Annotated in this window: 63 protein-coding genes and 2 riboswitches (1 of these 65 running past the window's edge); of the genes, 52 read left to right on the top strand and 11 right to left on the bottom strand. The window is 30.2% G+C overall.

Translation table 11 applies throughout. The annotated features are described in order from the left end of the window. The 14 genes from HMPREF2629_RS06945 to gcvPB form a co-directional block, all read left to right on the top strand. Positions 1-71, top strand: partial view of a rhomboid family protein gene (locus HMPREF2629_RS06945; RefSeq protein ID WP_070813239.1) — the 3' portion only. It extends 1387 nt beyond the left edge of the window; 71 of the gene's 1458 nt are visible here — the last part of the coding sequence; its start codon lies off the left edge, out of view; its stop codon occupies positions 69-71. After that, positions 55-258, top strand: coding sequence for a YqgQ family protein (locus HMPREF2629_RS06940; protein ID WP_017176233.1), 204 nt, complete (start codon positions 55-57; stop codon positions 256-258). Before HMPREF2629_RS06945 ends, HMPREF2629_RS06940 begins: the two co-directional genes overlap by 17 nt. Then, positions 255-1241 carry an ROK family glucokinase gene (locus tag HMPREF2629_RS06935; RefSeq protein ID WP_002449785.1) on the top strand — a complete coding sequence of 329 codons (987 nt, stop codon included), beginning with the start codon at positions 255-257 and terminating at the stop codon, positions 1239-1241. Before HMPREF2629_RS06940 ends, HMPREF2629_RS06935 begins: the two co-directional genes overlap by 4 nt. Next, positions 1241-1564 carry an MTH1187 family thiamine-binding protein gene (locus HMPREF2629_RS06930; protein ID WP_017176234.1) on the top strand — a complete coding sequence of 108 codons (324 nt, stop codon included), beginning with the start codon at positions 1241-1243 and terminating at the stop codon, positions 1562-1564. Before HMPREF2629_RS06935 ends, HMPREF2629_RS06930 begins: the two co-directional genes overlap by 1 nt. 1 nt (position 1565) lies before the next feature. Then, a complete protein-coding gene (locus tag HMPREF2629_RS06925) occupies positions 1566-2192 on the top strand; it encodes an MBL fold metallo-hydrolase (protein ID WP_017176235.1) in 627 nt (208 codons plus the stop codon). A 51-nt stretch (positions 2193-2243) separates the two neighbouring features. Beyond that, positions 2244-3218 (top strand): competence type IV pilus ATPase ComGA, encoded by a 975-nt coding sequence (gene comGA / locus HMPREF2629_RS06920; RefSeq protein WP_049415532.1) that lies wholly within the window; start codon positions 2244-2246, stop codon positions 3216-3218. Beyond that, positions 3196-4254 (top strand): competence type IV pilus assembly protein ComGB, encoded by a 1059-nt coding sequence (gene comGB / locus HMPREF2629_RS06915; RefSeq protein ID WP_048681721.1) that lies wholly within the window; start codon positions 3196-3198, stop codon positions 4252-4254. Before comGA ends, comGB begins: the two co-directional genes overlap by 23 nt. A gap of 19 nt (positions 4255-4273) precedes the next feature. After that, entirely contained in the window at positions 4274-4585 is a 312-nt protein-coding gene (gene comGC / locus HMPREF2629_RS06910; protein ID WP_017176238.1) for a competence type IV pilus major pilin ComGC, read from the top strand. Beyond that, positions 4575-5009, top strand: a complete 435-nt coding sequence (gene comGD, locus HMPREF2629_RS06905; protein WP_049382010.1) for a competence type IV pilus minor pilin ComGD — start codon at positions 4575-4577, stop codon at positions 5007-5009. The genes comGC and comGD overlap by 11 nt, the downstream gene beginning before the upstream one ends. Before the next feature lie 191 nt (positions 5010-5200). Then, a complete protein-coding gene (locus HMPREF2629_RS06900; RefSeq protein WP_017176240.1) occupies positions 5201-5698 on the top strand; it encodes a competence protein ComG in 498 nt (165 codons plus the stop codon). A 164-nt stretch (positions 5699-5862) separates the two neighbouring features. Beyond that, positions 5863-6372, top strand: coding sequence for a shikimate kinase (locus HMPREF2629_RS06890; RefSeq protein ID WP_017176242.1), 510 nt, complete (start codon positions 5863-5865; stop codon positions 6370-6372). After that, positions 6369-6490: riboswitch (glycine riboswitch) on the top strand. It overlaps the preceding gene by 4 nt. A gap of 76 nt (positions 6491-6566) precedes the next feature. Further along, positions 6567-7658 carry a glycine cleavage system aminomethyltransferase GcvT gene (gcvT, locus tag HMPREF2629_RS06885; protein WP_049415539.1) on the top strand — a complete coding sequence of 364 codons (1092 nt, stop codon included), beginning with the start codon at positions 6567-6569 and terminating at the stop codon, positions 7656-7658. A 16-nt stretch (positions 7659-7674) separates the two neighbouring features. Continuing rightward, positions 7675-9027, top strand: a complete 1353-nt coding sequence (gcvPA, locus tag HMPREF2629_RS06880; RefSeq protein WP_049415542.1) for an aminomethyl-transferring glycine dehydrogenase subunit GcvPA — start codon at positions 7675-7677, stop codon at positions 9025-9027. Then, positions 9014-10492, top strand: a complete 1479-nt coding sequence (gene gcvPB, locus HMPREF2629_RS06875; protein ID WP_017176245.1) for an aminomethyl-transferring glycine dehydrogenase subunit GcvPB — start codon at positions 9014-9016, stop codon at positions 10490-10492. The genes gcvPA and gcvPB overlap by 14 nt, the downstream gene beginning before the upstream one ends. Positions 10493-10576: 84 nt before the next feature. On the opposite strand, the gene HMPREF2629_RS06870 is transcribed toward gcvPB, so the two are convergent. Then, positions 10577-10963: a rhodanese-like domain-containing protein gene (locus tag HMPREF2629_RS06870; protein WP_002449897.1), complete on the bottom strand. Its 387-nt coding sequence runs from the start codon at positions 10961-10963 to the stop codon at positions 10577-10579. Positions 10964-11114: 151 nt separating this feature from the next. Here HMPREF2629_RS06870 and HMPREF2629_RS06865 point away from each other — a divergent pair, with 151 nt between their 5' ends. Then, the gene (locus tag HMPREF2629_RS06865) at positions 11115-11945 is read left to right on the top strand and encodes a lipoate--protein ligase family protein (RefSeq protein WP_049415545.1); all 831 of its coding nucleotides are present in this window, start codon (positions 11115-11117) and stop codon (positions 11943-11945) included. A 51-nt stretch (positions 11946-11996) separates the two neighbouring features. Here HMPREF2629_RS06865 and HMPREF2629_RS11300 read toward each other — a convergent pair whose 3' ends face one another. Then, positions 11997-12212 carry an SA1362 family protein gene (locus HMPREF2629_RS11300; protein ID WP_049415547.1) on the bottom strand — a complete coding sequence of 72 codons (216 nt, stop codon included), beginning with the start codon at positions 12210-12212 and terminating at the stop codon, positions 11997-11999. A 16-nt stretch (positions 12213-12228) separates the two neighbouring features. Further along, on the bottom strand, positions 12229-12810 hold the full coding sequence (locus HMPREF2629_RS06855; protein WP_017176248.1) for a putative periplasmic lipoprotein: 582 nt from the start codon (positions 12808-12810) through the stop codon (positions 12229-12231). Positions 12811-12910: 100 nt separating this feature from the next. Here HMPREF2629_RS06855 and HMPREF2629_RS06850 point away from each other — a divergent pair, with 100 nt between their 5' ends. The 17 genes from HMPREF2629_RS06850 (at position 12911) to HMPREF2629_RS06770 (ending at position 28647) form a co-directional block, all read left to right on the top strand. Next, positions 12911-13969 carry a M24 family metallopeptidase gene (locus HMPREF2629_RS06850; protein WP_049415549.1) on the top strand — a complete coding sequence of 353 codons (1059 nt, stop codon included), beginning with the start codon at positions 12911-12913 and terminating at the stop codon, positions 13967-13969. A gap of 27 nt (positions 13970-13996) precedes the next feature. Then, positions 13997-14554, top strand: coding sequence for an elongation factor P (efp, locus tag HMPREF2629_RS06845; protein WP_002449752.1), 558 nt, complete (start codon positions 13997-13999; stop codon positions 14552-14554). A 258-nt stretch (positions 14555-14812) separates the two neighbouring features. Beyond that, complete coding sequence (accB, locus tag HMPREF2629_RS06840; RefSeq protein WP_002449862.1) at positions 14813-15289, top strand: acetyl-CoA carboxylase biotin carboxyl carrier protein; 477 nt, start codon at positions 14813-14815, stop codon at positions 15287-15289. Further along, the gene (gene accC / locus HMPREF2629_RS06835) at positions 15289-16644 is read left to right on the top strand and encodes an acetyl-CoA carboxylase biotin carboxylase subunit (RefSeq protein WP_070813238.1); all 1356 of its coding nucleotides are present in this window, start codon (positions 15289-15291) and stop codon (positions 16642-16644) included. Before accB ends, accC begins: the two co-directional genes overlap by 1 nt. Before the next feature lie 12 nt (positions 16645-16656). Beyond that, positions 16657-17016 carry an Asp23/Gls24 family envelope stress response protein gene (locus HMPREF2629_RS06830; protein ID WP_049336135.1) on the top strand — a complete coding sequence of 120 codons (360 nt, stop codon included), beginning with the start codon at positions 16657-16659 and terminating at the stop codon, positions 17014-17016. Between the two features lie 32 nt (positions 17017-17048). Further along, positions 17049-17435 carry a transcription antitermination factor NusB gene (gene nusB, locus HMPREF2629_RS06825; protein WP_002449711.1) on the top strand — a complete coding sequence of 129 codons (387 nt, stop codon included), beginning with the start codon at positions 17049-17051 and terminating at the stop codon, positions 17433-17435. Positions 17436-17455: 20 nt separating this feature from the next. Continuing rightward, complete coding sequence (xseA, locus tag HMPREF2629_RS06820; protein ID WP_002449838.1) at positions 17456-18793, top strand: exodeoxyribonuclease VII large subunit; 1338 nt, start codon at positions 17456-17458, stop codon at positions 18791-18793. Next, a complete protein-coding gene (locus HMPREF2629_RS06815; RefSeq protein ID WP_070813237.1) occupies positions 18786-19016 on the top strand; it encodes an exodeoxyribonuclease VII small subunit in 231 nt (76 codons plus the stop codon). The genes xseA and HMPREF2629_RS06815 overlap by 8 nt, the downstream gene beginning before the upstream one ends. Next, a complete protein-coding gene (locus tag HMPREF2629_RS06810) occupies positions 18994-19875 on the top strand; it encodes a polyprenyl synthetase family protein (protein ID WP_070813236.1) in 882 nt (293 codons plus the stop codon). Before HMPREF2629_RS06815 ends, HMPREF2629_RS06810 begins: the two co-directional genes overlap by 23 nt. Before the next feature lie 261 nt (positions 19876-20136). Then, positions 20137-20589, top strand: coding sequence for a transcriptional regulator AhrC/ArgR (gene ahrC / locus HMPREF2629_RS06805; protein WP_002449839.1), 453 nt, complete (start codon positions 20137-20139; stop codon positions 20587-20589). A gap of 15 nt (positions 20590-20604) precedes the next feature. Next, entirely contained in the window at positions 20605-22278 is a 1674-nt protein-coding gene (gene recN / locus HMPREF2629_RS06800) for a DNA repair protein RecN (RefSeq protein WP_070813235.1), read from the top strand. A 142-nt stretch (positions 22279-22420) separates the two neighbouring features. Beyond that, positions 22421-23845 (top strand): dihydrolipoyl dehydrogenase, encoded by a 1425-nt coding sequence (gene lpdA, locus HMPREF2629_RS06795; protein WP_070813234.1) that lies wholly within the window; start codon positions 22421-22423, stop codon positions 23843-23845. 14 nt (positions 23846-23859) lie between these two features. Continuing rightward, a complete protein-coding gene (locus HMPREF2629_RS06790) occupies positions 23860-24861 on the top strand; it encodes a thiamine pyrophosphate-dependent dehydrogenase E1 component subunit alpha (protein WP_070813233.1) in 1002 nt (333 codons plus the stop codon). Next, on the top strand, positions 24854-25837 hold the full coding sequence (locus HMPREF2629_RS06785) for an alpha-ketoacid dehydrogenase subunit beta (protein ID WP_070813232.1): 984 nt from the start codon (positions 24854-24856) through the stop codon (positions 25835-25837). Before HMPREF2629_RS06790 ends, HMPREF2629_RS06785 begins: the two co-directional genes overlap by 8 nt. A 12-nt stretch (positions 25838-25849) precedes the next feature. Continuing rightward, positions 25850-27127: a dihydrolipoamide acetyltransferase family protein gene (locus HMPREF2629_RS06780; RefSeq protein WP_049418397.1), complete on the top strand. Its 1278-nt coding sequence runs from the start codon at positions 25850-25852 to the stop codon at positions 27125-27127. A 92-nt stretch (positions 27128-27219) separates the two neighbouring features. Continuing rightward, the gene (gene brxB / locus HMPREF2629_RS06775; RefSeq protein ID WP_017176260.1) at positions 27220-27657 is read left to right on the top strand and encodes a bacilliredoxin BrxB; all 438 of its coding nucleotides are present in this window, start codon (positions 27220-27222) and stop codon (positions 27655-27657) included. Between the two features lie 12 nt (positions 27658-27669). Continuing rightward, the gene (locus tag HMPREF2629_RS06770) at positions 27670-28647 is read left to right on the top strand and encodes an aromatic acid exporter family protein (RefSeq protein WP_070813231.1); all 978 of its coding nucleotides are present in this window, start codon (positions 27670-27672) and stop codon (positions 28645-28647) included. Positions 28648-28799: 152 nt separating this feature from the next. Here HMPREF2629_RS06770 and prli42 read toward each other — a convergent pair whose 3' ends face one another. Continuing rightward, a complete protein-coding gene (gene prli42, locus HMPREF2629_RS11165) occupies positions 28800-28895 on the bottom strand; it encodes a stressosome-associated protein Prli42 (RefSeq protein ID WP_017176262.1) in 96 nt (31 codons plus the stop codon). 168 nt (positions 28896-29063) lie between these two features. On the opposite strand from prli42, the gene HMPREF2629_RS06765 reads away from it, so the two are divergent. From HMPREF2629_RS06765 to HMPREF2629_RS06755, 3 genes are all read left to right on the top strand, one after another. Further along, positions 29064-30188 carry a M20/M25/M40 family metallo-hydrolase gene (locus HMPREF2629_RS06765; RefSeq protein WP_070436451.1) on the top strand — a complete coding sequence of 375 codons (1125 nt, stop codon included), beginning with the start codon at positions 29064-29066 and terminating at the stop codon, positions 30186-30188. 77 nt (positions 30189-30265) lie between these two features. Further along, a complete protein-coding gene (gene gndA / locus HMPREF2629_RS06760; protein ID WP_049336159.1) occupies positions 30266-31672 on the top strand; it encodes an NADP-dependent phosphogluconate dehydrogenase in 1407 nt (468 codons plus the stop codon). Between the two features lie 362 nt (positions 31673-32034). Continuing rightward, a complete protein-coding gene (locus HMPREF2629_RS06755) occupies positions 32035-33681 on the top strand; it encodes a glycoside hydrolase family 13 protein (protein ID WP_049419731.1) in 1647 nt (548 codons plus the stop codon). Positions 33682-33734: 53 nt separating this feature from the next. On the opposite strand, the gene HMPREF2629_RS06750 is transcribed toward HMPREF2629_RS06755, so the two are convergent. Beyond that, on the bottom strand, positions 33735-34601 hold the full coding sequence (locus tag HMPREF2629_RS06750) for an AraC family transcriptional regulator (protein WP_002449782.1): 867 nt from the start codon (positions 34599-34601) through the stop codon (positions 33735-33737). 211 nt (positions 34602-34812) lie between these two features. Beyond that, entirely contained in the window at positions 34813-36297 is a 1485-nt protein-coding gene (gene zwf, locus HMPREF2629_RS06745) for a glucose-6-phosphate dehydrogenase (RefSeq protein ID WP_002449753.1), read from the bottom strand. Positions 36298-36542: 245 nt separating this feature from the next. Between zwf and rnz the strand changes: the two genes are divergently transcribed. Beyond that, the gene (gene rnz, locus HMPREF2629_RS06740; RefSeq protein ID WP_002449876.1) at positions 36543-37463 is read left to right on the top strand and encodes a ribonuclease Z; all 921 of its coding nucleotides are present in this window, start codon (positions 36543-36545) and stop codon (positions 37461-37463) included. A gap of 88 nt (positions 37464-37551) precedes the next feature. On the opposite strand, the gene proC is transcribed toward rnz, so the two are convergent. Then, a complete protein-coding gene (gene proC / locus HMPREF2629_RS06735; protein WP_002449763.1) occupies positions 37552-38367 on the bottom strand; it encodes a pyrroline-5-carboxylate reductase in 816 nt (271 codons plus the stop codon). A 104-nt stretch (positions 38368-38471) separates the two neighbouring features. On the opposite strand from proC, the gene HMPREF2629_RS06730 reads away from it, so the two are divergent. Continuing rightward, complete coding sequence (locus tag HMPREF2629_RS06730; RefSeq protein WP_002449837.1) at positions 38472-39230, top strand: SDR family NAD(P)-dependent oxidoreductase; 759 nt, start codon at positions 38472-38474, stop codon at positions 39228-39230. 91 nt (positions 39231-39321) lie between these two features. Here HMPREF2629_RS06730 and HMPREF2629_RS06725 read toward each other — a convergent pair whose 3' ends face one another. Next, a complete protein-coding gene (locus HMPREF2629_RS06725; RefSeq protein WP_002449875.1) occupies positions 39322-40230 on the bottom strand; it encodes an aldo/keto reductase in 909 nt (302 codons plus the stop codon). 81 nt (positions 40231-40311) lie between these two features. On the opposite strand from HMPREF2629_RS06725, the gene HMPREF2629_RS06720 reads away from it, so the two are divergent. The 3 genes from HMPREF2629_RS06720 (at position 40312) to xerD (ending at position 42455) form a co-directional block, all read left to right on the top strand. Continuing rightward, on the top strand, positions 40312-40854 hold the full coding sequence (locus HMPREF2629_RS06720; RefSeq protein WP_002449742.1) for an NUDIX domain-containing protein: 543 nt from the start codon (positions 40312-40314) through the stop codon (positions 40852-40854). Positions 40855-40954: 100 nt separating this feature from the next. Then, entirely contained in the window at positions 40955-41401 is a 447-nt protein-coding gene (locus HMPREF2629_RS06715; RefSeq protein ID WP_002449777.1) for a ferric iron uptake transcriptional regulator, read from the top strand. Positions 41402-41567: 166 nt separating this feature from the next. Beyond that, positions 41568-42455 carry a site-specific tyrosine recombinase XerD gene (gene xerD, locus HMPREF2629_RS06710; RefSeq protein ID WP_002449900.1) on the top strand — a complete coding sequence of 296 codons (888 nt, stop codon included), beginning with the start codon at positions 41568-41570 and terminating at the stop codon, positions 42453-42455. 25 nt (positions 42456-42480) lie between these two features. Here the strand turns inward: xerD and HMPREF2629_RS06705 are convergent, their stop codons facing one another. Further along, a complete protein-coding gene (locus tag HMPREF2629_RS06705; RefSeq protein ID WP_019835225.1) occupies positions 42481-42984 on the bottom strand; it encodes a DUF309 domain-containing protein in 504 nt (167 codons plus the stop codon). A gap of 98 nt (positions 42985-43082) precedes the next feature. On the opposite strand from HMPREF2629_RS06705, the gene HMPREF2629_RS06700 reads away from it, so the two are divergent. The 6 genes from HMPREF2629_RS06700 to HMPREF2629_RS06675 all read left to right on the top strand — a co-directional run bounded on the left by HMPREF2629_RS06700 (position 43083) and on the right by HMPREF2629_RS06675 (position 48745). Further along, positions 43083-43814 carry a segregation and condensation protein A gene (locus HMPREF2629_RS06700; RefSeq protein ID WP_019835226.1) on the top strand — a complete coding sequence of 244 codons (732 nt, stop codon included), beginning with the start codon at positions 43083-43085 and terminating at the stop codon, positions 43812-43814. Further along, positions 43807-44340, top strand: a complete 534-nt coding sequence (scpB, locus tag HMPREF2629_RS06695) for an SMC-Scp complex subunit ScpB (RefSeq protein ID WP_025987178.1) — start codon at positions 43807-43809, stop codon at positions 44338-44340. The genes HMPREF2629_RS06700 and scpB overlap by 8 nt, the downstream gene beginning before the upstream one ends. 1 nt (position 44341) lies before the next feature. Then, complete coding sequence (locus tag HMPREF2629_RS06690) at positions 44342-45079, top strand: pseudouridine synthase (protein WP_017176278.1); 738 nt, start codon at positions 44342-44344, stop codon at positions 45077-45079. A gap of 207 nt (positions 45080-45286) precedes the next feature. Beyond that, entirely contained in the window at positions 45287-46012 is a 726-nt protein-coding gene (locus tag HMPREF2629_RS06685) for a response regulator (RefSeq protein ID WP_002449874.1), read from the top strand. Further along, entirely contained in the window at positions 45996-47762 is a 1767-nt protein-coding gene (locus tag HMPREF2629_RS06680; RefSeq protein WP_270671344.1) for an ATP-binding protein, read from the top strand. Before HMPREF2629_RS06685 ends, HMPREF2629_RS06680 begins: the two co-directional genes overlap by 17 nt. A gap of 245 nt (positions 47763-48007) precedes the next feature. Beyond that, positions 48008-48135: riboswitch (FMN riboswitch) on the top strand. A 64-nt stretch (positions 48136-48199) separates the two neighbouring features. Beyond that, entirely contained in the window at positions 48200-48745 is a 546-nt protein-coding gene (locus tag HMPREF2629_RS06675; protein WP_002449844.1) for an ECF transporter S component, read from the top strand. 83 nt (positions 48746-48828) lie between these two features. Here the strand turns inward: HMPREF2629_RS06675 and HMPREF2629_RS06670 are convergent, their stop codons facing one another. Further along, entirely contained in the window at positions 48829-49077 is a 249-nt protein-coding gene (locus tag HMPREF2629_RS06670; protein WP_002449743.1) for a ferredoxin, read from the bottom strand. 96 nt (positions 49078-49173) lie between these two features. Between HMPREF2629_RS06670 and HMPREF2629_RS06665 the strand changes: the two genes are divergently transcribed. The 4 genes from HMPREF2629_RS06665 (at position 49174) to ypdA (ending at position 54319) form a co-directional block, all read left to right on the top strand. Further along, positions 49174-50139: a helix-turn-helix domain-containing protein gene (locus HMPREF2629_RS06665; protein ID WP_017176281.1), complete on the top strand. Its 966-nt coding sequence runs from the start codon at positions 49174-49176 to the stop codon at positions 50137-50139. Further along, entirely contained in the window at positions 50120-51499 is a 1380-nt protein-coding gene (locus HMPREF2629_RS06660) for a RecQ family ATP-dependent DNA helicase (RefSeq protein ID WP_017176282.1), read from the top strand. Before HMPREF2629_RS06665 ends, HMPREF2629_RS06660 begins: the two co-directional genes overlap by 20 nt. Before the next feature lie 147 nt (positions 51500-51646). Continuing rightward, on the top strand, positions 51647-53182 hold the full coding sequence (gene ebpS / locus HMPREF2629_RS06655) for an elastin-binding protein EbpS (RefSeq protein ID WP_070813230.1): 1536 nt from the start codon (positions 51647-51649) through the stop codon (positions 53180-53182). Between the two features lie 150 nt (positions 53183-53332). After that, positions 53333-54319, top strand: a complete 987-nt coding sequence (ypdA, locus tag HMPREF2629_RS06650; RefSeq protein ID WP_017176284.1) for a bacillithiol disulfide reductase YpdA — start codon at positions 53333-53335, stop codon at positions 54317-54319. Between the two features lie 62 nt (positions 54320-54381). On the opposite strand, the gene HMPREF2629_RS06645 is transcribed toward ypdA, so the two are convergent. Continuing rightward, on the bottom strand, positions 54382-55350 hold the full coding sequence (locus HMPREF2629_RS06645; protein WP_017176285.1) for an asparaginase: 969 nt from the start codon (positions 55348-55350) through the stop codon (positions 54382-54384). 75 nt (positions 55351-55425) lie between these two features. Between HMPREF2629_RS06645 and cmk the strand changes: the two genes are divergently transcribed. Next, positions 55426-56082 carry a (d)CMP kinase gene (gene cmk, locus HMPREF2629_RS06640; protein WP_017176286.1) on the top strand — a complete coding sequence of 219 codons (657 nt, stop codon included), beginning with the start codon at positions 55426-55428 and terminating at the stop codon, positions 56080-56082. Positions 56083-56392: 310 nt separating this feature from the next. Continuing rightward, positions 56393-57571: a 30S ribosomal protein S1 gene (gene rpsA / locus HMPREF2629_RS06635; protein WP_017176287.1), complete on the top strand. Its 1179-nt coding sequence runs from the start codon at positions 56393-56395 to the stop codon at positions 57569-57571. The last annotated feature ends 100 nt before the right edge of the window (positions 57572-57671 follow it).

Below are 57671 nucleotides of genomic sequence, written 5' to 3'. Positions count from 1 at the left end.
TTGATGCCAATAACCAAAGCTATAAAAATTTAGAAAAAGAATTGAAAGATAGTAATGAATCGAAAAATTAACAATTTTTATGATGTCTTGCAACTTTTGAAACGTTATGGTTTTATTATATATTTTAAAGATAAAGAAGATATGTATGAAATGATGCAACAAGAAATACGTTCTCTTTACAATTATGATCTTTTAACAAATGAAGAATATCTAAAATGTATTTTAATAATTAATCAAAGAAGGAATGAGCATAAATGAAAAATATTATTTTAGCAGCTGATATAGGTGGAACAACATGTAAACTTGGTATCTTTGATACAAAATTAGAACGATTACATAAATGGTCTATTGAAACCGATACTTCAGACCATACAGGTCGAACTTTATTAAGGCAAGTCTTTGATTCTTTTAAAGAAGCAACTGAATCTTATCATTTTGATCTTCAAAATGTTATCGGAGTTGGTATAGGAGTTCCTGGTCCTGTTGATTTTGAAACGGGAATCGTACATGGGGCTGTTAATTTACATTGGCCTGGAAATGTAAATGTGAGAGAGATTTTTAGTGAATTTATAGATTGTCCTGTATATGTGGATAATGATGCAAATGTAGCTGCACTGGGTGAAAAGCATAAAGGTGCTGGTCAAGGTGCAAATGATGTAGTTGCTATTACACTTGGTACTGGTCTTGGTGGAGGCATCATTTCAAATGGTGAAATTGTACATGGTCATAATGGTTCAGGTGCAGAAATAGGTCATATTAGAACTGATTTTGATCAACGTTTTAATTGTAATTGTGGCAAATCAGGATGTATTGAAACTGTTGCTTCAGCTACTGGAGTGGTTAATTTAGTCAATTTTTATTATCCTAAACTAACTTTTAAATCATCTATTTTATCACTTATAAAAGAGAATAAAGTAACTGCTAAAGCTGTATTTGATGCAGCAAAAGCAGGAGATCAATTCTGTATATTTATAACAGAGAAGGTCGCAAATCATATCGCTTATTTATGTAGTATAATTAGTGCTACAAGCAATCCTAAATATATTGTTTTAGGTGGAGGAATGTCTACAGCTGGATTAATATTAATTGAAAATATTAAAACAGAATATCATAATTTAACATTTACTCCTGCTCAAAAAGATACTGAAATTGTCCAAGCAAAACTTGGAAATGATGCTGGTATCACTGGTGCTGCTGGACTAATAAAAACATATATAATTGAAAAGGATGGTGTTAAATAATGGCTATTATTGATGTAGTTGTTATACCAGTCGGAACGGAAGGTCCTAGTGTTAGTAAATATATTGCAGAAATCCAAACGAAACTAGAAGCATTTAAAAAGCAAGGTAAAATTGACTATCAATTAACCCCTATGAATACGCTTATCGAAGGTGATCTTAAAGATTTATTTGAAGTAGTTCAAGCAATTCACGAATTACCATTTGATAAAGGATTAGATAGAGTATGTACAAATATCCGTATTGATGATAGAAGAGATAAGTCTCGTAAAATGAATGATAAATTAAAATCTGTTCAAAAACATTTAGATAAACAAGGTGAATAATATGAGAATTTCTAATTTATCTTTAGGATTAGTTGATACAAACGCGTATTTTGTAGAAAGCGATAACAGTGTATTATTAGTTGATCCTGCTGGAGAATCTGATAAAATATTTAAGAAATTAAATCAAATCAATAAACCTTTAAAAGCAATACTACTTACACACGCTCATTTTGATCATATTGGTGCTTTAGACGATGTATTATCCAAATATGATGTACCTGTTTATATGCATAAAGAAGAATTTTCTTTCTTAACTGATCCTGAAAAAAATGGTTCTTCAAAATTTAAACAATATGGTATGCCACTCACTACTAGTAAAGCTCAACCAATTGCTTTAGATGAAGGTAATTTTACAATCGATGAATTTAAATTCAATGTTCTTCATACACCAGGTCATTCGCCAGGAAGTTTAACTTACGTTTTTGACGATTTTGCAGTAGTAGGAGATACATTATTTAATAACGGTATTGGAAGAACAGACTTATATAGAGGAGACTATGAAACATTAGTAGACTCAATTAAGGATAAATTATTTGAATTAGACGGAGATTTGCCTTTATTCCCAGGTCATGGTCAATACACTACGGTAGATGACGAACAACTCAATCCATATTTAGATGGACAATAAAAAAGTAATTTAAACACCTCTTACGTTTATATATGTAGGAGGTGTTTTTTTTTGAAATTATTATTTCAAGAAATAATTAATAAAGCAATTTCAAAAAATGCAAGTGACGTACACTTTATTCCTTCAGAGGATAAAGTACATATTAAATTCAGAGTGAATGATATATTAGAGACATATGAAATGTTTAGTAATGACATTTATGAAAAATTATTAATTTATATGAAATTTAAAGCAAATTTAGATGTATCAACACATCAAATAGCTCAAAGTGGTAGATATACTTATCATGCTAAATCAATATTTTATTTAAGAATTTCTACTTTACCTTTGTCATTAGGAATAGAAAGTTGTGTTATTAGACTTATCCCTCAATATTTCACTTCTAAAAGAGAGTATAAGGACTTTAATGACTTTAAATCTCTAATGAATAAAAAGCAAGGTCTCATTTTACTTACTGGTCCAACAGGTTCAGGTAAAAGTACTTTGATGTATCAATTAGTACTCTATGCTTTTCAAGAATTAAATTTAAATGTTATTACAATTGAAAATCCTGTTGAACAATTATTAAAAGGCATAACACAAGTGTCAGTAAATCATAAAGCCGGTATAGATTATGTTAGTTCATTTAAAGCAATATTAAGATGTGATCCAGATGTTATTTTAATTGGTGAAATTAGAGATGCTGAAGTGGCAAAATGTGTTATTCAAGCAAGTTTAAGTGGTCATTTAGTGTTAACTACTATGCATTCAAGCAATTGTAAGGGCGCAATACTCAGATTGTTAGAGATGGGGATTAGTGTTCAAGAAATTTCACAAGCAATAAATGTTATTTCAAATCAAAGATTAGTTACAACTACTTCAAATCAAAGAAAGCTTGTTTGTGAGTCTATTACAAATAATCAAATTCAATATTTTTTTGAACATAACCATACGCTTCCTAAGACATTTAATAATTTAAAAGAAAAATTGTTATCGCTATCGAAAGAAGGTCTTATATGTGAAGATGTGGTTGAAAAATATATTTAACAAACATTCTAAAGTTCTTAATGAAAACCAACAAATTATACTTCTAAATAATTTGAATAACTTACTTAAAAGTGGATTTACATTATTAGAAAGTTTTAATTTTATAAATTTGTATTTTAATTATAAAAATAAAGATATAGCAAATAAGATAGTTAAAATAATAAAAACAGGAGGAGAATGCGATCAAATATTAGAATTAATAGGCTATCCTAAATCTATTATCACTCAAATTCAATTTGCGCAGAAATATGGGAATATAAATGAAGCACTAGAGGAAGCAATGAATTATTTAAAAACAAATCTTCAAGCTAAACAACGAATATTAAAAGCTATTCAATATCCCATCATTTTAATTGCAATATTTATAACTATGTTAAGTATATTAAATTATACAGTTTTACCTCAATTTGAACATCTGTATTCAATGATGGATGTTAAACTCAATTTATCACAAACTATTATTACATATTTAATTAGTCATTTACCGCAAATTTTTCTTTTTGTTTTTTTTACTTTACTAACTTTATCCATCATTATATTTATCTTTCTTAATAAATTAGATATATCCAAAAAACTTACATTCATTTCTTACATACCAATTGTACGTTTTTATTATTCGACTATAAAAACATATCAACTTGCTAATGATTTAGCTTTATTTTATAAAAATGGTATTAGTATTCAACAAGTCGTAGATATGTACATTCATCTACAAAACAACTCATTTTTGAATTATATTGGTATCGTTATTCAAAATGAACTAAATAGAGGCATTAATTTACCCAATATTTTGATTAAAATACCATGTTATCAATATGATTTAATACAGTTTATTAAGCAAGGTGAGAAAAATAATAAATTAGATATTGAGTTGAAAATGTATTGTCAAATATTAATTCAAAGGCTCCAACAAACAGCTTTAAAACAGTCAAAAATTATCCAACCTATCGTATTTATATTCTTAGGAGCCTTTATAGTCAGCTTGTATCTAGTGATTATGTTACCCATGTTCCAACTTATGCAAAATATTAAGTAAAGTAAAATGGAGGTTTTTTATGAAAAAATTCAAAAATAAATTAAAAGCTTTTACTTTAATTGAGATGTTACTTGTACTATTAATAATTAGTGTTTTACTCATTCTTATTATTCCGAATATAGCTAAACAAATGTCACATATTCAATCAACAGGATGTGAAGCACAAGTGAAAATGGTCAATAGTCAAATTGAAGCTTATACTTTAAAACATAATAGAGTTCCTAATTCTATTGAGGACTTAGTAACTGAAGGGTTTATAAAACAAGGGCAATCATCTTGTAAGTCTGGAGAAACTATCAGTATTAAAAATGGAGAAGCAGTTGCAGAGTAAGAATATTAAAGCATTCACTTTTATAGAGAGCTTGTTAATCATTTTGATTTTAACAATCTTACTTAATGCAACTTTAAGGGTAAATGTATTTAACAATATTTCTTTGTCAGACGATTTAAAAGCAACACAATTTGTTAATCAATTAGAATATTTTAAATCTAAAGCGATGCGTGATCATCAATCTATTACATTGTTAATTTCAAAACATTCCTCAATTATAAAAGTAATAGAAGCACATGGTGGGCGGTACAACTACAATATTGAAGATGGAAAAATAGTTGAAGTTAGAAATTTAGAGAAAATTACTTTTAATAAAGAAGGAAGAATAAATCAGTTTGGCTCTTTAATATTGAAAATCAATCAACATCAATATAAGTTGATTATTAATATTGAAAAAGGAAGAATTAGATATTTTAAAATTTAAAGCAGTGTTACTCATCGATAGTTTATTTAGCTTGTATATATTCACTACTATAGTTTTTACTTTAATTCCACTACTAATCAGTTTAAATCATACATTAAAAAGAGAATACCAAATTATTGAAATCAAGCAAACCATAATGAGTAGTATCAACCATTATGATAAAAAAACCCTTTCAAAAGGTATAAATTTAGGTGATTATCATATTAAACTTTATTCCAACAAAATATGTGGACTTCACAAAGAAACTGAAATCGAATCATGCGTTAAATATTAAATTAAAATCATTCACTTTAATAGAAATGTTAGTTTCATTATTTTTAACAACAATGATGTTAACATTTTTTCCTCAATTAATTAAATTGACTCATTCCTATTTATACGAGTCATATAATAGTTATCAAACAGAATATGCTTTTTTTCAGACAAATATAACTCAAATTATTTCGAAAAAGCATCATGCCCTTATAATTAAGGATAAACATACAATTATCATTGATAATGAATCGTCTAAAGATTATATAGAATTTAAAAACAACAAACTATTTTACAAAATTAATGGGAATGGCAATATCGTTTTACTAAATAACGTCATCAATGCAGAATTTCAAATTTTACCTTCTAACATCATAAAATTAAAACTAAAAATAGGTGATAAAAACGACTACTATGAAAAAAACTTATTTTTATAAAATGAAAGGATATATAAGTAGCTATACATTATTTATTCTTAGTATATATTTGATAATTATATCTACTTATTCTGCTCAATATAGTATAAAATTAAAAACAATACATAATATTCAAATATATTATGATAGTATAATAAGTGATAAACTTAAGAGAGGTGATTAGGATGACTCATTCTTATTTACCACTTATATTAACAGGCTTTATGGGTACTGGTAAAAGTACTATTGGCAAATATTTGGCTTCAAAATTACACTATTCATATATTGATTTAGATACATATATAGAAATGAAAGAATTTAAAACAATACCAGATATTTTTAATGAAATTGGTGAAAAAGGATTTCGTAAGTTAGAGTATAAATATTTAAATGATTGTATTGGTAAATATGATATTATATCAACCGGGGGAGGAATTATAGAAAACGATAATTCTATCTCACTTTTAAAAAATAAAACAGTTATTTGGTTAGATTGTGATATAGATATTATCTATAATAGAATTGCTAATGATCCACATAGACCAAATGCGAAAAACAAAAGTGAAAAACAATTAAAAGACTTGTATTTATCGAGAGTTTCAAGATATAATGAAATCGCATCCAAAAAAGTAGATAGTAGTAAAACAATTGAATGTGTATATAAAACAATTTTAAATCATATACCATGCGAATGATCAGTATTAGAGAGAATAACTTGAACTGATTCTATAGTTGTTTTGAAATTATGTCATGTTATCGCCGAAGGTGCAAGTAAACTACGAAACTCTCAGGCAAAAGGATAATACTGTTACGCAGTCCTGGATTTGTTATTTAGACAGGGTAGCTTCTGCTACTCTGCTTTTTTTATAAAAAAATAGGGGGTTTTTAAATGACAAACGAATTAAAAAAGACACCATTATATGAAACTTATGTAAATAGTGGTGCTAAAATAGTTGAATTCGGTGGGTGGGCTATGCCTGTTCAATTTACTAGTATTAAAGAAGAACATAACGCAGTTAGATACAAAGTAGGTATGTTCGATGTAAGTCATATGGGAGAAATTTTAATAGAAGGTGAAAATGCTAGTAAATTTGTTCAATATTTACTTTCAAATGATACTACTAAATTATCTGAAACTAAAGCTCAATATACAGCTTTATGTAATGATGAGGGTGGTATCATTGATGATTTAGTAACATATAAAATTGCTGATAACAAATACTTATTAATTGTTAATGCAGCCAATACTGATAAGGATTTCGAATGGATTCAAAAACATCAATCTAAATTTAATGCTACTGTAACAAATGTGTCTGAACAGTATGGTCAATTAGCGGTTCAAGGCCCTCAAGCAAGAACTTTAGTAAGTGAACTTGTTGATATTGATGTAAGTGAAATGAAGCCTTTTGAATTCAAACAAAATGTAACTATTTTTGGAAAAAATGTTATCTTATCTCAATCTGGATATACAGGTGAAGATGGTTTTGAAATTTATTGTAATTCAAATGATACAGTTGACATTTGGAATGGTTTTATTGATAAAGGCGTTGTACCTTGTGGTTTAGGTGCAAGAGATACACTTAGATTAGAAGCTGGTTTACCTCTTCATGGACAAGATCTCACTGAATCAATTACGCCTTATGAAGGTGGAATTGCTTTTGCTGCTAAACCTTTAATTGAAGATGAATTTATTGGTAAATCTGTTTTAAAAGATCAAAAAGAGAATGGGTCAAAACGACGTACTGTAGGTTTAGAACTTATAGATAAAGGCATTGCAAGAACGGGTTATACAGTAATGAATCTTGACGGAAAAGAAATAGGTGAAATTACTTCAGGAACTCAATCACCTTCTTCAGGAAAATCAATTGCTATGGCTATTATTGATCGTGATGAATTTGAGTTAGGTAAAGAATTACTAGTTCAAGTTCGTAAAAGACAATTAAAAGCTAAAATTGTTAAGAAAAATCAAATCGAAAAATAACTAAGGGGTGTGCAATGTGAGTCATCGTTATATACCATTAACTGATAAAGATAAAAAAGAAATGTTAGAAACAATTGGAGCAAATTCAATTACCGAGCTCTTTGGAGATATTCCAAAAGATATTTTACTTAATAGAGATTTGAATATAGATAGTGCAGAAGCTGAAACTTCACTTTTAAGAAGATTGAATACTATTGCAAATAAAAATATTACTAAAGAAACACATGTGAGTTTTTTAGGTGCAGGAGTATATGATCATTACACACCTGCAGTAGTAGACGCTATGATTTCTCGTTCTGAATTTTATACTGCTTATACACCTTATCAACCTGAAATTTCTCAAGGTGAACTACAAGCAATTTTTGAATTCCAAACATTAATTTGTGAACTTACTCAAATGGATGTCGCAAATTCGTCTATGTATGATGGCATAACTAGCTTTGCCGAAGCTTGTATATTAGCTTTTAATCATACTAAAAAGAACAAAATTGTAGTATCTAAAGGTCTCCATTATCAGGCTCTACAAGTATTAAAAACGTATATTAAAGTAAGAAAAGAATTTGAAATTGTTGAAGTTGATTTAAATGGAACGATTACTGACCTAGAAAAATTAGAACAAGCAATTGATGATGATACTGCAGCAGTTGCTGTACAATATCCTAACTTCTATGGATCAATTGAAGATTTAGAAAAAATTCATTCTTATATTGAAAATAAAAAAGCGTTATTCATTGTTTATTCTAACCCATTAGCATTAGGCGTTTTAACACCTCCAGGCCAATTTGGAGCAGATATTGTTGTTGGTGATACACAACCATTTGGTATTCCTACTCAATTTGGCGGTCCTCATTGTGGTTACTTTGCTACTACTAAAAAGTTAATGCGTAAAGTTCCTGGCAGATTAGTAGGACAAACGCAAGATGATGAAGGTAATAGAGGGTTTGTTCTTACTTTACAAGCTCGTGAACAACATATTCGTCGTGATAAAGCCACATCAAATATTTGTTCAAATCAAGCATTGAATGCTTTAGCATCCTCAATTGCTATGTCAGCTCTTGGTAAACAAGGTATTTATGATATTGCGGTTCAAAACTTAGAACATGCTAATTATGCTAAAAATCAATTTAAAAACAACGGTTTTGAAGTCCTAGATGGTACATCTTTTAATGAATTTGTTGTTAAGTTTGATCAACCTATCAAAGATGTAAATAAAAAATTAGCAGAACATGGTTTCATCGGAGGCTTTGACTTAGGTGAAGCTTCATCAGACTTTGACAATCATATGTTAATTGCTGTTACTGAATTAAGAACGAAAGAAGAGATTGATACATTTGTTGAGAAAGCTGGTGAGCTAAATGGTAGTAAGTAAATCTAGTCCATTAATTTTTGAAAGATCTAGAGAAGGTAGATATGCATATTCTTTACCACAAAGTGATATTAAAACAGACTCTGTTGAAAGTATTTTAGATGATAAATTTATTCGTAAAAATAAAGCAGAGTTTCCTGAGGTGGCAGAATTAGATTTAGTACGTCATTACACGGAACTTTCGAATAAAAACTTTGGGGTAGATTCTGGATTTTATCCCTTAGGTTCTTGTACTATGAAATATAATCCAAAAATTAACGAAAAAGTTGCTCGTATTTCTGGATTTGCAGAATCTCATCCATTACAAGAGGAAGAACAAATTCAAGGTTCATTAGAAATTATTTATAGTTTACAAGAAGAACTAAAAGAAATTACAGGTATGGATGAAGTAACTCTACAACCAGCAGCAGGTGCTCATGGTGAGTGGACAGCTTTAATGATTTTTAAAGCATATCATATAAAAAATGGTGAGGGACATCGTAATGAAGTTATTGTTCCAGACTCTGCACATGGTACAAACCCTGCATCAGCTTCATTTGCCGGATTTAAATCAGTAACTGTTAAATCTAATGAACGCGGTGAAGTTGATATCGAAGACTTAAAGCGTGTCGTTAATGAAAATACTGCTGCTATTATGCTAACTAACCCAAATACTTTAGGTATCTTTGAGAAAAATATTATGGACATCCGTGAAATTGTTCATGAAGCAGGCGGGTTACTCTATTACGATGGAGCAAACTTAAATGCTATTATGGATAAAGTTCGTCCTGGAGACATGGGATTTGATGCTGTGCACCTAAACTTGCATAAAACATTCACAGGTCCTCATGGCGGTGGTGGCCCTGGTTCAGGCCCAGTCGGCGTAAAAAAAGAATTAGCAAGTTATTTACCAAAACCAATGGTGATTAAAGACGGTGATACATTTAAATATGATAATGATATTGAAAATTCAATCGGTCGAGTAAAACCATTTTATGGTAACTTTGGTATTTATTTAAGAGCTTATACGTATATTAGAACAATGGGTGCACAAGGATTAAAAGAAGTGTCTGAAGCAGCTGTCTTAAATGCGAACTACATTAAAGCTCGATTAAAAGATCGTTATGAAATCCCTTATGAACAATATTGTAAACATGAATTTGTCTTAAGTGGATCTAAACAAAAAGAATATGGTGTCCGTACTCTAGATATGGCAAAACGTTTACTAGATTTTGGCGTACATCCACCAACAATTTACTTCCCGCTAAATGTGGAAGAAGGTATGATGATTGAACCAACTGAAACTGAATCTAAAGAAACTTTAGACTACTTCATTGATGCAATGCTTCAAATTGCAGATGAAGTTGAAAGTGATCCTGATAAAGTATTAGAAGCACCTCATACAACTATCATTGATAGATTGGATGAAACAACTGCAGCCCGTAAACCAATTCTTAAATTTGAAGATTTACATCAAGAAAAACTTTAATATTGTAAATAATTTAATGAATGATTTAATTATCAGAAATAATAAAACTCTCAAGAAATTTCTTGAGAGTTTTATTTCTGATAATTATTTTTTAGTTTTAATTTTACCAGTCCATTTTTTATAGCCGCCTTTAAGCATGTATAAATCTTTATATCCATTTTTTTTCAAAATGCGAGCAGCACGATAACTGGCAATACCATTTGCATCACAAAGATATACAGGTTGATCTTTACGTAAACCTTGAAATCTTTGTCTAAACATAGATATTGGAATATTGCGAGCACCATTAATATGACCATAATCATAATCAACTTTTTCACGTACATCAATGACTTGAGCTTTTCTTAAACCTTTATGAAATTCGTTTTGATCTAGTTCAGTTACAGCTCGTCGATTAAGAAAGAAATTTCCAACCATGTAAAGGATTATTAAAACTATAATTATTAATGCTATAATCAAAGATACATTCATATTGCATCCTCCCTAATTAACCGTTATTATTAATTATAAAGGTGTTAGCTCAATTTATCAAAAATTTTTTATTGTTTCATATTTCTAATACATTCTAAAGTAACATTAACGTTGAATTTATATAAATTAAGTTGTGATTGGAGTTTTTTATATGACTGAAACATGGAATTTTATCAATACTGGAAGCCATGATCCTTATTATAATATGGCGATGGATGAAGCCTTATTAAATTTTGTTTCAAGAGGGGAAATTGATCCTGTAGTTAGATTTTATACTTGGAATCCTGCTACCTTATCTGTAGGTTATTTTCAAAGATTAAAAAAAGAAATTGATATCGATAAAGTGAAAGAAAAAGGATTTGGTTTAATTCGCCGTCAAACTGGTGGTAGAGGCGTTCTACATGACAAAGAATTAACATATAGTGTTATCGTACCTGAATCTCATCCAAATATGCCTTCTACAATTACTGAAGCCTACCGTGTCATTTCAGAAGGACTTTTAGAAGGCTTTAAATTATTAGGATTTGATGCTTATTTTGCTATTCCACGTTCTAAAGAAGAGAGAGAAAAATTAAAACAACCAAGAAGTGCCGTTTGCTTTGATGCCCCAAGTTGGTATGAATTGGTCGTTGAAGGACGTAAAATTGCAGGTAGTGCACAAACACGTCAAAAGGGTGTTATTCTTCAACATGGGTCACTACTTCAAGATGTAGATGTAGACGAATTATTTGATATGTTTATTTTTAAGAATGATCGCTTGAAAGAAAAAATGAAAAAAGCTTTCGTAGATAAAGCTGTAGCAATAAATGATATATCAGATAGACACATCTCTATTGAAGAAATGGAAAAAGCATTTGAAGAAGGATTTAAAAAAGGTTTAAATATCGAATTTAAACCACTATCTCTAACTGAAAATCAATTAGCCGAAGTAAAAGTTCTTGAAGAAAAATATCGTTCAGAAGAGTGGTTATATAAAAAATAGATATAAAGCAAGGAGGCTTAAGAGTACTAATACTCTTGAACCTCCTTGTTTTTATTTTCTTTGTCTTTTTTTATATTTTCGGACTGCTCTTCGATATTTTCTCTGATCTTTTGTAAGAAAGAAGAAATAATAGATAAAGTAAATAATAAGAGCAATCATTATAAGTGTGAAAATTGTTTTCATGAACGACATTACAAAAATATTTAGATTTAGCAGTAAACCTATAGCTGCTATAATTAAAACGAAATAAAATATAATATTTTTCAACTAAAAAACTCCTATTTTATGAACTACTAGAAACATTAATTTGTGATAACTTCATCTTACCTTGATTTATTTTCTTTTTATTGTTAGATTCATAGCCATTTTTAATATCTTTAAAAGCAGATTGAAGATTTTTGTTTATTTGTTTAATAGTTTTGTCTTCGTTAGTATTATCATTTGATATATTACTTTTATCTGTATCACTTTTATATTTGCTGTAGGCATCATCTATATCATTTGATAATGAATTTAGCTTTTCAAGATTTTGATTTTTATCATCTTTTTTAGTTTTATTTAAATCAAGTTGATTAAATTTATCGATAATCTTAGCAATATCTTGATAATAATTTGAAGAAGCTTGTAAAAAATTAGCTTCATTATTATTATCAACAGTTTTAGATACATTCTTTTTATCTTTATTTAATGCTTCTAACTGAGATTTTTGATTATTTATATCTTGATTTAGTTGTTGAATTTTTAATTTTAAATTATGATTCTCATCTCTTAAATTGGTTGTTTTATCTTCTAAAGGTCCTAAATTTTGAGAGCCACAGCCAACCAAAAACAAAGAAGCTCCTAAAATCGTTAATAATCTTTTCATGTAAATCTCCCTAAATCAAAATATCTTTAATATTTTAAGTATGTTATTATTTTAATGTATATAATAAAAATGTACAAACGTTATACAAGGAGTGGGTTAAATGGATAAATTAGCTAAAGTTCGTCATATATTAGAAAGCGAAAATCTTGATGCTCTTGTTATATTATCTGACTATAATAGACGTTATATTTCTGATTTTACTGGAACAAGTGGCGCTTTAATTATTTCTAATAATGAAAACAAGTTGATTACAGATTTCCGTTATATTGAACAAGCCACAAATCAAGCCACTCACTTCGAAATTGTAAATCGACGTAGTGGGATTATTGATGAGATAAAAGAAATTATAAAAAACAAACAGTATAAAACAGTAGGTTTTGAAGGTCATTTAGTTAGCTATGATACGTTTCAAGAATTAAGCCAAATTGATACGAATTACGTAAGTATAGGCAATGCCATTGAAAAAATTAGAGAAATTAAATCACCTGAAGAAATCGATAAAATAAAATATGCGGCTAAGATCGTGGATGATACTTATAACTACATTTTAAACATTGCAAAAGTTGGAATGACTGAAAGAGAGTTAAAAGCATTGCTTGAAAGTAAAATGTTAGAACTAGGCGCTGATGGTCCATCATTTGATACAATCGTTGCTTCTGGTTATAGAGGGGCTTTGCCTCATGGAGTTGCTAGTGATAAAGTAGTCGAAAAAGGTGACATGATTACTCTTGACTTTGGTGCATATTATAGAGGATACTGTTCAGATATTACTAGAACATTTGCGATTGGTGAACCTGATAAAAAATTGAAAGAAATCTATAATATCGTGCTTCAATCTCAAATAAAGGCAATTGAAGAAATCAAGCCAGGTATGACAACTAAGGAAGCTGATGCATTATCTAGAGATTATATTGAAGCACATGGTTATGGTAATGAATTTGGTCATTCTTTAGGTCATGGTATTGGTTTGGATATTCATGAAGGTCCAGTATTATCTAAAAATACTAATGATACAGTTCAAGTTAATAATTGTGTTACTATTGAACCAGGTATTTATGTAGATGGTCTTGGTGGAGTGCGTATAGAAGATGACATTTTAATTACTGAAAATGGGTGTGAAGTCTTTACTAAATGCACAAAAGACCTTATTATTTTATAGTAAGCGTATAATTGAGGAGGAAACTGAATGATTTCGGTTAATGATTTTAAAACAGGTTTAACTATTTCAGTAGATAATGGAATTTGGAAAGTAATTGATTTCCAACACGTAAAACCAGGTAAAGGTTCTGCTTTTGTTCGTTCTAAATTACGTAATTTAAGAACAGGTGCTATTCAAGAAAAAACTTTCCGAGCTGGTGAAAAAGTAGAACAAGCGATGATTGAAAATCGTCGTATGCAATATTTATATGCTGATGGAGATACTCATGTCTTCATGGATAATGAAACATTTGATCAAACTGAATTATCTGGCGATTACTTAAAAGATGAATTAAAATATTTAAAAGCGAATATGGAAGTTCAAATTCAGTCATATGAAGGTGAAACGATTGGTATTGAATTACCAAAAACTGTTGAACTTGAAGTTACTGAAACAGAGCCAGGTATTAAAGGTGATACTGCAACTGGTGCTACAAAATCTGCTACAGTTGAAACCGGTTATACTTTAAATGTACCATTATTCGTTAATGAAGGCGATGTGTTAGTTATTAATACAAGCGATGGTAGTTACATTTCAAGAGCATAATTAATAATTTTAAAAATTTAAATTAAAACAGGTTAATGCATATTTAATTATGGGTTAACCTGTTTTTATATAAATAATGAAAAAGAATAATCAATATTTTAGTATCTAAGTTTTAATATAAATTTACTATATTATAATTACTTATATACTTTTTTAATCATAAGTTAGATCTCAGTTAAATGAACACGCTTGAATTGATTTTCACACTCAAGTAAAATAGACGGGTAGATGAAAACTAAGTCGAGGAGTCATTAAATTATGAACTTTAAAGAAATTAAAGAATTAATTCAAATTCTTGATGAATCAAGTTTAACTGAAATTAATATAGAAGATAATAAAGGTAGCGTAGTTAATTTAAAAAAACAAAAAGAAACTGAAATTATTACGCCTCAATATTCACAACAACCAACAGTGATGGCATCTCAACCATCTGTACAAACACCAATGGCAAATGAAATGTCTCAAACTAGTGAAGTAAACCAAGAAAATGAAACGTCAAACTACGAAACAATTAATGCCCCGATGGTAGGGACTTTTTATAAATCTCCATCACCTGAAGAGGAAGCTTATGTACAAGTTGGGGATAAAGTCACTAATGATTCAACTGTATGTATCTTAGAAGCCATGAAATTATTTAATGAAATTCAAGCAGAAGTCACAGGAGAAATCGTTGAAATTTTAGTGGAAGACGGACAAATGGTAGAGTATGGCCAGCCGTTATTTAAGGTGAAATAATGAAAAAAGTATTAATCGCAAATCGTGGTGAGATTGCAGTTAGAATTATTAGAGCTTGCCATGATTTAGGTATTCAAACTGTTGCTATATATTCTGAGGGAGATAAAGATGCATTACATACTCAAATCGCTGATGAAGCATATTGTGTCGGTCCAACTCAGTCTAAAGATTCATATTTAAATATTCCAAACATCCTATCTATAGCGACTTCAACAGGATGTGATGCAATTCATCCAGGTTATGGCTTTTTAGCCGAAAATGGTGATTTCGCTGAACTTTGTGAAGCTTGCCAATTAAAATTTATTGGACCAAGTTATCAATCCATTCAAAAAATGGGTATTAAAGATGTAGCTAAAGCTGAAATGATAGCAGCTAACGTGCCTGTAGTACCAGGAAGTGATGGATTAATTGATTCGATTGAAGATGCTAAAAAAGTGGCTAAACAGATAGGATATCCAGTTATTATTAAAGCTACTGCTGGTGGCGGAGGTAAAGGAATTCGCGTTGCACGAAATGAGAACGATTTAGAAAATGGTTACCGTATGACACAACAAGAAGCGCAAACAGCTTTCGGTAATGGTGGATTATACTTAGAAAAATTCATTGAAAATTTCCGTCATATTGAAATTCAAGTGATTGGTGATCAATTCGGTAATGTAATTCATTTAGGCGAACGTGACTGCACAATTCAAAGACGTATGCAAAAATTAGTAGAAGAGTCACCTTCGCCAATACTTACAGATGAAAAACGTAAAGAGATGGGTAAAGCCGCTATTCGCGCAGCTAAAGCAGTGAATTATGAAAATGCTGGTACTATAGAATTCATATATGATTTAAATGAAAATAAATTCTATTTTATGGAAATGAATACACGAATTCAAGTAGAACATCCAGTTACTGAAATGGTAACAGGTGTAGACTTAGTGAAATTGCAATTAAAAGTTGCTATGGGAGAACCGCTACCTTATACGCAAGATGATATTACAATAAATGGCCATGCCATTGAATATAGAATTAATGCTGAAAATCCTTATAAGAATTTTATGCCTTCACCAGGTAAAATCACACAATACCTTGCGCCAGGAGGATACGGAGTAAGAATCGAATCAGCATGTTATACAAACTATACGATTCCTCCTTATTATGACTCAATGGTAGCAAAATTGGTTGTGCATGAACCTACCAGAGATGAAGCAATAATGACTGGGATTCGAGCACTAAGTGAATATTTAATTCTAGGAATAGATACAACCATTCCATTCCATCTTAAATTAATGAATAATGATATTTTTAAATCTGGAGATTATAATACAAACTTTTTAGAAAAGTATAATATTATGGCTGAGAGTGAATAGGAGGATAAAACAATGGTAAATGTAGCAGATTATTCACATGCTAATTTAGGTAAAGTAGAAATTGTACCAGAAGTTATTTCAGTAATAGCAAGTATTGCTGTTTCTGAAGTTGAAGGAGTGACTGGGCATTTTTATGAACTAAAAAAGAGTAATATTGAAAAAATAAGTCGTAAAAATTTAAATAAAAATTTAAAAGTTAATACTAAAGATGATGGTATTCATATTGATGTTTATTGCTCTATTAAACATGGAATAAAAATAGCTAAAGTTGCAAGTAAAATTCAAACTTCTATTTTTAATTCCATTAAAACAATGACTGCTATCGAACCCAAAGAAATTAACATTCATATCATGCACATCACAACTGAATAAATTAAAGTTACCATAATACAAAGGAGTTTCTTATGAGTCGCAAAGAATCAAGAAAACAAGCATTTCAGACATTGTTTCAACTAGAAATGAAAAATACAGATTTAACAATCAATGAAGCTATAAATTTTATAAAAGACGATTATCCAGACTTAGATTTTGAGTTCATTCATTGGCTTGTTACAGGAGTGAAAGATCATGAACAAGTTTTAGATCAATCAATTGAACCAAAATTAAAAGACTGGTCTATACAACGATTATTAAAAACGGATCGTATTATTTTAAGAATGGCTACCTTTGAATTGCTTCATAGTGATACGCCTCCTAAAGTCATCATTAATGAAGCAGTAGAGCTAACAAAACAATTTAGTGATGAAGGTCATTATAAATTTATAAACGGTGTCTTAAGTAATATAAAATAAACATATTTGAGTGATGAATCATGTCAGAATATTTAAGTGTCTCTACTTTAACTAAATATATTAAATATAAATTTGATCAAGATCCACACTTGCAATCTATCCTATTAAAAGGTGAACTCTCAAATTTTAAAAAACATTCTAGTGGTCATCTTTATTTTAATGTGAAAGATAAAAATAGTGTGATAAGTGCTATGATGTTTAAGGGAAATGCTTCTAAACTAACATTTGATCCTAAAGAAGGAGACGAAGTTTTATTAGAAGCTCGAGTTTCGGTTTATGAACGTAGAGGAAATTATCAAATTTATGTTAATAAAATGGAAATTGACGGTATAGGAAATTTATACCAAAAGTTAGAGCAATTAAAAGAAAAACTAAATAAACAGGGGATTTTTAATCAAAATCATAAAAAAGCAATCCCTAGATTCCCTAAAAAGATTGCTATTCTTACAGCTGATACTGGAGCAGCAATCAGAGATATTCACACTACTATAGATAGTAGATACCCTCTAGTAGAAAAAATATCAATTAGTACATTAGTACAAGGTATTAATGCTAAAAATGATATTATTGAAAAAATTAAGTATGCAGATACTTTAGGAGTAGATACCATCATTCTAGGCCGTGGAGGCGGCTCTATTGAAGATTTATGGAATTTCAATGAAGAAGAAGTTGTTCGAGCTATATATGAGTGTCATACACCAATTATCTCAGCTGTAGGACATGAAACTGATTTTACTTTAAGTGATTTTGTAGCAGATATGAGAGCAGCAACTCCTACTCAAGCTGCTGTTATCGCTACACCAGATCAGTACGAACTCATTCAGCAAATACATCAGTATCGATTTTCTCTTACTAAAAGTATTAAACAACTAATAGAAAAACAACATAAACAATTAGATTATTTATCATCTTATTATAAATTTAAGCAACCTACGTTGTTATATGAACAACAGATTCAACGAAGAGATGATTTAGAAAAAAAACTAACACAACGTTTAACGTTAAATATTGAAAAAAAAAGAAACAATATCACTGTATTGCGTCAACATTTTAATATAAGAAGATTAAATGATTCAATTGTACAATATCAAAAAATGATCCGTAATAATGAAAATAGATTAATAAATTTAACATATAACTTAATTAATCATAATAAAGCTAATTTAAAGAATAAAATTGAGCAATTAAATCAACTTAGTCCAACTAATACAATGTTAAGAGGATATTCAATTATTAATAAGGACAATAAAGTCATTACAAGCACACACGATTTAAATGAACAAGATGAAATCACATTATCAATGAAAGACGGTAATATAGACGCTATAGTTAAGAAAGTAAGGTGTGAAGATGAGTAAAGAACAACAAAGTTTTGAAGAAATGATGAAAGAATTAGAAAGTATAGTTCAAAAGTTAGATAATGAAACTGTTTCATTAGAAGAATCTCTTGATTTATATCAACGTGGTATGAAATTATCATCTGCTTGTGACAAAACTTTGAAAGATGCTGAAAATAAAGTAAATCAATTAATCAAAGATGAAGCAAAGGATGAAGATGATGTTGAAGAAATCAATGAATGAATTGATTGAAATTATAAATAATAATCTTGACGGTATTATAAAATCGTCTCCTTTAAATACTAAACTAGAGGAGAGTATGCAATATTCACTTGATGCTGGTGGTAAAAGAATTCGTCCAGTGCTTGTATTACTCACTTTAGAAGTGTTAAATGAAAATTATAAAAAAGGTTTACAAACCGCACTGGCATTAGAAATGATTCATACTTACTCACTTATACATGATGATTTACCTGCAATGGACAATGATGATTTTAGAAGAGGAAAATTAACAAATCATAAAGTGTATGGAGAATGGAAAGCGATTTTAGCGGGAGACGCCTTACTAACAAAATCATTTGAACTAATTGCAAATGATAAAAACTTAGATGCTGAAACAAAAGTAAAAGTTATTTCAAGACTAGCACATGATAGTGGCAATCTCGGCATGGTCGGTGGCCAAACCTTAGATATGGATAGTGAGAATACTCCAATAGAATTACATACTCTAGAGCAAATTCATAAGGCAAAAACTGGGGGTCTTTTAAAATTTTCTATTTTAAGTGCTGCGGATATTGCCAATGTAAACAAAGAAATTTTAAATACATTAGATTGTTTCAGTGAACACTTAGGCCTAATGTTTCAAATAAAAGATGATTTATTAGATGTTTATGGTGATGAGAAAAAATTGGGTAAAAAAGTAGGAAGCGATGTAGAAAACCATAAAAGTACTTATGTTTCTTTACTTGGTAAATCAGGCGCTGAAGAAAAACTAAAATATCATAAAGATGCTGCAATAGATACAATTAATCAATTGAAACCACAATATGATGTTGAACCGCTTCTAGAAATTGTAGATTTATTTTATTCACGTGACCATTAATAGTTAGAGTTTTTCTCTTTAAAGATTACTAAGACAATAATCTTTAAAGAGTTTTTTGTTTTAGTAATCTACTTTTAATGATTTAAAATGCATAAATGTATATAAATTTAAATTTAATTTAAATAGAAAATATGATAATACGTATCATAAATAATAATATCATTCTTCAAATCAACCTTTCTAAAGGATAACTTTAGTAGTAGTTAAAATAACGTTGTGTTAAAATCATTGTATAAATATTCGAAACTAGGAGTGTTCATAATGGCAAAAAAATCTGTAAGACATATAAAAATAAGAGAAATTATTTCAAGTGAACAAATTGAAACACAAGATGAACTTGTAAAACGTCTAAATGAATACGACCTAAATGTTACTCAAGCGACTGTCTCTCGTGACATTAAAGAATTACAATTAATTAAAGTACCTGCTTCATCAGGACAGTATGTATACAGCCTTCCCAACGATAGAAAGTACCATCCTTTAGAAAAATTAGGTAGATACTTAATGGATTCATTTGTAAATATTGAAGGAACAGGAAACTTACTCGTACTAAAAACGCTTCCTGGTAATGCTCAATCTATCGGAGCAATCTTAGATCAAATTGATTGGGATGAAGTATTGGGAACTATTTGTGGTGATGATACCTGTCTATTAATATGCAGAGATGAAGAAGCAAGTCATACAATTAAAACAAGAATTTTCAATTTATTATAAGGATGCGATTAATCTATGTTACAAACCTTATCAATAAAGCAATTTGCAATTATAGATGAACTCGAAATTCATTTTTCTGATGGTTTAACTGTGCTTAGCGGTGAAACTGGATCTGGTAAATCAATTATTATAGATGCAATAGGCCAACTTATTGGTATGCGTGCCTCTTCTGATTTTGTAAGACATGGAGAGAAAAAAGCAATTATCGAAGGGATTTTTGATATTGATAATAGTAAAGAGGCCATTTCAGTTTTAAATGAGTTAGATATTGATATTGATGAAGACTTTCTATTAGTAAAAAGAGAAATTTTTAGTTCGGGAAAAAGTATTTGTCGTATTAATAATCAAATTGTTACGCTTCAAGATTTAAGAAAAGTGATGCAAGAACTTTTAGACATACATGGCCAACATGAAACGCAAACGTTATTAAAACAAAAATATCATTTAAAATTATTAGATGATTATGCTGAAAATCAATATAGCAGTGTTAAAGAACAATATGAAACTACATTTAATGAATATAAAGAAAAGAAAAAAGAACTTGAAGAGTTACAGTCTGCTGATCAAGCATTATTGCAACGTCTTGATTTAATGAAGTTTCAATTTGAGGAATTGCAAGAAGCCTCTCTAAAAGAAGGTGAAATTACTCAATTAGAATCTGATATAAAACGAATCCAGAATTCTGAAAAATTAAGTTTAGCATTAAACAATGCACATGTCACACTTACAGATGAACATGCTATCACTGACCGTTTATATAAATTAAGTAATCATTTACAAACTATTGATGACATTATTCCAGGTAAATTTAAAAAACTTAAAGAGGATATTGATCAGTTCTACTATACCTTAGAGGATGCTAAACACGAACTATACGATGAAATGTCAAATACTGAATTCGATGAACAATTACTTAATGAATTAGAATCTAGAATGAACTTACTGAATAATCTTAAACGTAAGTACGGTAAAACTATTGATGAACTTATTACTTATCAATCTAAATTAGAAAGTGAAATTGCTAAGATTGAAAATTATGAAGAAAGTACTTCTCAATTAAAAGAAGAAATTGACCTACTCTATGAAAAAGTAATAAAATATGGACAGTCATTATCGAAGGAAAGACGAATTGTAGCTCGAACGTTACGGGATCATATCGTGGCTGAAATTCAAAATTTACAAATGAAAGATGCTAACCTCGAAATTTCATTTCAGTCATTAGAAACTCCTACAATAGAGGGAATTGAATTTGTAGAGTTTCTCATTAGTCCTAACAAGGGCGAACCACTTAAAAGTTTAAATAAAATAGCTTCTGGAGGAGAACTTTCTCGTATTATGCTAGCGTTAAAAAGTATATTCGTTGAATCAAGAGGTCAAACTGCTATTTTGTTTGATGAAGTTGACTCGGGTGTTTCTGGTCAAGCAGCTCAAAAAATGGCTGAAAAAATGAGAGATATTGCAAAATATATTCAAGTTATTTGTATATCTCACTTACCGCAAGTAGCTTCTATGAGTGATCATCACTTATTAATTAGTAAATTGTCTAAGAATGATCGTACAACAACTCAAGTGAAAAAGTTAAAAAAAGAAGATAAAATTGACGAAATTGCCCGTATGATTTCTGGAGCAAGTGTAACTGAATTAACAAGAGAAAATGCTAGAGAAATGATTGCTCAAAATCATAAATAGTTTATAATTAAATAATTTAAATTAAGGTTGGATGTCGAAAAGAAATAGAACATATTGAGTATAATGTTATTTTTTATATTCAAATTGTTTATTCACACTTTTCAATTCTAACCTTTAAATCTGATTAATAAGGAGTAGCAAAATGTCTGAAAAACAATATGACTTAGTTGTTTTAGGTGGTGGGACAGCAGGATACGTAGCAGCGATTCGTGCTTCTCAATTAGGAAAAAAGGTAGCAATTGTAGAGAAATCTTTATTAGGTGGCACATGTTTACATAAAGGGTGTATTCCTACTAAAGCGCTACTTAAATCTGCTGAAGTGACTCGTACTGTTAGACAATCTTCAGAATTTGGTATAGACACAAACGGTTTACATATTAATTTTGAAAAAATGATGAATCGAAAAACGGATATTGTTAATCAAATGCATAATGGCGTTCAAAGTTTAATGCAAAAAAATCATATTGATATTTATAATGGTATTGGACGTATTATGGGAACTTCTATATTTTCTCCACAAAGCGGAACAATCTCTGTTGAATACGAAGATGGCAGCTCAGAGTTACTTCCAAATCAATTTGTACTTATCGCTACAGGGTCACGACCTCAAACATTACCATTTTTAAAAATTAATCATCGAAATATTTTATCGAGCGATGATATATTACAAATTGATACACTTCCAGACAGTATTGCTATTGTTGGGGGCGGCGTGATTGGCCTTGAATTTGCTTCCTTACTAACTGATTTAAATGTAAATGTTAAAGTGATTGAAGCAGGTAAACGTATATTACCTTCTGACAGTAAATCCATTTCTACATTTTTAAAAGATAGTTTAATTGAACGAGGTGTAGAATTTTTTGAAGATTGCCAACTAAGTGAAGAGAATATCATACATAAAAATGATGTCATCCAAATACATATAAATGAAAAAACTACTATTACAGTTGATAAAATATTAGTTGCAGTAGGTCGCGTACCTAATACAAGTGATATTGGTATTCAAAATACTAAAATTCAATTAGATACTCATGGTTATATCAAAGTAAATGAATTTCAACAAACGAATGATAAGCATCTTTATGCAGCAGGTGATTGTATCGGAACATTACAATTAGCTCACGTAGCTTCTAAAGAAGGAATCACTGCAGTTGAACATATGTTTAATAATCATCCGCTTCCAGTGAATTATCATTTAATGCCCAAATGTGTTTATACTTATCCAGAAGTCGCATCTATCGGTTTGAATATAGAAACTGCTAAATCTCAAAATATTAAGGCAACAAGTTATAAAGTTCCTTTTAATGCTATTGGAAAAGCAGTTATTGAAGAAACTAAAAATAAACGTGGTTTTTGTGAAATTATATTAAATAAGGACAATGGAGATATTATTGGTCTAAGTATGGTAGGCCCACATGTCACGGAGTTAATAAATGAAGTTGCTTTATTACAATTTATGAATGGATCAACATTAGAATTAGGATTAACGACTCGTGCACATCCGTCATTGTCTGAAATATTGATGGAACTTGGACTAAAGGCTGAAAATAGAGCAATACACGTTTAAAGGAGGAAATAAAAATGATTGACTACAAATCTGTGGGACTTACAGATGAAGATTTGAGAGAAATATATAAATGGATGGACTTAGGACGAAAACTAGATGAACGCTTATGGTTACTTAACCGTGCTGGAAAAATACCATTTGTAGTAAGTGGTCAAGGACAAGAAGCCACTCAAATTGGTATGGCGTATGCAATGAGAGAAGGAGATATTTCATCTCCGTATTATAGAGATTTAGCTTTCGTTACATATATGGGGATTTCACCTTATGATACAATGTTAGCTTCTTTCGGTAAAAAGGATGACATTAATTCTGGAGGAAAACAAATGCCTTCTCATTTTAGTCATAGAGAAAAAGGTATTTTATCTCAAAGTTCTCCGGTAGCAACACAAATCCCTCACTCAGTAGGAGCAGCATTAGCATTAAAAATGAATCAACAATCTAATATAGCAACTGCTACTGTAGGAGAAGGTAGTTCTAATCAAGGAGATTTTCATGAGGGATTGAATTTTGCTGGAGTCCATAACTTACCGTTTGTATGTGTAATTATCAATAATAAATACGCAATTTCAGTACCAGATTCATTACAATATGCAGCAACGCATCTATCTGATAGAGCAATAGGTTATGGTATTCATGGAGAAACCGTAGATGGAAATGATCCAATTGCGATGTACAAAGCAATGAAAGAAGCAAGAGAAAGGGCACTTAATGGCGAAGGAGCAACATTGATTGAAGCTATTACCACTCGAATGACTCCTCATTCTTCTGATGATGATGATACATATCGTTCTAAAGAAGAAAGAGATGCTTTTAAGACATCTGACTGTAATCTTAAATTCAAAAATGAATTACTCGATTTAGGCATTATTGATGAAGATTGGTTAAACGAATTAGATAACGCACATAAATCTATTATAGATAAAGCTACAAAAGATGCTGAAAATGCTCAATATCCAGATGTAGAAGAAACATATCAATATGTGTATGATCCAGAAGGAGATATTTTCAATGACTAAAATGAGTTATATAGAAGCCATTCAAAATGCACAAGACTTGGCTATGGAAAAAGATAATAATATTTTTATATTAGGAGAAGATGTAGGACGAAAAGGTGGTGTATTCGGTGCGACACGTGGTTTACAAGAAAAATATGGAGAACTGCGCGTAATTGATACGCCTTTAGCAGAATCAAATATTATCGGTACTGCAATTGGTGCAGCAATGCTTGGCAAACGCCCTATAGCTGAAATTCAATTCGCAGATTTTATTTTACCAGCAGTTAATCAAATTATTAGTGAAGCTGCTAAAATGCGATATCGTTCTAATAACGATTGGCAATGTCCTTTAACTGTTCGTGCACCATTTGGTGGTGGCGTACATGGTGGTTTATATCATTCTCAAAGTATTGAGAGTATCTTTGCATCTACACCTGGATTAACAATTGTAATTCCTTCAACTCCATATGATGCGAAAGGTTTATTATTATCTTCAATTGAATCAAATGATCCAGTATTATTTTTTGAACATAAAAAAGCATATCGATTTTTAAAAGAAGAAGTACCCAATTCTTACTATACTATCCCTTTGGGTAAAGCTGATGTTAAACGTGAAGGTGATGATATTACAGTTTTCACTTATGGTTTATGTGTTAACTATTGTATTCAAGCAGCCGATATTTTAGAGGCAGATGGCATTAATGTTGAAGTAGTTGACTTAAGAACAGTTTATCCATTAGATAAAACAACGATTATTGAACGCGCTAAACGAAATGGTAAGATTTTGCTTGTAACTGAAGATAACCTTGAAGGTAGTGTCATGTCTGAAGTTTCAGCAATCATAGCTGAACATTGTTTATTCGAATTAGATGCACCAATTATGCGGTTAGCTGGTCCTGATGTTCCATCAATGCCATTTTCTCCTAACTTAGAAAATGAAGTAATGATGAATCCTGATAAGATATTAAAAAAAATGCGTGAGTTAGCACAATTTTAGGGAGGTAACATAATGGATGTTAAAATGCCAAAATTAGGAGAAAGTGTCCATGAAGGTACAATCGAACAATGGTTAGTTTCTGAAGGGGATCATGTAGATGAATATGAACCACTATGTGAAGTAGTTACAGATAAAGTAACAGCAGAAGTTCCTTCAACTATTTCTGGTACAATTACAGAGTTAATTGCTACTGAAGGTGAAACGATTGAAATCAATCAAATCATTTGTAAAATTCAACCCGATGATACATCTTTAAATTCTAATCAAGACGATACTAATGAAACACCTAGTCAAACACAAAGTAATTCTGTAAAGAGTCAGTCTAAGCCTTCTAACACAAATCAATCATCTACGAATTCGATCAATAATGGAAGATTTTCTCCAGTCGTATTTAAGATAGCTTCAGAAAACGATATTGATTTATCACAAGTACCTGGCACAGGATTTGAGGGTAGAGTAACTAAAAAAGATATTGAAACTTATATTCAAGAAAATAACCAGCAAGACTTAAAAGAAACACCTACCACTCAGATAACCAATCATTCCGAAACGAGTTCAAGAAATAATAACGCTTCATCAAATGAACCATTAGACGATTATACAGTACCAGTTAAAGGCGTGCGAAAAGCAATTGCCCAAAATATGGTTACCAGTGCCACTGAAATTCCACATGGCTGGATGATGATAGAAGTCGATGCTACAAACCTTGTGAAAACTAGAAATCATTATAAGACTGTGTTTAAAAAACAAGAAGGATATAATTTAACATTCTTTGCTTTCTTTGTAAAAGCTGTAGCAGAAGCTTTGAAATCTAATCCATTACTTAACAGCAGTTGGGATGGTAATGAAATTATAATTCATAAAGACATCAATATTTCGATAGCTGTAGCTGATGAAGACAAATTATATGTTCCTGTAATTAAAAATGCAGATGAAAAATCAATTAAAGGTATTGCTAGAGAAATCAATCAACTAGCACAAAAAGCTCGAAATCAACAACTGACTCAAGAAGACATGACTGGTGGTACTTTTACAGTTAATAATACTGGGACATTTGGTTCTGTATCTTCAATGGGTATTATTAATCATCCTCAAGCAGCAATCTTACAAGTAGAATCAATTGTTAAAAAACCTGTTGTCATCGACGATATGATAGCTATAAGAAATATGGTTAATTTATGTATTTCAATTGATCATCGTATTTTAGATGGTGTTCAAACTGGACGATTTATGTCGCAAGTAAAAAATCGAATTGAAAGCTATTCAATTGAAACAACAAATATTTATTAAAAGTTTGTTATATTACAACCAACCTATTTGAACTATATGTTGGAAATTAGTAAAATGACAATAAATAATAATTGACTGAAAGGTGATTCTAAATGGATTTAAATTTTGATTTATATATGAATGGTGTTGTAGAACAAGCTAGAAATGAAATTGAATCTGCTGGTTATGAACAATTAACTACTTCAGATGAAGTTGATAAAGTATTTAAACAAGATGGTACTACACTAGTAATGATAAATTCAGTTTGTGGATGTGCAGGAGGTATAGCGCGTCCAGCCGCAAGTCACGCACTTCACTATGATAAGTTACCTAATAGATTAGTTACTGTATTTGCTGGTCAAGATAAAGAAGCAACTCAGCAAGCAAGAGACTATTTTGAAGGATACGCACCTTCAAGTCCTTCATTTGCACTTATGAAAGATGGTAAGATTACTGAAATGATAGAACGCCATCAAATAGAAGGTCATGACGTAATGGATGTTATCAATCAACTTCAAAAGTTATTTGATAAGTATTGTGAAGAAAGATAAGAGGAACAATACATGCTAACTTTAAATCCTTATAGAATTGGATTTAGAACACTTAAAACAGCTGTAGGAATTACATTAGGCGTTATTTTAGCTAAATGGATAGGACTTGATAACTATGCTTCAAGTGCTATCCTCATCGTTCTATGTATTAAACATACTAAAGTTCACTCACTACAAGCAATTAGTTCTCGATTCGTTTCGTGTTTATTAATGTTATTTTTTGGTTCATTTATTTTTAATTTACTTGGTCAAAATGCAGTCGTTTTAGGATTAATTGTTTTATTATTTATTCCACTTACAGTGATGTTGAATGTTCAAGAAGGTGTAGTGACAAGTTGTGTCATTTTACTTCACGTATTTAATGCCAAAGTTATTGGTCTTCATTTAATTATTAATGAAATTTTACTTCTTATAATTGGTTTAGGAATAGCATTTTTAATGAATTTAATTATGCCTAGTCTAGATAATACATTAGGTAATTTTAAGAAGGAAATTGAAAATGAAATTAAAGCAATATTTAAACAATATAGTGAAGCATGTTTAAATATTAATAAACAATTGTCAATTTCTTTTGATACATTAGAAAACAATATTCGTAAGGCTAAATCTATTGCGTTTAGAGACGTTAAAAATCACTTTGTGCGAAATGAAAACTCATATTATCACTATTTTGATATGAGAGAAGAACAACTAGAAATACTACGCAGAATCCAAACATTAATTCATAATACTTCATCTAATGATTCTTTGTTAGAGACTGTTGCCCATTTAATGGCTGAAATTGGAGATAATGTTAATAGTAATGATTATACTGTGTTAAGACTACATTCATTATATGAGATACGTTTAAAATTAGACGAATTGCCATTGCCAGAATCACACCAATCTTTAAAATCAAGAGCAAGTATGATGCAAATTTTAAATGAATTAGAAGAATATTTAAATATTAAATCTCAATTCGGCTCTTTAAAATTACATAGTGAAATATAACACCTAAGACTAACTTCTAATCAAAGTAAAAAGACAAACTTCCTTTATATACAACAAGTTTGTCTTTTTTATTTGCATAAATTTGAGAAATAATAATAAAAACTATCGTCAAATTTGAATTTTTTGTCGATAGTTTCTAATCTAATTAATTTTTAATGCATGAGAGGAACAAGACTTGTAAGTAACAATGCAGCTACAACTGCAATTAACATGATAATGATAATAATCTTTAGCACTTTATTATTCAATGTAAACGCTCCTTGAAACCTTTAAAATAATTTAATTATTCGTTATATTAATAACTTATAGTATATAAAATAACCTTAAATGATTTCGATAAAAATGGCAATCAATTTATTTACTCTAATTGTCATAGTCAGTTAAAATATTATCTATATAAGAAAGGGGTTTTTATAATGATTAATAGTCGCCGTTTACTTAATACTTTTTTAGAGTTAGTGCAAATTAATTCTGAAACTGGGAATGAAGAAACGATACAACCCATTCTAAAAAAGAAATTTGTAGATTTAGGATTAAATGTTGTAGAAGATAATGCGTCTAAAAGAGAATGGTTAGGGGCAAATAATTTAATTTGTACCTTACCAAGTAGTAAAGGAAAAGAACATGTTTCTAAAATCTATTTTACTAGCCATATGGATACAGTTGTTCCAGGTATTAACGTTAAACCAATCCTTAAAGAAGATGGCTATGTATATTCAGATGGTACAACTGTACTAGGAGCAGATGATAAAGCAGGTATAGCTGTTTTGTTAGAAACGATTCAAACTATAAATGAACAACAATTACCTCATGGACAAATTCAATTTATTATCACTGTAGGAGAAGAAGCAGGTTTAAAAGGTGCTAAAGAATTAGATCAAAACTTAATAGATGCAGAGTTCGGCTATGCTGTCGATGCCAGCCAAGCGGTTGGAACAACAGTGGTGGGTGCCCCAACTCAAATGATTATCAATACAACTATATATGGGAAAAAAGCACATGCTAGTAAACCCAATCAAGGTATAAGTGCAATTCATATTGCAGCTAAAGCGATTAATAAAATGCGTTTAGGTCAGATTGATCAAGATACTACAGCTAATATTGGTAAATTTTATGGCGGTTCTGCTACAAATATTGTTGCAGATAAAGTCATTTTAGAGGGAGAAGCTCGTTCGCATAATGATAAAAGTTTAGAATATCAAGTCAACCATATGAAAGAGACTTTCGAAACGACAGCAAAAGAATTAGGCGGTAAAGCAAACGTTGAAATTTCTAAGAGCTATCCTGGTTTTAGAAGAAACGATTCTGAGACTGTAACTCAATATGCTATAAAGAGTGCGAAAACTTTAGGCCTTTCAGGTAAAACTGTTATTGCTGGCGGAGGTTCAGATGGAAGTATTATTAACACGTATCATATTCCAACTGTCATATTAGGTGTAGGATATGAACACATTCATACTACTTCTGAACGTATTCCTGTAGCTGCTTTAAATCAACTTACGAATCAATTGATTAAAATTGTTGAATTAGTAGCGAAATAATATTTTACTTTAGTGAAGTCATTTATATTTTTGTGATACAATACTAATGAAATTATTGAATAAGAGAGGTAAGTAATATGACTCAACAAATAGGTGTAGTAGGTTTAGCTGTTATGGGTAAAAACCTTGCATGGAATATCGAATCACGTGGTTATAGCGTATCTGTTTATAACCGTTCTAGTGATAAAACAGATTTAATGATTAAGGAATCAGAAGGTAAACAAATTCATCCAACGTATTCTTTAGAAGATTTTGTAAACTCTTTAGAAAAACCACGCAAAATATTATTAATGGTTAAAGCTGGTCCTGCTACAGATGCAACAATAGATAGCTTATTGCCTTTATTAGATGACGATGACATTTTAATTGATGGCGGTAATACAAACTATCAAGATACAATTCGTCGTAACAAAGCACTTGCTGAAAGTGGTATCAACTTTATTGGAATGGGTGTTTCTGGTGGTGAAATCGGTGCGTTAACTGGTCCATCTTTAATGCCTGGTGGTCAACAAGAAGCTTACAACAAAGTAAGTGATATTTTAGATGCCATTGCTGCTAAAGCAAAAGATGGTGCTGCATGTGTAGAATATATTGGACCAAATGGTGCAGGACATTATGTAAAAATGGTTCATAATGGTATCGAATATGCTGATATGCAATTAATTGCTGAAAGTTATGCAATGATGAAAGAATTATTAGGTATGTCTCATGAAGAAATTTCTAAAACTTTTAAAGAATGGAATGCTGGAGAATTAGAAAGTTATTTAATTGAAATAACAGGCGATATTTTCACTAAATTAGATGAAAATAATGAGCCTCTTGTAGAAAAAATTCTTGATACTGCTGGTCAAAAAGGAACTGGTAAATGGACATCAATTAATGCATTAGAATTAGGTATACCATTAACAATCATTACTGAATCTGTATTTGCACGTTTCATTTCTTCAATTAAAGAAGAACGCGTGAAGGCATCGAAAGTATTAAGTGGTCCTAAATCAAACTTTGATGGAAATAGAGAAGAATTCTTAGAAAAAATCCGTAAAGCGTTATATATGAGTAAAATTTGTTCATACGCCCAAGGTTTCGCCCAAATGCGTAAAGCGAGCAATGAAAACGAATGGAACCTTAAATTAGGTGATTTAGCAATGATTTGGCGTGAAGGTTGTATTATTCGTGCCCAATTCTTACAAAAAATTAAAGACGCATATGACAATAATTCAGGTCTTCAAAACTTATTATTAGACCCTTATTTCAAAGGTATTGTTACTGAATATCAAGATGCACTTAGAGAAGTAGTTGCTACTGGTGTTAAAAATGGCGTACCAACACCTGGTTTCTCAGCAAGTATCAGCTATTATGATAGCTACCGTTCAGAAGATCTACCTGCTAATTTAATTCAAGCACAACGTGATTATTTTGGGGCACATACTTATGAACGTAAAGATAAAGATGGTGTTTTCCATACTCAATGGACTGAAGAATAATTATTGCATGTTTAAAAATCTGGGACATCATTAAGTGTCTCAGATTTTTTTATTATGATAGGTTTGTATAGATGTCTTAATAAATATAGTCTTGTTATTTTAATTTATATTTAATCGATATATCCCAAGTTGACATTTAGAGACTCGATTAGTACGATAAATATAGGTGTAAACGTTTTCTAAAAAACTGGATTATCCATATATAATGTTATTACATATTATTTTATATTTCTATAAATCCAGAAAAAATTAGATTATATATTAAAGACTAACATTGACTATTAAAATAACTAACTCGAATACTATGATTTATTATTTCAAAGTTCATTTATTTACATAATATTTTCAAAGGAGCGATATAAATGGAAAAAAATTGGTGGAAAGAAGCCGTAGCATATCAAGTGTATCCAAGAAGTTTTAATGATAGCAATAATGATGGTATTGGTGATTTACCAGGGATGGTAGAAAAGTTGGATTATCTGAAAGATTTAGGTATTGATGTCATTTGGCTTAGTCCTATGTATAAATCTCCAAACGACGATAATGGTTATGATATTAGTGATTATCAAGATATTATGGAAGAATTTGGAACAATGGAAGACTTTAATCATTTGTTATCTGAGATTCATAAGCGTGGAATGAAATTAATTTTAGACCTTGTTGTTAACCATACATCTGATGAACACCCATGGTTTATAGAATCTCGTTCTAGTAAAGATAATCCTAAACGAGATTGGTACATTTGGGCAGATCCTAAACCTGACGGTTCTGAACCTAATAATTGGGAGAGTATTTTCAATGGTTCAACATGGGAATATGATGACACAACAAAACAGTATTATTTCCATTTATTTAGTAAAAAGCAACCTGATTTAAATTGGAGTAATCCTGATGTTAGAGAAGCTGTTTTTAAAATGATGAATTGGTGGTTCGAAAAAGGAATTGATGGTTTTAGAGTCGATGCGATCACTCATATCAAAAAAACATTTGAAGCTGGTGATTTACCTGTTCCAAAAGGAAAACAATACGCTCCAGCATTTGATGTTGATATGAATCAACCAGGCATTCAAGATTGGCTTCAAGAAATGAAGGACAAATCACTTAGTCATTATGACATTATGACTGTTGGAGAAGCAAATGGCGTGAATCCAGATAATGCAAAAGAGTGGGTTGGAGAAAAAGAAGGTAAATTTAATATGATTTTCCAATTTGAACATTTAGGTTTATGGAGTACTGGAGACTCTAAATTTGATGTTTTATCTTATAAAAATGTATTAAACCGTTGGCAAAAACAACTAGAGGGTATAGGATGGAATGCACTATTTATCGAAAATCATGATCAACCTAGACGTGTTTCTACTTGGGGAGATGATAAAAAGTATTGGTTTGAATCTGCTACTAGCCATGCAGTGGTATATTTCTTACAACAAGGCACACCTTTTATTTATCAAGGTCAAGAAATTGGTATGACAAACTATCCATTTGAAAGTATTGAAACATTTAACGATGTTGCTGTAAAAACAGAATATCAAATTGTTAAATCTCAAGGTGGAGATGTTAATCAGTTATTAGATAAATATAAAATGGAGAATCGTGATAATTCTAGAACACCTATGCAGTGGACTAATGAAGTAAATGGAGGTTTTACTGAAGGTACGCCATGGTTCCCAGTCAATCCTAACTATAAAACAATAAATGTAGCACAACAATCCGAGGATTCAGATTCCGTTCTTAATTTTTATAAACGTCTAATTAAAATAAAAAAATCTGATGATATATATACTTATGGTGAATTTAATTTAATCGATGATGCGAACGAGAATATTTTTGCTTACACACGTAAACTCAATAATAAGACAGTTCTAGTTGCAGGAAATTTAACAGATCATGTTGCATCATTAAATTTACCATTCGAAGTTGAACCATCTCAAATTAAGCTACACAATTATAAAAATGATTTAGATATCACTAATATGAGACCTTTTGAAGCGTTCGTAGCCGAACTTTAATAGTAAAGCGTTAGATGACATAAGTTTAATAACTTAGTCATCTAACGCTTCTTTTATTCTATATCATAAGTTTCTTGTTTAATAGGTAGCCATAATTGTATTTTAGTGAACGGGTCCTCGAATGAGAGATCAAAAGGATAAATTTCAACATATAAGCTATTTTTTTCATAAGGTAGAGTAAGTTGTAAGCTGGATTCAATATAATACCAAGCTTCATTAACAGTATAATCCACTTGACCTTGCAAATTAAATTTTGCATAGTGTCGCCCTGGTAACAATCGGCTTTCTAAGTGAGCTGGATAACGTTCACTAGGTACGCCCACAAATAATTCTACACCTTCATCTAAAGGACATGTAATAACAAATAACTCATATGGACTTATATTATTATATCGTTTTAATTCTTTTATTTTACCATCTAAATATAAATCTTCTAAAAAATCAGGAACTTTGTAAGGGTTAGATAGTTGATTAGCCTCAATATATTTTACATATCCAACTAAAGGTGTGTCTTTAGTCGTTTCTAGTCTGTAAGGGTATGGTGCTCTTTCTGTAGTTGTTAATTTAATATACAAACGTTCATTCATTTTTAGTTCTTCTTTTTTAGTAGAAGCTTGAATAGGAGATATTCCATGAAAATCACTAAAATCATTTGCAAAGTCATTGGAACTTAAATAATTATAGCGTTTTGCTACATCAACCAATCTTGAAGAACTTTGTATCATTTCTTTAGCAGCTTCAGTCATTTTTCGAGAGTGAGCATAACTTTCAGGAGGTTGTCCAACAATCATTTTAAACGATTGATCAAGATGGTAAGGGGAAAGACCAACGTAATCACTTAAATCTTGCAAATTAAAAGGCTCTAATAAATGATCTTCTATATATACAATTGCCTGTTGTATCTGCTTGATAACGTCCAAAACCTTCACTCCAATAAATTTACAATCAATACTAATATTTTACATTATTTTATAAAAATATACATCAATAATATAAAATTAAATTAAATTTTTAAATGACTCTTTCAATATTCAATTTAAAAAGGACAAGACCTTATTTTCAATGAGTGAAAATAATATAATATGTCTTATCCTTTATACATCTATCACATGAAGCTTCTAGTATATCTGTTTATTGAATATCGTCCCACCAATGATTTCCATCTCTGCTTAATAATAAATCACTTTCGATAGGGCCATTTGTCCCTGATTTATAATTAGGGAAGTTTGGATCAATCATGGTCCAATGTTCTTGAATAGCGTCTACAAATTTCCATGTAGATTTAAGTTCTTCCCAATGTGTAAAGTTGGTTGCATCACCTTTAAGACAATCGAATAACAAGTTTTCATATGCATCTACTGTGTTCATTTTATCTTGTGCACTCATAGCATAAGACAGTTGAACAGGCTTTGTTTCGATACCTTGAATACTTTTCTTAGCATTTAAGTGTAATGAAATCCCTTCATTAGGTTGAATATTAATAACTAATAAATTAGAATCTAGTAGTCGATCCGTTTGATAATATAAATTCATAGGAACTTCTTTAAATTCTACAACAACTTGTATACATTTAGACTTCATACGCTTACCAGTACGAATGTAGAATGGTACACCAGCCCAACGGAAGTTATCGATAGTTAATCTTCCAGAAACAAAGGTTGGTGTATTGGAATCAGACGCAACACGATCTTCATCTCTATAAGCGATAACACGTTGGTCATTAATAGTCCCTTCTCCATATTGTCCACGCACAAAGTTTTGATTGACTTCTTCAGGTTTTAATTGTCTTAAAGATTTTAATACTTTCACTTTTTCAGCTCGAATATCTTCACTTTTAAGACTAATAGGTGCTTCCATTGCTAGTAATGCAACCATTTGTAACATATGGTTTTGTACCATATCTTTTAATGCACCGCTCGATTCATAATAACCTCCACGATCCTCAACACCTAGTATTTCTGAAGAAGTGATTTGGATATTAGAGATATACTTATTATTCCAAAGAGGTTCAAACATCGCATTAGCGAATCGTAGAACTTCGATATTTTGCACCATATCTTTACCAAGATAGTGATCAATTCTGTATATTTCTTCTTCTTTAAATGATTGTCGTAATTGATTATTTAATTTTTCAGCAGATTTAAAATCACTACCAAATGGTTTTTCAATTACAAGGCGTTTAAATCCTTTAGTTTCAGTTAAGCCAGAAGCTTTTAAATAATCAGAAATTGGTCCAAAGAATTGAGGTGCCATTGCTAAATAGAATAGGCGATTACCTTCTAATTTAAATGTATCATCAAGTTCATTAGAGAATGTTAATAATTCATGATAACTTTCTTCTTCATTGACATCATTTTTAAAATAGAAAACATGTTCTATGAATTCATCGAGTCGATCAGTATCTTTGACGTGCGTTTGAATAGATTGTTTAACTTGTTCACGGAAAAAGTCGTTAGTATAATCTCTTCGACCAACGCCAATAATGGCAATATGGTCATCTAAATTATCTTGTTGATATAAATGGAATAAAGAAGGGAATAATTTTCTATGACTCAAATCTCCAGTTGCGCCAAATATAGTAATTAAACAAGGAATATGTTTAGTGTGTGTGTTCAAATTCAAAACCTCAATTCTTTAATTGCTATGATTAATTCATTATAAATTAAAACTGTTTTTCTTGATATGTTTTTGCCTAAAATTGTTGATAATATTTACAACATTAAACTAAATAACATACAATTTATTTTTTATAAGTTACATTATACCCTATATTCTGATAAATTCATTTATTTTATTTCATATGATAACAAACTTATAGACGTATGATAAAATATATTATTGAAGAAAGAGGAGGCAAATGCATGGAAGTTACATTTTTTGGAACGAGTGCGGGTTTACCTACTAAAGATCGTAATACTCAAGCGATTGCTTTAAATTTAGAACCTTATTCAAATTCAGTATGGTTATTCGATGTAGGAGAGGGGACTCAACATCAAATTTTGCATCACTCAATAAAATTAGGCAAAGTTGATCATATTTTTATTACGCATATGCATGGCGACCACATTTTTGGATTACCTGGATTATTAACAAGTCGTTCATTCCAAGGTGGAGAAGATAAGCCATTGACGTTAATAGGGCCAACTGGTTTACAACAATTTATTGAAACTGCTTTGAAATTATCTGAATCTCATTTAAACTATCCTATTACATATATTGAAATTGATAATAATTTTACATATCATCATCATGGCTTTACAGTTTCATCAAGGTTATTAAATCATGGTATACCTTCATATGGTTATCGAATTGAGGCTCCTACAACACCAGGTACAATTGATGTAACTGCATTAAAGGCAATTGGACTAGAACCGGGTCCTAAATATCAAGAAGTAAAAATGTTTGATACTTTTGAATATAATAATCAAATTTATCTTTCTAAAGACTTTAAAGGTCCAGCCAAACCAGGACCTATTGTTACTATTTTTGGAGATACGAAACCATGTGACAACGAATATATACTTGCAGAAAATGCGGATATTATGATTCATGAAGCAACATATATTGAAGGTGACAAAATTTTAGCAAATAACTATCATCATAGTCACATTGATGATGTATTTAGGTTAATTCATCAGTCTAATGTGAAGAAAAGTTTTATTACCCACCTAAGTAATCGATATAATTTAGAAGATATAGAAGAGATAAACCGTGCATTAAAAGAAATGAAAGATACACCAAACTTTGAGTTTGTTAAAGACTTCGATACATTCAAATTTTAAATAATATTAGCGTTTTATAATGATACGTAAAAACTCATAAAAAGCTATAACGATATGTATGATTTAATTTTCGTTATAGCTTTTTTTATTACTCATCTTCACTTTTAGAAAGGGCAATACTTCTATGAACTGCCGCGTCTAGACAGGCTTTAAAAATACTCTCAATATCATGTCGATCAAGTTCATTTAATCCAGCTTGTGTTGTACCACCTTTAGAGGTAATATTTTTTCTAAGTTGTTCCATACTTAAATCCGATCGTTCAATCATCTTACTTGTTCCAATAATGAGATTCTTAATGGATTCTTCAACTTGTTTCTTTTCAAGACCTAATGATGTTCCTGCTTTAACATATTGTTCAAATACATGATATAAAAAAGCTGGTCCACTTCCTGTAATAGCCGTCACTTGATGTAAATATTCTTCGTCAACTTCAATAACTGAGCCAAAAGCACTAATTAATTCTGTTACTTCATCTTTAGAATGAGGATCGAAATTACCAGAAAAACTAATACCTGTCACTGAATGACCTACCTGTGCATTTGTATTAGGCATAATTCTAGCAACAGGATTATTCGTTTCTAATTTTTCTCGGATATAATTTATCGATAAACCAGCCATAATAGATATAAAACGATGGTCTGATTGTATATGTGATTTAATACGTGATGCGACCGTTTCAAAATCATGAGGTTTAGTACCTAAAAAAACATAATCTGCATCTTTTAATAAAAATGCATCATCGTAACTGTATTTTACTCCTAATTCTTTCGCAAATAATTTTAAAGTATTCTCATTTGATTTATTTGTTAAATAAATATCGTTATGATTTAATATTTTAGAATCAATAATTCCTTTAAAAATGGCTTGTGCCATGTTACCAGCGCCATAAAATACTAACTTCATAAAATAGCACCATCCTTACCCTTAATTAATAAAACTATAGTAACATATTCATTATAATTATTATCAAAAATTAACTATACTTGTTAGATAGGAGAGACTCATCAGTGATTGTAGGTAAACATTTCATCGTAACTGGAGGAACTAGTGGCTTAGGTTTAGAAATAACGAAAAAATTATTAAAAAAAGGTGCATATATTACCCTCATTGTTCGTAGTACGGAGAAATTCGAAAATATTAATTTTAATCCGTACAAACATCGTGTTTCAATGATTAAATGTAATTTACAAGATACTTCACAAATAGATACTATTTCTAAATCCCTTTGTTATCCGATTGACGGAATTATTTATAGTGCAGGTTTAGGCTTTTTTAAATCAATACAATCTCATTCGTTAGAAGAAACCTTGGAGACTTATGATGTGAATGTGCTTGGTTTTATTACATTATTTAAAACTGTTAAACCATATTTAACAATGAATGCTTCTATAGTGGCTATTTCAAGTCAGGCAGCATTTGTAACGCAAGCGAACGCTGCATTTTATGGCTCATCTAAAGCTGCTTTAAATGGCGTATTAAATGCTCTAAGAATTGAGGAGCAAGGCTTTCATGTTATGACTGTTAATCCAGGTCCCATTAATACACCATTTCACAAAAAAGCAGATCCATCATTGAAGTACGCTAATAAATATGCATCACTAATGATAGATCCTAAAATACTCGCAGAAGATATCGTTAAAGGTATCATCACTCGTAAAGTAGAAATTAACAAGCCGCTATGGATGAATCCACTATTAAAACTTTACCAATTAGCTCCTAGAAAAATTGAAAAATATTTTACTTCATTGTTTAAAAATAAAATATAATTTAACCTAAAAAAATGATGAAGCATTCATCATAGATACTTCATCACTTGTACTTTACATCAACGATTGTTTATAAGAATTTATTAATTAATTACTCAAGATGCTGAGTATATTCTAAATCTTTCACGCGGTGACGTGCAGATTTAATTTGATCCAAACTTACTGTTTTATTAAAATTAGTAATATTATCTTTTAATTGTGAAACAGAACTTGCACCAACAATAATAGATCCTAATGCATCATGGGATTTTAAATATTCGAATGATAAAGCACTTAAATTACTTTCAACTTCCTTAACAGAAGCAATCGTTTCTCCTAATTCATGATAATTATAGTCAAAAATACCATCTGAGAATTTCTGATCAAGTACATTAACACTATTTGAAGTAAGTAACCCTTTAAACACGGGACCACGTGCTAAAACTTTTACGCCATGAGAATGAATGTGATTCAAAAGACGTTCTGGACGATTATCAATAAGATTAAATTGAGACATAATCGTTTCTATTTGACTGTGTTTTAAATAATACTCAATCACGTTAGGTCTAATAGAAGAAATTCCATAAGCTTTGATTACACCTTCTTTTTTCAGTTCATCGAATGCACTAATCGTCTCATCTAGGGGATCATCAATTGTACCACCGTGAAGTTGATAAAGATCTAACTGTTCTAAGCCTAAACGTTTTAAAGAACTTTTAACACTTTCTTTAATATATTTTTTTGAAGGATCCCAAGTAGTACTACCATCATTAAGCGGTCTATTTCCTACTTTTGTTCCTATAACAATATCATCTCTATTTTGATATTTCTTTAAAGACTTTCCAACAATGTCTTCATTGACACCTCTATCATAAATATCTGCGGTATCAAAATATGTGATACCATTTTCAATTGCACACTCAATGATTTCCTCTGCGTGATGGTATTCTGTGCCTAAACTCATACACCCTAAACCTAGTTCCGAAATTTCAATGCCACTTTTTAATATATTTTTTTGCATGAACAATCTCCTTCCGATACACTTTAGTTAACGCATTTATCTTATCAATTTATTAACTTAATGAAAAGGGACGTGGATATAATGGACTTTAATGAAAAAACTTTTGATAGAACAGTCATTTATAATGGTAAAATTATCGATCTAGAACTACACGATGTGGAGTTACCGGACGGGAAAACTTCCAAGAGAGAAATTATCAAGCATAATGGTGCTGTGGCAATTTGCGCTATTACTCCAGAAAAAGAAGTATTATTGGTTAAACAATATCGTAAACCTATTGAAAAACCCTTGTTAGAAATTCCAGCAGGTAAACTAGAAGAAGATGAAGAAAGAGAAGAAGCAGCTAAACGCGAATTAGAAGAAGAAACTGGCTACAAAGCTAATCATCTAACATTCATCACTCATATGTATGGTTCTCCAGGATTTTCAAATGAGAAACTAACCATTTATTTTACTGATAATTTAAGTGAAGGAGAATTGAATCTGGATGATGACGAATTTGTAGAATTGCATAAAATACACTTAGATGATATCCATGCACTTTTAGAAAATCATGAAATTGAAGATGCGAAAACAATGATTGCTTTACAATATGTATTATTAAATTATAATCATTCTAAATAAGACGTGATAACTACTTGATTTTTACTAAATTTATTGGTAATTTATTAATTGAAATAATTTAATTTAAAATGATTATAATTAATTGAGGAGTGATGCTCCCGTGGAAGAACGTCTAAATAGAGTAAAACAACAATTACAGCAATCTTCTTACAAATTAACGCCTCAACGCGAAGCAACAGTTCGTGTGTTAATTGAAAATGAAAAAGATCATCTAAGTGCTGAAGACGTATATTTAAAGGTAAAAGATAAAGCACCTGAAATTGGTTTAGCTACTGTTTATCGAACTTTAGAACTACTTGCTGAATTAAAAGTAGTAGATAAAATTAATTTTGGTGATGGCGTAGCACGATTTGATTTGAGAAAAGAAGGTGCTAAACATTTTCATCATCACTTAGTTTGTATGGAATGTGGTAAGGTAGAGGAAATTCATGAAGATTTATTACCAAAAGTGGAAGAACGTGTTGAATCAGAATATCAATTTAAAATTTTGGATCATCGCTTAACATTTCACGGTATATGTTCAGAATGTCAAGCTAAAGGTAAATAATAAGTTAAACCTAATAAAGTGTTGTATCAACTTTATATGCAAATGCCTAGAAGAGCTTTTCAAGATAAAAAAAGTGATATGTAATAATTAATCGATAGAAGGTGTGAAATTAGGAATCAACTTTGAATTCTATTTCATACCTTTTTTATATAAACAGAGGTGTAATATGAATACGATTATTGAAGAATTCTTAAAATTTATTCAAATTGAAAAGGGATTGAGTGACAATACTATCGGCGCATATCGACGCGATTTAGCTAAATATGAAGAGTACATGAAAGAACATAAAATTGCTCATATCGATTTTATTGATCGCCAAGTCATACAAGAATGCTTAGGATATTTAATAGACCAAGGTGCTTCAGCTAAATCAATGGCGCGTTTTATCTCTACAATTCGCAATTTTCATCAATTTGCACTTAGAGAAAAATATGCCGCTAAAGATCCAACAGTCTTAATTGAGACTCCGAAATATGAGAAGAAGTTACCCGATGTTTTAGAAGTTGAGGAAGTACTTCAACTTTTAGAAACACCGGACTTAAATAAGAAAAATGGGTATCGTGATCGTACAATATTAGAATTATTATATGCGACTGGCATGCGTGTTTCGGAACTGATACAAATTAATATTGAGGATATCAATCTTATTATGGGATTTGTTAGAGTATTTGGTAAAGGTAATAAAGAACGAATTATACCATTAGGAGACACTGTGATTGAATTTCTAGATACGTATTTAGAAAAGGTACGTCCTCAACTTTTGAAAAAGACTATTACGAATGTATTATTTTTAAATATGCACGGTAGACCTTTAACTAGACAAGGAATATGGAAAATGATTAAACAATATGGTTTGAAGGCCAATATTAATAAAACTTTAACCCCTCATACGTTGAGACATTCATTTGCTACACATCTTTTAGAAAATGGGGCAGATCTAAGAGCAGTTCAAGAAATGCTTGGTCATTCAGATATTTCAACGACACAACTTTATACACATGTGTCTAAATCCCAAATAAGACAAATGTATAATCAATTTCATCCTAGAGCTTAAAATAAAAGAAAGAAAAGTGAATTATTTAACTTTTCTTTCTTTTATTTTTAAGTGCTTTTTTTCTAGTTGCAATGATATCGCTTCTATCTCTTAGACGATGACAATGAACAATCATGTCATCATTGTTAATTTGTTTCTTATATTCATAATTAGGATATAAATTGATAAGTTCCCTTTCTATTGAAGATGTAATTGGCAACTGTATTGGTTGAAATGTCTGATCATGTTTCACTTTTTCTATTTGATTTTGAATCAATAAAGTAAATTCATTGACCTTTAAACCTAGTGTATCCTTATCCTTTGCATGCTTAAATGTATATAACGCTTTTTTAAAGCTTTTTAATGCACCTAACTTATTACATCGTCTATAGTGATACATGGCAGTTGAAAATAGTATTAAACTCACTATAGCATCTTTCTTAGAAAAATTAGGGTTAGACTTCCATAATTCTTCTAAAATATCATGACATAAAAAATAATGTTGGTGTGTATGAAATTGATAGTAGAATTGACTTAATGCTTTATTCATGAATACTCCCCCTTAATTTAATTCTAATATATATTCATGCTATAATATTTAGGTGAATTATGCACAATTTAGATTTTATAATACAAGGAAGTTAATTTATGTACGAAGTTAAATTAGATGCTTTTAATGGCCCATTAGATTTACTTCTTCATTTAATTCATAAATATGAAATAGATATTTATGATATACCAATGAAAGCTTTAACTGAACAATATATGCAATATGTTCATGCAATGAAAGAAGTTGAAATTAATATTGCAAGTGAATATTTAGTGATGGCTTCAGAATTATTAATGATAAAAAGTAGATTATTATTGCCACAACAAGAAACTGAAAATGACTTAGAAGAAGATCCTCGTGAGGACCTTGTAGGTCGTTTAATCGAATATCAAAATTATAAAGAATATTCTTTACTATTAACAGAATTAAAAAAAGAACGAGAATTATATTATACTAAATCACCAGCTGATTTATCTCACTTGGAAAAAGAAACGCATTGGGACAAAAATCAAACGATTGATTTGACTCAACTGATTGTTGCATACCAAAGAGTAAAAAATAGAGTAGCATTAAATACACCAAAAGCAGTTGAAATTTCAAAAGATACTTTTACAATTCAACAAGCTACTGAAGTGGTTGCTAAACATTTAGAGAAACAAACAGCATTTAACTTCTTTAGTTTATTTAACTTTAATGAACCTGTGAGTAAAGTCGTTACACATTTCTTAGCAATATTAGAAATGGCTAAAGCAGGTCTTATTAATATAGAACAGTCAAATAACTTTGAAGACATCAATATCATTAGAGGAGTGAACTATGCGATTGGATAACCTTGGAATTATAGAGTCCTTATTATTTACTGTAGGCGATGAAGGACTGGAAGCACGTCAGCTTGCAGATATTTTAAAAATGGATTTAGATGAACTTGATCAATTAATTTCGACGTATCATTCAAAAGGTCTTGAAATACAAAGATATGGTTCCATTTATATGTTAACCTCCAAAAAAGAGTGTGCACCTTTTATCGAAGTACTAGTGAAGCAAAAAGCAAACATGAAATTATCTCAAGCTGCTATGGAGACACTATCAATTATTGCTTATAATCAACCATTAACTAGAAGTGATATCGAAATAACAAGAGGTATCAATTCTGATGGTGCAGTGAGAACATTAATTGCTAGAGGACTTATTGAAGCAAAAGACATGGAGAATTCGCGGAGTCATTTACTCATGACTACTGATTTATTTTTAAATGTTTTTGGAATGAAATCAATAGAAGAATTACCATCTACTGAAGAAGATAACGAAGAGATTGAGACTTTCTTTAGTACACTTACAGATCAAAAGGAGAAATAAAATGAATAAAGATTTAGAAAGACTTCAAAAACGAATTGCTAACAGTGGATATACCTCTCGAAGAAAGGCAGAAACTTTAATCACTGAAGGTAAAGTGAAAGTAAATGGTCAAGTAGTTACAGAACTTGGAACGAAAGTTAAATCTTCAGACACTGTTGAAGTTGAAGGAATTAAAATTGAGCAAGAAGATAAAATTTATATTCTGTTCTATAAACCAACGCAAGTTATTACTAGTGTTTCAGATGATAGAGGTAGAACGGTTGTAACAGATTATTTTAAAGATTTAGAAGCAAGAATTTATCCAGTTGGACGATTAGACTATGATACTTCAGGGTTATTATTACTTACAAATGATGGTGAATTTACTAATCTAATGACTCATCCCAGATATCATATTCAAAAAAAATATGTTGCAAAATTAAAAGGGTATTTAATGAGAGAAGAAGTTAAAGCATTAGAACAAGGAATTGAATTAGAGGATGGTTTTACACAACCTGCTCAAGTTAAAATAAAAAATCAAAATAAAGAAAAAAATACGACACTGGTTGAAATAACTATTAGCGAAGGTAGAAATAGACAAGTTAGACGTATGTTCGAACATTTTAATCACACCGTCGATAAATTAATACGAATCGAATTTGGAAATCTTAATTTAAAAGGATTAAATGCAGGTGAAGGTAGAGTATTAACACCTCATGAGGTGAAAATATTAAGACATATGGCTGAAAATGGTAATTAATTCGAAATAACTTAACAATACAAAGTATTTTCTCAATTACAATGTGTATTCTTTTTTTATTTATTCACTGTAATAATAAATCATAGGTTCTACATTAAAAAAGATATTTTGATATTTTTTTCACAAAGTCAATTGAATAGAAAGCTTTAATATAGTGAATATGCTATAATTAAAACGGTATAGCGCATGTGTAGGAGGTATATTGTAATGACGAATGAAATATTAATTGTAGACGATGAAGATAGAATCAGAAGATTATTAAAACTTTACTTAGAAAGAGAATCGTTTACTATCCATGAAGCAAGTGATGGTAAAGAAGCATATGAACTTGCTATGGAAAATGACTATGCGTGCATTCTTTTAGATTTAATGTTGCCTGAAATGGATGGTATTGAAATGTCGTCAAAATTACGTGAGCATAAAGATACGCCTATTATTATGCTTACAGCTAAGGGCGAAGAAACTAATCGTGTGGAAGGGTTCGAATCAGGTGCAGATGATTATATAGTGAAGCCTTTCTCTCCCCGAGAAGTCGTATTAAGAGTGAAAGCATTACTACGTAGAACTCAAACATCTAAACCAGAACAAAGCGAACCACATGCAAGAGATGTCATTGAGTTTAATCATCTTATTATCGATAATGATGCGCATCGTGTATTAGCGGATCAACAACAAGTGAATTTAACTCCAAAAGAATATGAGTTATTAATATACTTAGCAAAAACACCTAATAAAGTATTTGATCGTGAACAACTATTAAAAGAAGTTTGGCATTATGAATTTTATGGTGATTTAAGAACTGTAGACACACATGTTAAACGATTAAGAGAAAAATTAAATCGAGTTTCTGAAGAAGCAGCACATATGATTCAAACCGTTTGGGGTGTCGGTTACAAATTTGAGGTCAATACAAATGATGAATCGTCTAAATAGTGTTGTTATAAAACTGTGGTTAACTATAATATTTATAGTAACGACAGTTTTAATTTTATTAAGTGCAGCATTAATTACATTTATTCAATATTATTACACCCAACAAACAGAAAATGCTATAAGAGAAGATGCTTCAAGGATTAGTCATCTTGTTGAAAAAGCTGATAACAAGTCACTTGCCATACAACATAGTCAGGCATTAATTGATGGTACAGGTGGCGTTATTATTATGTCTAATAAAAATATGTCAGCAGAAAAATCTTATAATCTGATTAAAAAAAGAATGTTAAAAGAAATTCAAAACAACGACAACTTTAATAAAGTATTTAATACAGGGAAATCTGCCACACAAAATGTCACAATAAGTGAAAAAGGGGCCTCTCATTCTTATATTCTTTTAGGATACCCTATGCAATCTCAAGATCGTAAACATGCTAAGTTTAGTGGCGTATTTATATATCAAGATTTAAAAACAATTGAAGATACTAATAATGCAATTACCATTATTATTTTAATTACTGCTATTGTATTTTTTATTGTTTCAACGATTTTTGCGTTCTTTTTATCTAATCGTATCACTAAACCACTTAGAAAATTAAGTACACAGGCAATCAATGTATCAAATGGAGATTACTCTCAAAAAACAACAGTAAATACAAAAGATGAAATTGGTGAACTTTCTTATACTTTTAATAATATGAGTCATAAAATTCAAGAACACATTGAAGCTTTATCTACTCAAAAAAATATTCGTGATCGTTTATTTAATTCTATGATTGAAGGTGTAGTGGGTTTAAATGATAAAAGTGAAATTATTTTATCTAACAAAATGGCAGACCAAATACTACCGACAATTGATGAATCTATTTATTCAGAAATTAAAAATCAAATTAATGCCACTTTTCATTCAAAAGGCACAGAGTTTAATGAATATGCAATAAACTCTAAGTATTATGTATTTATAATGAGTTATATTGATCGTATTCAACAAGATGGTCGTAGTGGAATTGTAATCATCATAAGAGATATGACAAATGAACATAATCTTGATCAAATGAAAAAAGATTTTATCGCAAACGTATCCCATGAACTCCGTACACCGATTTCGTTATTACAAGGTTATACTGAATCGATAGTTGATGGCATTGTAACAGAACCTAACGAAATCAAAGAATCACTATCAATTGTATTAGATGAAACAAAACGACTTAATCGCCTTGTCAACGAGCTTTTAAATGTTGCAAGAATGGATGCGGAAGGATTAACCATTAATAAAGAAATACAGCCCATAATGCCATTATTACGCAAAATACAACTTAAATACCGTCAACAAGCACAAGATTTAGAACTAAACATAGACTTGTTACCAAATATTAATGAAGATGATTTATGGAATTACGATGCTGATCGAATTGATCAAGTACTCACAAACTTAATTGATAATGCAACACGCTATACACACCCTGGAGATTCAATTACGATTACTGCTAATAAAGATAGTCAGTATCAAATTTTAAATATAAACGACACAGGTAGCGGTATTGCTCTTGAACATCTTGATCATGTATTTGATCGTTTTTATAAAGTAGAAGCTTCTAGAACTAGGGGTAAACAAGGAACTGGTTTAGGATTATTTATTAGTAAGATGATTATTCAAGAGCATGGCGGAATTATTTCTGTAGAAAGTACAGTGAATAAAGGCACAACCTTTATTATTAAATTACCTAAACCTTCTATAGATTCTAAATAATTAACTTTCAACAAAATAGGATTAAATATCCAAATTTTTTGAGATTATGTTCTTCAAAGTTAAAGATAAAACTTTGAAGAGCATTTTTATATCTATAGTTTTTTAAATATAATATTTCATGTCATATTAATTTAAAATCAGTCGATGAAACTGATGAAACATATCTCTCATTTTTATAAATAAACAGACACATTGCAATGAAAGATTTATTCGTGTAATATAAATTTTAAATGATAAATTCAATAATTCATCTTCGGGGTAGGGTGTAATTCCCAACCGGCAGTAATTTGAGCCTGCGACCCGCTTCAATAAAAGTGGCTGATTCAGTGTAAATCTGAAGCCGACAGTATAGTCTGGATGGGAGAAGGTGGAGGTTTTTTGTTGTGTAAACGTATCCTCCAATTCTTAGTAAGATGAATGGAAGGAGAAAACTGAATATGCAACAAAATAAACGTTTAATTACCATAAGTATGTTGAGTGCAATTGCATTCATATTAACATTTTTGAAATTTCCGTTACCATTTTTGCCTCCATACTTAACATTAGATTTTAGTGATGTACCGACTTTATTAGCTACTTTTATTTTTGGTCCTTTATCTGGTCTTCTTGTAGCATTAATTAAAAATATATTAAATTTCTTATTTAATATTGGCGATCCTGTTGGGCCTGTGGCAAATTTTTTAGCTGGAGCTAGTTTTTTACTAACAGCTTATTTTGTTAGTCATCGTAAACAATATTCATCTCGTCGTTCACTAATTATAGGATTAGTTGCCGGTACTATTGCAATGACTATCGTTTTAAGTATTTTAAATTATTTTGTCTTACTACCTTTATATGGTATGATATTTAATCTTGGTGATGTGTTTACTAATTTAAAAGTAATCATTTTATCTGGTATTATTCCTTTTAATATTATTAAAGGATGTGTCATATCGATCATTTTTATCTTGCTATATCGCCGTTTAAAAAAAGTATTGAAATAAAATTAAAACCTCCGATGACTTCTAAGTAGGAATCATTGGAGGTTTTATATTATAATTATGGTAATACAATTTTATTTACAGATTTATTCAAATTTTAAGGCATCTCCATCAAAAGGCTCTTCTTCAATTTTAATTGAATCAGTTGGACAGCCTTCAAGAGCATCTTCCATATCTTCATATAATTCTTCTGGTACTTCTGCAGTACCTTGATTATCGTCAAGGATTACGAAAGCAATACCTTCGTCATCATAATCGTAAATATCTGGTGCAGCAGCGCCACAAGCACCACAAGCAATACATGTATCCATATCAACGATTGTGTACTTTGCCATTTTATTCGCCTCCTTTGATAAAAATGCTACACTAGTCATAATAAATAATTTTATTATATTCTAGATATAAAAGTTCTATAAAAGAGGAGTTCACTCATGCAAGAAATGATTAGTTATGTTAAACATCACTCATTCAATTATAAAACTAATAAAAGTATATATAATATTTTAAGTGGAAAAAAGTCACATCAAACGTTTTTTGATGCGAGCTCTCAACAACTTTTATCATTATATCATAGTTTACCTAAATTAAAATATCAGACATTTGAACGACTTTTAAATAAAAATGATATAAAAGAATTAAATATCAAGGTGCATCCTCGATTCACTTATGATAGTCTTAATAATACTTTTAAATGTATTCAATTATTAATTCAGACGATATCTCAATATCTCCATCATCAACTTAAATTCGTACCAATGAACCAACAGGTTATTATTCAAAATAAAGTTAAAAAGGTTTATGGAACTATTATTGAAAATGATTTAATAAAAGACTTTGAAAATGAAGTGACTGATTTATTTCAAGCAATCAGTTTAAATAATAATAATAAGTGTTACCTTCATTATTATTTGCATGGTTATGATGAGCCTATGTATACAAGACAACAGGTAAGTTTGATTGAGAATATTTCTATTTCAAAATTATATACATTAGAATTGAATAATTTAGTCACCTTAGGAAGTGAAATTGAAAATAAACAACGTTATCCTATATTGTCTGAATGTATTATTCTTTCATCATTATTAAATAAAACATCTATTACTCAACAATATCTTCATCAAGGTTTGAGTTTAAATGAAATCGCAATTGCACAGAATGTTAAACTTAATACAATAGAAGATCATATTTTAGAATTATTTATTAAAGGTTATGAGAAAAATTACGAAAATTATGTGGGAAAAAAAGATATTTTTCAATTTACTCAATACTATACAGAGCATAAAGGAGAAAGATTAAAACGATATAAACAAGAGTTTGATCATTTATCATACTTTGAAATTAAACTCATGATTGTTGGGATAGAAAGAGGTGAAATGAATGTTAGAGAACAATCTTAAACAATGGTTTGGACATGAAAGTTTTCACCCAGGTCAGAAAGAGGTCATAGAAAGTGTATTACAAGGCAATCATACACTTGGTGTTTTGCCAACAGGTAGTGGGAAAAGTCTGTGTTATCAATTTCCAACTTATATGCAACAAAAACCTACTCTTATTATTTCACCGCTAATTTCTTTAATGGATGACCAAGTGATGCAACTTAAATCTCAAGGTGAACGAAGGGTTGTGTGTATTCATTCAGGTATGGATGAACAAGAAAAAAAAGAAAATATCAATGTATTAAATCAAAGTCGTTTTATATTTCTAAGTCCTGAATTTATTCTTCAATCTCATCATTTCAATTTAATTAAAAACATTCCATTTGGTTTAGTAGTATTAGATGAAGCACATTGCTTATCAGAATGGGGATATGATTTTAGACCGCATTACGCACTTATTGGTCAAATCACTCATCATTTTAAATTAGCGACTATTTTAGCATTAACTGCTACTGCACCGCCACATTTAACAAGTGATTTAGAACATATTTTAAAAGTTAAATTAAACACTATACAAACTACTATGAATCGTAAAAATATTTCGTTATCACATTTTAATTTCAAGGATGACGACGAAAAAATAGAATGGTTATTGAAATTTATTGAATCTTCAGGTCCCACAATTATTTATGTATCATCTAAGAAAATATGCTTACAACTCGCAAAACTCATTTATCAACATGGATATTTAACTGGTATTTATCATGGGGATTTAACTTATCAAGAACGTCAAACTGTTCAAAATCAATTTATTAATAATTTTATTCCAGTTATTGTAGCTACTAGTGCTTTTGGAATGGGGGTTAATAAAAAAGACATTCGGACTGTTATTCATTTTCATTTATCATCTAGTCCTTCAAATTATTTACAAGAAATTGGACGAGCTGGGAGAGATGGAAAACAAAGTCAAGCGATTAGTCTATATCAACCAGACGATGCTTATATTCTAGAGACGTTACTCTTTAATGATGCTATCGTATCAGAAGATGTCGAAACTTTTGAGTTAGGCGCATTCCTTCCACCTAATAAAGAAGAAATTTTAACAGTATTACACCAAAATTATACATTTAAAGAATTGAAACACATTTTTAAAACCTCATATATACGTAAACAAGCTGGTTATCAAAGAATCATAGGTTATACTCGTATAGATCAATGTAGAAGAAAATTTTTACTGGAATTTTTTGGAGAATCTCCTAATCAATCTAATGAATGTTGTGACAATGATTCAGATTTAAGTAAAATTGAGTGTTACAACAGAAAAAAAGTTAAAAGACAATTTACTTTCAATGAAAAAATTAAAAACTTATTTAGAGTTTAGTGACTTTACTTTACTAAAATATTTTATACAGGATATAATTAAATTACAAAATGATTTATAAGAAATTTAAAAAATGATACATATTTATGCATTACTTGGGTATAAATAATGTGACAATTAAAATAAGAAAAAGAAAGGATGTTGACTATGTCTAGAGATAATTTTAAGGATGATTTTGAAAAAAATCGACAATCGATAGATTCAAACGATCAATTCGATCGTGTAAATAATGAAACTAACGATGAAATAGACAATTTTAACAATGAAACTGATCAACAGTTTCCACCAAGAAATGCACAAAGACGACAAAGAAGAAGAAACCAATCTTCTAGTCGTAACAAAAAATTTAACGATCAGGTTAATGATTATGAAGAAGGTTCATTAGATGACCGTTATGATGAGGAAACATTTGACAAAGTACATAACGAAAGTAACTCTCATCATAATCACGAGAATGATGAGAATAATCAACGTTCCAATATAGATGAGCATTATGATGAACGCAACCGTCATTCTAATTTAAATGATCGTCATAATAATGATGATCGTCGTAATAATTCTAATCATCGTTTTGAGGACGATAGTTATGAAAATGATGATAATAGTGATGATAGAATGAATAGTGATCATCGTCGTCATCGTGATTTTGATCAAGATAATGATAGACATGAAGATCATCATTCCAAAATCGGAAAAGATGCAACCATTGCTGGAGGAGCTGCTGCTACTGGAGCTGTTGGAGCAAAAGCATCACGTAATAAAAAACGTAAAAATAATCGTCATGATGAGGAAAATTATAGAGATAATGAAAATAGAAGTGTTCAACATGACAACGAAGATAATAATGAACTAGATAATAAACATCACAGAAAAAAAGGAAATAAAGGCAAAAAAGCTGCTGCAGTCGGTGCTGGCGCAGCTGGAGCAGGTGCTGCTGGTGCTGCTGGTGCTGCTGCTTCTAAACATAAACATCATAATGAACATAACAATCTAAATCATCATGATGATGATAAACATCGTGAATACGAAGATAATGATGGTTTCCAAGCACATAACGGTAAGAAAAAACGTGGTTTAATGGGAATTTTACTTCCACTCATAGCTTTATTACTTATTTTAGCTGCTCTAGCTATTTTTATTGGCATGTATCTTAACAATGACCATAAAGATAAGAATAATAACACTGCAGATAATAAAACAGAACAAACTGAGAACAAAGATAAAGATAAAGACAAAGACAATGCTACAAATGAAAAAGACCAATCAAATGAAACAGCAACAACAAAAGAAGATAAATCAAGTGAATCAGATAATAGCACTAAAAAAGATAGTGATGAGTCAAATGAAGTAGCTACAACAGAAAACAGTACATCAAATGATAATAATGATAAAAATTCTACTGAAAATGCAACATCTGAAAATGATAACAATAAATCAAATGTATATAATAATTCATCAAGTTCAGATAATAACTCAAATTCTCAATCAACTCAAAATAACACACAATCAAGTAATAGTGTTGGCCAACAAACTCACGTAGTATCTGGTAATGATAATTTATATCGTATTGCAATTCAATACTATGGTGAAGGTACAGTTGAAAATGTAAATAAATTAAAACGAGCTAATGGCTTAACTAGTAATAATATTGTAAATGGTCAAAAATTAGTTATTCCTCAATAATATCTGAATGTATTAAAAAAGATACACCTAAAATGGTGTATCTTTTTTATGTTCATTTGAAGATAAGTAAATAATAATGTAAATATTTTTATTTAGAAATATATCAGTAAACTGATATAATATGTTAGTGATTAAAGGAGGCCATTAAACATGCAAACAATTGAAAGTATTATTATTGGTGGAGGCCCATGTGGTTTAAGTGCAGCCATTGAGCAAAAGAAAAAAGGCATAGAAACACTAGTAATTGAAAAAGGTAATATTGTAGATGCCATTTATCATTATCCTACGCATCAAACTTTTTTCTCTTCTAGCGATAAATTAAGTATTGGCGATGTGCCATTTATTGTAGAGGAAAGTAAACCTCGTCGTAACCAAGCACTTGTCTATTATAGAGAAGTAGTAAAATTTCATCAGTTGAATGTACATCCTTTTGAGGAAGTATTAACAGTTAAAAAAATTGGAAATAAATTTACAATTACAACAACTAAAGACGTGTATGAATGTAAATTTTTAACAGTTGCGACTGGTTATTACGGTCAACATAATACTTTAGATGTTAAAGGTGCGGATTTATCTAAGGTTAAACATTACTTTAAAGAAGCACATCCATACTTCAATCAAGATGTTGTGGTTATTGGAGGTAAGAATTCTGCAGTAGATGCAGCTTTGGAATTGGAAAAGGCTGGGGCAAATGTGACTGTATTATATCGTGGAGATCGATATTCAGCAGCAATTAAACCTTGGATTTTACCAAATTTTGAATCTTTAGTTAACCATGAAAAAATCGATATGGAATTTGATGCAAATGTTACTGAAATCACTCAACATTCAGTAACTTATGAAAAAAATGGTGAAACAGTAACAATACCAAATGACTTTGTTTTTGCAATGATTGGTTATCATCCAGACTATGAGTTTTTACAATCTATTGGTATAGATATTCATACTAATGAATTTGGAACAGCTCCAATTTATAACAAAGAAACGTATGAAACAAATGTGGAAAACTGTTATATTGCTGGTGTTATAGCAGCTGGTAATGATAATAATTCAATTTTCATTGAAAACGGTAAATACCATGGTGGCATTATCGCTCAAAATATTTTAAGAAAAAAACAAACTCCACTAGAAAGTTAAATTTCATTTATTTTAATTAAAAGAGAGAAACAATGAGTGCATCATCATTGTTTCTCTCTTTTTTAAGTTTCAAAGTATTCTTTCAATTCCTTGTGATTCATATGATTACTTAAACCAATTAAAAGTTTTAATCTTGCTTTAGGGCCATTTAATCCGTTAGAAAAAATAAGTCCCTCTTCAGCTAATCGAAAACCTCCACCTTCATAATCATATACTGGACTTACAATGCCATTAAATGAGCGAGACACAAGTACGATAGGAATATCTTTTTTGACACACGATTCAATACCTTTTAAACAACTTGGGGGTAAGTTACCTTGGCCTAACGCTTCAATAATTATACCTTGAACATTTTGTTGAGCATAAAATTCTAAAACATCCTTAGTCATCCCCATATACGCTTTAATTAATGGCACATTTAAACTCTCATCTATTCTTGGAAATACTGTTTGTCGATATGGACGATTATAGAATTGAACACGATCTTTAGTTAAGATACCTAAAGGGCCTTGATTAGGACTCTGAAAGGTATTGATATTCGAAGTATGTGTTTTAGTAACATTTCTCGCAGTATGTATTTCGTCATTAAATACGACCATCACGCCTTTATCAGAAGCTTCTAATGAAGTTGCAACTCTAATTGCTGAAATAAAATTATATAGCCCATCTGAACCAATCTCGTTTGATGAACGCATCGCACCTGTTATAACAATAGGTTGACTTATATCGATTGTTAAATCGAGCAAATAAGCTGTTTCTTCTAACGTATCTGTGCCATGTGTAATCACACATCCATCATAATGATTCTTAGAAAATTCCTTAATAATGATGTCTTTTAACTTTATTACATGAGAAAGTGTGATATGTGGTGATGGGACATTAAAGGGACTTATTTCATATACATTTGCATATTGACCTATGATGTTTTTATGTAATGAAATAGGATTGATGTCATTTGTAACGACCTGATTGAGTTGATTTTGAGACATACTAATTGTTCCACCTGTATGAATAACAAGTATTTTTTTCATTAAACTCCTCCTATTTTTAAAATATATATTTATGATAAAATAATACAGATAAAACAACAAGAAAGGAAAAATGTTATGAATCCAATTAATATTGCATTAGATGGTCCTGCTGCTGCTGGAAAAAGTACAATTGCAAGACAAGTGGCTAGTAAATTATCAATGATTTATGTCGATACTGGTGCAATGTATCGTGCAATAACGTATAAATATTTAAAGCAAGATGCTCCTGAAGATTTTCAAAATTTAATTAATCATACTTCTTTAGAATTAACTTACAATCCATCAAAAGGACAACGAATTATTTTAGATAACGAGGATGTGACAGACTATCTAAGAGAAAATGATGTCACGCAACATGTTTCATATGTTGCATCAAAAGAACCTGTACGCACATACGCCGTACAAAAACAAAAAGAATTAGCAATAAAAAAAGGAATTGTTATGGACGGTAGAGATATTGGTACCGTCGTTCTTCCAGATGCTGAGTTAAAAGTATATATGATTGCCTCTGTAGATGAAAGAGCTGAAAGAAGACAAAAAGAGAATGAATTACGTGGCATTTCTTCCACTTTAAATCAATTAAAAAAAGAAATTGAAGAAAGAGATCATTACGATATGAATCGTGATATTTCACCTTTAAGAAAAGCGGAAGATGCTATAACAGTGGATACAACGAGTAAAACTATAGAAGAAGTAACTGAAGAAATATTAAAATTAGTAGAGAATCTGTAATTTTTGTACATAGCTATTTAATTTAATTCGTCAAATGACTAAAATATAAGCGAATTATTTTAAATAGCTATTTTAGTTATATATAATTAATTATGGAAATATAAACAATAAATTTTCTTAATCTTATATTCAATCATAAGTTTCGATTTTTATTGATATTAATAAATATATTTTTTCTATTGCTCAATATTAAATAATTTTAAAAAATGATATATTTTTTAAAAACTTATGAAACTAAAGGGGTATTTCTTGACAATTCCTTGTGTTTATAAGATGTTATAGTTATGTAGTGTATAAGGAGGCAAACATGATGACTGAAGAATTCAATGAATCAATGATTAATGATATTAAAGAAGGTGACAAAGTCACTGCAAAAGTTCAACAAGTTGAAGATAAACAAGTAGTAGTTCATATTGATGGGGCTAAATATAATGGAATTATTCCAATTAGCCAACTTTCAACTCATCACATTGAAAATCCAAGTGAGATTATTTCAGAAGGTGATGAAATTGAAGCATATGTAACCAAAATTGAAATTGACGAAGAAAATGAATCAGGCGCTTACATTTTATCAAAACGTCAACTTGAAACCGAAAAATCATATGAATATTTACAAGAAAAGCTTGATAATGACGAAGTAATCGAAGCTAAAGTTACTGAAGTAGTTAAAGGTGGCTTAGTTGTGGATGTGGGCCAAAGAGGATTCGTTCCTGCGTCACTCATTTCAACTGATTTCATTGAAGATTTCTCTGTATTTGAAGGACAAACAATTCGTCTTAAAGTAGAAGAATTAGATCCTGAAAATAATAGAGTCATTTTAAGCCGTAAAGCAGTTGAACAAGCTGAAAATGACGTTAAAAAAGCATCGTTATTAGATTCACTTAATGAAGGGGACGTTATCAAAGGGAAAGTTGCTCGTCTTACTAACTTTGGTGCTTTTGTAGATATTGGTGGCGTTGATGGATTAGTTCACGTATCAGAATTATCACATGAGCATGTTCAATCTCCTGAAGACGTGGTAAGCGTTGGACAAGAAGTGGACGTTAAAGTTAAATCTGTTGAAAAAGATTCTGAGCGTATTTCTTTATCTATTAAAGATACTTTACCAACTCCATTCGAAAATATTAAAGGTAAATTCCACGAAAACGACGTTATCGAAGGTAAAGTAATTCGCTTGGCTAACTTTGGTGCTTTTGTGGAAATTGCTCCTGGTGTTCAAGGACTTGTACACATTTCAGAAATTGCTCATAAACATATTGGTACACCAAGTGAAGTGTTAGAACCAGGACAACAAGTGAGCGTTAAAATTTTAGGTATTGATGAAGAAAATGAGCGTATTTCTTTATCTATTAAAGCTACATTACCAAATGAAGATGTGATTGAAAGTGACGAAGCTACAACTCAATCATATTTATCTAATGAAACAGATGAAGACAATCCAACATTAGGTGACGTTTTTGGTGATAAATTTAAAAACTTAAAATTCTAATATTAAATATTTTATTATTTAATTTAATGATGAGAGCAAGAAAAGATATTCAAATAGAATTCTTTCGGCTCTATAATAAATTGGACTGATGACTAAAAAT

The organism is Staphylococcus sp. HMSC034C12 (assembly GCF_001835895.1).
GTDB lineage: Bacteria > Bacillota > Bacilli > Staphylococcales > Staphylococcaceae > Staphylococcus > Staphylococcus hominis.
Note: the sequence above shows the minus strand (reverse complement) of the source record. Positions and strands in the feature narration are given on the sequence as shown.

Excerpts from the sequence above, each read along its gene's own strand:
- HMPREF2629_RS06940 (WP_017176233.1), top strand. The coding sequence starts at position 55 with ATGAATCGAAAAATTAACAATTTTTATGATGTCTTGCAACTTTTGAAA.
- HMPREF2629_RS06935 (WP_002449785.1), top strand. The coding sequence starts at position 255 with ATGAAAAATATTATTTTAGCAGCTGATATAGGTGGAACAACATGTAAA.
- HMPREF2629_RS06930 (WP_017176234.1), top strand. The coding sequence starts at position 1,241 with ATGGCTATTATTGATGTAGTTGTTATACCAGTCGGAACGGAAGGTCCT.
- HMPREF2629_RS06925 (WP_017176235.1), top strand. The coding sequence starts at position 1,566 with ATGAGAATTTCTAATTTATCTTTAGGATTAGTTGATACAAACGCGTAT.
- comGB (WP_048681721.1), top strand. The coding sequence starts at position 3,196 with ATGTGGTTGAAAAATATATTTAACAAACATTCTAAAGTTCTTAATGAA.
- comGC (WP_017176238.1), top strand. The coding sequence starts at position 4,274 with ATGAAAAAATTCAAAAATAAATTAAAAGCTTTTACTTTAATTGAGATG.
- HMPREF2629_RS06890 (WP_017176242.1), top strand. The coding sequence starts at position 5,863 with ATGACTCATTCTTATTTACCACTTATATTAACAGGCTTTATGGGTACT.
- gcvT (WP_049415539.1), top strand. The coding sequence starts at position 6,567 with ATGACAAACGAATTAAAAAAGACACCATTATATGAAACTTATGTAAAT.
- gcvPB (WP_017176245.1), top strand. The coding sequence starts at position 9,014 with ATGGTAGTAAGTAAATCTAGTCCATTAATTTTTGAAAGATCTAGAGAA.
- HMPREF2629_RS06870 (WP_002449897.1), bottom strand. The coding sequence starts at position 10,963 with ATGAATGTATCTTTGATTATAGCATTAATAATTATAGTTTTAATAATC.
- HMPREF2629_RS06865 (WP_049415545.1), top strand. The coding sequence starts at position 11,115 with ATGACTGAAACATGGAATTTTATCAATACTGGAAGCCATGATCCTTAT.
- HMPREF2629_RS06855 (WP_017176248.1), bottom strand. The coding sequence starts at position 12,810 with ATGAAAAGATTATTAACGATTTTAGGAGCTTCTTTGTTTTTGGTTGGC.
- HMPREF2629_RS06850 (WP_049415549.1), top strand. The coding sequence starts at position 12,911 with ATGGATAAATTAGCTAAAGTTCGTCATATATTAGAAAGCGAAAATCTT.
- efp (WP_002449752.1), top strand. The coding sequence starts at position 13,997 with ATGATTTCGGTTAATGATTTTAAAACAGGTTTAACTATTTCAGTAGAT.
- accB (WP_002449862.1), top strand. The coding sequence starts at position 14,813 with ATGAACTTTAAAGAAATTAAAGAATTAATTCAAATTCTTGATGAATCA.
- accC (WP_070813238.1), top strand. The coding sequence starts at position 15,289 with ATGAAAAAAGTATTAATCGCAAATCGTGGTGAGATTGCAGTTAGAATT.
- HMPREF2629_RS06830 (WP_049336135.1), top strand. The coding sequence starts at position 16,657 with ATGGTAAATGTAGCAGATTATTCACATGCTAATTTAGGTAAAGTAGAA.
- nusB (WP_002449711.1), top strand. The coding sequence starts at position 17,049 with ATGAGTCGCAAAGAATCAAGAAAACAAGCATTTCAGACATTGTTTCAA.
- xseA (WP_002449838.1), top strand. The coding sequence starts at position 17,456 with ATGTCAGAATATTTAAGTGTCTCTACTTTAACTAAATATATTAAATAT.
- HMPREF2629_RS06815 (WP_070813237.1), top strand. The coding sequence starts at position 18,786 with ATGAGTAAAGAACAACAAAGTTTTGAAGAAATGATGAAAGAATTAGAA.
- HMPREF2629_RS06810 (WP_070813236.1), top strand. The coding sequence starts at position 18,994 with ATGTTGAAGAAATCAATGAATGAATTGATTGAAATTATAAATAATAAT.
- ahrC (WP_002449839.1), top strand. The coding sequence starts at position 20,137 with ATGGCAAAAAAATCTGTAAGACATATAAAAATAAGAGAAATTATTTCA.
- recN (WP_070813235.1), top strand. The coding sequence starts at position 20,605 with ATGTTACAAACCTTATCAATAAAGCAATTTGCAATTATAGATGAACTC.
- lpdA (WP_070813234.1), top strand. The coding sequence starts at position 22,421 with ATGTCTGAAAAACAATATGACTTAGTTGTTTTAGGTGGTGGGACAGCA.
- HMPREF2629_RS06790 (WP_070813233.1), top strand. The coding sequence starts at position 23,860 with ATGATTGACTACAAATCTGTGGGACTTACAGATGAAGATTTGAGAGAA.
- HMPREF2629_RS06785 (WP_070813232.1), top strand. The coding sequence starts at position 24,854 with ATGACTAAAATGAGTTATATAGAAGCCATTCAAAATGCACAAGACTTG.
- HMPREF2629_RS06780 (WP_049418397.1), top strand. The coding sequence starts at position 25,850 with ATGGATGTTAAAATGCCAAAATTAGGAGAAAGTGTCCATGAAGGTACA.
- brxB (WP_017176260.1), top strand. The coding sequence starts at position 27,220 with ATGGATTTAAATTTTGATTTATATATGAATGGTGTTGTAGAACAAGCT.
- HMPREF2629_RS06770 (WP_070813231.1), top strand. The coding sequence starts at position 27,670 with ATGCTAACTTTAAATCCTTATAGAATTGGATTTAGAACACTTAAAACA.
- HMPREF2629_RS06765 (WP_070436451.1), top strand. The coding sequence starts at position 29,064 with ATGATTAATAGTCGCCGTTTACTTAATACTTTTTTAGAGTTAGTGCAA.
- gndA (WP_049336159.1), top strand. The coding sequence starts at position 30,266 with ATGACTCAACAAATAGGTGTAGTAGGTTTAGCTGTTATGGGTAAAAAC.
- HMPREF2629_RS06755 (WP_049419731.1), top strand. The coding sequence starts at position 32,035 with ATGGAAAAAAATTGGTGGAAAGAAGCCGTAGCATATCAAGTGTATCCA.
- rnz (WP_002449876.1), top strand. The coding sequence starts at position 36,543 with ATGGAAGTTACATTTTTTGGAACGAGTGCGGGTTTACCTACTAAAGAT.
- proC (WP_002449763.1), bottom strand. The coding sequence starts at position 38,367 with ATGAAGTTAGTATTTTATGGCGCTGGTAACATGGCACAAGCCATTTTT.
- HMPREF2629_RS06725 (WP_002449875.1), bottom strand. The coding sequence starts at position 40,230 with ATGCAAAAAAATATATTAAAAAGTGGCATTGAAATTTCGGAACTAGGT.
- HMPREF2629_RS06720 (WP_002449742.1), top strand. The coding sequence starts at position 40,312 with ATGGACTTTAATGAAAAAACTTTTGATAGAACAGTCATTTATAATGGT.
- xerD (WP_002449900.1), top strand. The coding sequence starts at position 41,568 with ATGAATACGATTATTGAAGAATTCTTAAAATTTATTCAAATTGAAAAG.
- HMPREF2629_RS06705 (WP_019835225.1), bottom strand. The coding sequence starts at position 42,984 with ATGAATAAAGCATTAAGTCAATTCTACTATCAATTTCATACACACCAA.
- HMPREF2629_RS06700 (WP_019835226.1), top strand. The coding sequence starts at position 43,083 with ATGTACGAAGTTAAATTAGATGCTTTTAATGGCCCATTAGATTTACTT.
- HMPREF2629_RS06690 (WP_017176278.1), top strand. The coding sequence starts at position 44,342 with ATGAATAAAGATTTAGAAAGACTTCAAAAACGAATTGCTAACAGTGGA.
- HMPREF2629_RS06685 (WP_002449874.1), top strand. The coding sequence starts at position 45,287 with ATGACGAATGAAATATTAATTGTAGACGATGAAGATAGAATCAGAAGA.
- HMPREF2629_RS06680 (WP_270671344.1), top strand. The coding sequence starts at position 45,996 with ATGAATCGTCTAAATAGTGTTGTTATAAAACTGTGGTTAACTATAATA.
- HMPREF2629_RS06675 (WP_002449844.1), top strand. The coding sequence starts at position 48,200 with ATGCAACAAAATAAACGTTTAATTACCATAAGTATGTTGAGTGCAATT.
- HMPREF2629_RS06670 (WP_002449743.1), bottom strand. The coding sequence starts at position 49,077 with ATGGCAAAGTACACAATCGTTGATATGGATACATGTATTGCTTGTGGT.
- HMPREF2629_RS06665 (WP_017176281.1), top strand. The coding sequence starts at position 49,174 with ATGCAAGAAATGATTAGTTATGTTAAACATCACTCATTCAATTATAAA.
- HMPREF2629_RS06660 (WP_017176282.1), top strand. The coding sequence starts at position 50,120 with ATGTTAGAGAACAATCTTAAACAATGGTTTGGACATGAAAGTTTTCAC.
- ebpS (WP_070813230.1), top strand. The coding sequence starts at position 51,647 with ATGTCTAGAGATAATTTTAAGGATGATTTTGAAAAAAATCGACAATCG.
- ypdA (WP_017176284.1), top strand. The coding sequence starts at position 53,333 with ATGCAAACAATTGAAAGTATTATTATTGGTGGAGGCCCATGTGGTTTA.
- HMPREF2629_RS06645 (WP_017176285.1), bottom strand. The coding sequence starts at position 55,350 with ATGAAAAAAATACTTGTTATTCATACAGGTGGAACAATTAGTATGTCT.
- cmk (WP_017176286.1), top strand. The coding sequence starts at position 55,426 with ATGAATCCAATTAATATTGCATTAGATGGTCCTGCTGCTGCTGGAAAA.
- rpsA (WP_017176287.1), top strand. The coding sequence starts at position 56,393 with ATGACTGAAGAATTCAATGAATCAATGATTAATGATATTAAAGAAGGT.